General features: G+C 61.3%; 44 protein-coding genes and 1 other RNA gene. 16 read left to right on the top strand and 29 right to left on the bottom strand.

Going from position 1 to position 43,343, the window contains the following annotated elements:
* Window positions 1-187: 187 nt before the first annotated feature.
* From ssrA to RUW20_RS13300, 4 genes are all read right to left on the bottom strand, one after another.
* Window positions 188-493: a transfer-messenger RNA gene (gene ssrA, locus RUW20_RS13285) on the bottom strand.
* A gap of 186 nt (window positions 494-679) precedes the next feature.
* Entirely contained in the window at window positions 680-1,003 is a 324-nt protein-coding gene (gene fliE, locus RUW20_RS13290; protein ID WP_313952715.1) for a flagellar hook-basal body complex protein FliE, read from the bottom strand.
* 73 nt (window positions 1,004-1,076) lie between these two features.
* On the bottom strand, window positions 1,077-2,450 hold the full coding sequence (locus RUW20_RS13295; protein ID WP_313952716.1) for a sigma-54 dependent transcriptional regulator: 1,374 nt from the start codon (window positions 2,448-2,450) through the stop codon (window positions 1,077-1,079).
* A gap of 15 nt (window positions 2,451-2,465) precedes the next feature.
* Window positions 2,466-3,644 (bottom strand): sensor histidine kinase, encoded by a 1,179-nt coding sequence (locus tag RUW20_RS13300; RefSeq protein ID WP_313952717.1) that lies wholly within the window; start codon window positions 3,642-3,644, stop codon window positions 2,466-2,468.
* 104 nt (window positions 3,645-3,748) lie between these two features.
* Here RUW20_RS13300 and fliF point away from each other — a divergent pair, with 104 nt between their 5' ends.
* From fliF to fliR, 13 genes are all read left to right on the top strand, one after another.
* Window positions 3,749-5,479, top strand: coding sequence for a flagellar basal-body MS-ring/collar protein FliF (gene fliF / locus RUW20_RS13305; protein ID WP_313952718.1), 1,731 nt, complete (start codon window positions 3,749-3,751; stop codon window positions 5,477-5,479).
* Window positions 5,472-6,470: a flagellar motor switch protein FliG gene (gene fliG, locus RUW20_RS13310; protein WP_313952719.1), complete on the top strand. Its 999-nt coding sequence runs from the start codon at window positions 5,472-5,474 to the stop codon at window positions 6,468-6,470. The genes fliF and fliG overlap by 8 nt, the downstream gene beginning before the upstream one ends.
* A gap of 13 nt (window positions 6,471-6,483) precedes the next feature.
* The gene (locus tag RUW20_RS13315) at window positions 6,484-7,206 is read left to right on the top strand and encodes a flagellar assembly protein FliH (RefSeq protein WP_313952720.1); all 723 of its coding nucleotides are present in this window, start codon (window positions 6,484-6,486) and stop codon (window positions 7,204-7,206) included.
* Entirely contained in the window at window positions 7,203-8,621 is a 1,419-nt protein-coding gene (fliI, locus tag RUW20_RS13320) for a flagellar protein export ATPase FliI (RefSeq protein WP_313952721.1), read from the top strand. Before RUW20_RS13315 ends, fliI begins: the two co-directional genes overlap by 4 nt.
* Window positions 8,622-8,663: 42 nt before the next feature.
* Window positions 8,664-9,131 (top strand): flagellar export protein FliJ, encoded by a 468-nt coding sequence (gene fliJ, locus RUW20_RS13325; RefSeq protein ID WP_313952722.1) that lies wholly within the window; start codon window positions 8,664-8,666, stop codon window positions 9,129-9,131.
* 201 nt (window positions 9,132-9,332) lie between these two features.
* Window positions 9,333-10,205, top strand: a complete 873-nt coding sequence (locus RUW20_RS13330) for a flagellar hook-length control protein FliK (RefSeq protein WP_313952723.1) — start codon at window positions 9,333-9,335, stop codon at window positions 10,203-10,205.
* A 93-nt stretch (window positions 10,206-10,298) separates the two neighbouring features.
* Window positions 10,299-10,847, top strand: coding sequence for a flagellar basal body-associated FliL family protein (locus RUW20_RS13335; protein WP_313952724.1), 549 nt, complete (start codon window positions 10,299-10,301; stop codon window positions 10,845-10,847).
* A gap of 6 nt (window positions 10,848-10,853) precedes the next feature.
* On the top strand, window positions 10,854-11,858 hold the full coding sequence (gene fliM, locus RUW20_RS13340; RefSeq protein ID WP_313952725.1) for a flagellar motor switch protein FliM: 1,005 nt from the start codon (window positions 10,854-10,856) through the stop codon (window positions 11,856-11,858).
* Complete coding sequence (gene fliN / locus RUW20_RS13345) at window positions 11,851-12,291, top strand: flagellar motor switch protein FliN (RefSeq protein ID WP_313952726.1); 441 nt, start codon at window positions 11,851-11,853, stop codon at window positions 12,289-12,291. Before fliM ends, fliN begins: the two co-directional genes overlap by 8 nt.
* A gap of 236 nt (window positions 12,292-12,527) precedes the next feature.
* A complete protein-coding gene (fliO, locus tag RUW20_RS13350) occupies window positions 12,528-12,851 on the top strand; it encodes a flagellar biosynthetic protein FliO (protein ID WP_313952727.1) in 324 nt (107 codons plus the stop codon).
* The gene (fliP, locus tag RUW20_RS13355; RefSeq protein WP_313952728.1) at window positions 12,838-13,590 is read left to right on the top strand and encodes a flagellar type III secretion system pore protein FliP; all 753 of its coding nucleotides are present in this window, start codon (window positions 12,838-12,840) and stop codon (window positions 13,588-13,590) included. The genes fliO and fliP overlap by 14 nt, the downstream gene beginning before the upstream one ends.
* Window positions 13,587-13,856: a flagellar biosynthesis protein FliQ gene (gene fliQ, locus RUW20_RS13360; RefSeq protein ID WP_313952729.1), complete on the top strand. Its 270-nt coding sequence runs from the start codon at window positions 13,587-13,589 to the stop codon at window positions 13,854-13,856. Before fliP ends, fliQ begins: the two co-directional genes overlap by 4 nt.
* A gap of 7 nt (window positions 13,857-13,863) precedes the next feature.
* A complete protein-coding gene (gene fliR, locus RUW20_RS13365; RefSeq protein WP_313952730.1) occupies window positions 13,864-14,649 on the top strand; it encodes a flagellar biosynthetic protein FliR in 786 nt (261 codons plus the stop codon).
* Here the strand turns inward: fliR and RUW20_RS13370 are convergent.
* The 12 genes from RUW20_RS13370 to flgB all read right to left on the bottom strand — a co-directional run bounded on the left by RUW20_RS13370 (window position 14,646) and on the right by flgB (window position 25,887).
* Complete coding sequence (locus tag RUW20_RS13370) at window positions 14,646-15,155, bottom strand: hypothetical protein (protein ID WP_313952731.1); 510 nt, start codon at window positions 15,153-15,155, stop codon at window positions 14,646-14,648. The two genes, fliR and RUW20_RS13370, sit on opposite strands and share 4 nt — an antisense overlap.
* Window positions 15,156-15,194: 39 nt before the next feature.
* Entirely contained in the window at window positions 15,195-16,508 is a 1,314-nt protein-coding gene (gene flgL / locus RUW20_RS13375) for a flagellar hook-associated protein FlgL (protein ID WP_313952732.1), read from the bottom strand.
* Window positions 16,509-16,518: 10 nt separating this feature from the next.
* A complete protein-coding gene (gene flgK / locus RUW20_RS13380) occupies window positions 16,519-18,582 on the bottom strand; it encodes a flagellar hook-associated protein FlgK (protein ID WP_313952733.1) in 2,064 nt (687 codons plus the stop codon).
* 86 nt (window positions 18,583-18,668) lie between these two features.
* Window positions 18,669-19,634 carry a flagellar assembly peptidoglycan hydrolase FlgJ gene (gene flgJ / locus RUW20_RS13385; protein ID WP_313952734.1) on the bottom strand — a complete coding sequence of 322 codons (966 nt, stop codon included), beginning with the start codon at window positions 19,632-19,634 and terminating at the stop codon, window positions 18,669-18,671.
* Window positions 19,635-19,672: 38 nt separating this feature from the next.
* Window positions 19,673-20,797: a flagellar basal body P-ring protein FlgI gene (locus tag RUW20_RS13390; RefSeq protein WP_313952735.1), complete on the bottom strand. Its 1,125-nt coding sequence runs from the start codon at window positions 20,795-20,797 to the stop codon at window positions 19,673-19,675.
* A 24-nt stretch (window positions 20,798-20,821) separates the two neighbouring features.
* The gene (locus tag RUW20_RS13395) at window positions 20,822-21,517 is read right to left on the bottom strand and encodes a flagellar basal body L-ring protein FlgH (protein WP_313952736.1); all 696 of its coding nucleotides are present in this window, start codon (window positions 21,515-21,517) and stop codon (window positions 20,822-20,824) included.
* Between the two features lie 11 nt (window positions 21,518-21,528).
* On the bottom strand, window positions 21,529-22,311 hold the full coding sequence (flgG, locus tag RUW20_RS13400; protein ID WP_313952737.1) for a flagellar basal-body rod protein FlgG: 783 nt from the start codon (window positions 22,309-22,311) through the stop codon (window positions 21,529-21,531).
* A 15-nt stretch (window positions 22,312-22,326) separates the two neighbouring features.
* Window positions 22,327-23,076, bottom strand: a complete 750-nt coding sequence (locus tag RUW20_RS13405) for a flagellar basal body rod protein FlgF (protein WP_313952738.1) — start codon at window positions 23,074-23,076, stop codon at window positions 22,327-22,329.
* A 34-nt stretch (window positions 23,077-23,110) separates the two neighbouring features.
* Window positions 23,111-24,349, bottom strand: a complete 1,239-nt coding sequence (flgE, locus tag RUW20_RS13410; protein WP_313952739.1) for a flagellar hook protein FlgE — start codon at window positions 24,347-24,349, stop codon at window positions 23,111-23,113.
* A 16-nt stretch (window positions 24,350-24,365) separates the two neighbouring features.
* Window positions 24,366-25,049 carry a flagellar hook assembly protein FlgD gene (locus tag RUW20_RS13415; protein ID WP_313952740.1) on the bottom strand — a complete coding sequence of 228 codons (684 nt, stop codon included), beginning with the start codon at window positions 25,047-25,049 and terminating at the stop codon, window positions 24,366-24,368.
* A gap of 25 nt (window positions 25,050-25,074) precedes the next feature.
* Window positions 25,075-25,479: a flagellar basal body rod protein FlgC gene (flgC, locus tag RUW20_RS13420; protein ID WP_313952741.1), complete on the bottom strand. Its 405-nt coding sequence runs from the start codon at window positions 25,477-25,479 to the stop codon at window positions 25,075-25,077.
* 3 nt (window positions 25,480-25,482) lie between these two features.
* Complete coding sequence (flgB, locus tag RUW20_RS13425; RefSeq protein ID WP_313952742.1) at window positions 25,483-25,887, bottom strand: flagellar basal body rod protein FlgB; 405 nt, start codon at window positions 25,885-25,887, stop codon at window positions 25,483-25,485.
* A gap of 212 nt (window positions 25,888-26,099) precedes the next feature.
* Here flgB and flgA point away from each other — a divergent pair, with 212 nt between their 5' ends.
* The 3 genes from flgA to RUW20_RS13440 all read left to right on the top strand — a co-directional run bounded on the left by flgA (window position 26,100) and on the right by RUW20_RS13440 (window position 27,681).
* Entirely contained in the window at window positions 26,100-26,804 is a 705-nt protein-coding gene (gene flgA / locus RUW20_RS13430; protein WP_313952743.1) for a flagellar basal body P-ring formation chaperone FlgA, read from the top strand.
* Between the two features lie 92 nt (window positions 26,805-26,896).
* Window positions 26,897-27,184 carry a flagellar biosynthesis anti-sigma factor FlgM gene (gene flgM / locus RUW20_RS13435; RefSeq protein ID WP_313952744.1) on the top strand — a complete coding sequence of 96 codons (288 nt, stop codon included), beginning with the start codon at window positions 26,897-26,899 and terminating at the stop codon, window positions 27,182-27,184.
* A gap of 38 nt (window positions 27,185-27,222) precedes the next feature.
* On the top strand, window positions 27,223-27,681 hold the full coding sequence (locus RUW20_RS13440) for a flagella synthesis protein FlgN (RefSeq protein ID WP_409559366.1): 459 nt from the start codon (window positions 27,223-27,225) through the stop codon (window positions 27,679-27,681).
* Between the two features lie 12 nt (window positions 27,682-27,693).
* Here RUW20_RS13440 and motD read toward each other — a convergent pair whose 3' ends face one another.
* The 13 genes from motD to RUW20_RS13505 all read right to left on the bottom strand — a co-directional run bounded on the left by motD (window position 27,694) and on the right by RUW20_RS13505 (window position 42,642).
* Complete coding sequence (gene motD, locus RUW20_RS13445) at window positions 27,694-28,524, bottom strand: flagellar motor protein MotD (RefSeq protein ID WP_313952746.1); 831 nt, start codon at window positions 28,522-28,524, stop codon at window positions 27,694-27,696.
* Window positions 28,525-28,527: 3 nt separating this feature from the next.
* On the bottom strand, window positions 28,528-29,268 hold the full coding sequence (locus tag RUW20_RS13450) for a flagellar motor protein (RefSeq protein ID WP_313952747.1): 741 nt from the start codon (window positions 29,266-29,268) through the stop codon (window positions 28,528-28,530).
* A complete protein-coding gene (locus tag RUW20_RS13455; RefSeq protein ID WP_313952748.1) occupies window positions 29,261-30,007 on the bottom strand; it encodes an RNA polymerase sigma factor FliA in 747 nt (248 codons plus the stop codon). The genes RUW20_RS13450 and RUW20_RS13455 overlap by 8 nt, the downstream gene beginning before the upstream one ends.
* 17 nt (window positions 30,008-30,024) lie before the next feature.
* Window positions 30,025-30,909, bottom strand: coding sequence for an AAA family ATPase (locus RUW20_RS13460; protein ID WP_313952749.1), 885 nt, complete (start codon window positions 30,907-30,909; stop codon window positions 30,025-30,027).
* A complete protein-coding gene (gene flhF, locus RUW20_RS13465) occupies window positions 30,902-32,260 on the bottom strand; it encodes a flagellar biosynthesis protein FlhF (protein ID WP_313952750.1) in 1,359 nt (452 codons plus the stop codon). The genes RUW20_RS13460 and flhF overlap by 8 nt, the downstream gene beginning before the upstream one ends.
* On the bottom strand, window positions 32,257-34,344 hold the full coding sequence (flhA, locus tag RUW20_RS13470; protein ID WP_313952751.1) for a flagellar biosynthesis protein FlhA: 2,088 nt from the start codon (window positions 34,342-34,344) through the stop codon (window positions 32,257-32,259). The genes flhF and flhA overlap by 4 nt, the downstream gene beginning before the upstream one ends.
* Entirely contained in the window at window positions 34,337-35,476 is a 1,140-nt protein-coding gene (gene flhB, locus RUW20_RS13475) for a flagellar biosynthesis protein FlhB (RefSeq protein ID WP_313952752.1), read from the bottom strand. Before flhB ends, flhA begins: the two co-directional genes overlap by 8 nt.
* Before the next feature lie 181 nt (window positions 35,477-35,657).
* The gene (locus RUW20_RS13480; protein ID WP_313952753.1) at window positions 35,658-37,607 is read right to left on the bottom strand and encodes a chemotaxis protein CheA; all 1,950 of its coding nucleotides are present in this window, start codon (window positions 37,605-37,607) and stop codon (window positions 35,658-35,660) included.
* Window positions 37,608-37,617: 10 nt separating this feature from the next.
* Window positions 37,618-38,487, bottom strand: coding sequence for a protein phosphatase CheZ (gene cheZ, locus RUW20_RS13485; RefSeq protein ID WP_313952754.1), 870 nt, complete (start codon window positions 38,485-38,487; stop codon window positions 37,618-37,620).
* Window position 38,488: 1 nt separating this feature from the next.
* A complete protein-coding gene (cheY, locus tag RUW20_RS13490) occupies window positions 38,489-38,878 on the bottom strand; it encodes a chemotaxis response regulator CheY (protein ID WP_313952755.1) in 390 nt (129 codons plus the stop codon).
* A 21-nt stretch (window positions 38,879-38,899) separates the two neighbouring features.
* Window positions 38,900-39,838 (bottom strand): chemotaxis protein, encoded by a 939-nt coding sequence (locus tag RUW20_RS13495; protein WP_313952756.1) that lies wholly within the window; start codon window positions 39,836-39,838, stop codon window positions 38,900-38,902.
* Between the two features lie 26 nt (window positions 39,839-39,864).
* A complete protein-coding gene (locus tag RUW20_RS13500; protein ID WP_313952757.1) occupies window positions 39,865-40,833 on the bottom strand; it encodes a chemotaxis protein in 969 nt (322 codons plus the stop codon).
* Between the two features lie 111 nt (window positions 40,834-40,944).
* On the bottom strand, window positions 40,945-42,642 hold the full coding sequence (locus tag RUW20_RS13505; protein ID WP_313952758.1) for a methyl-accepting chemotaxis protein: 1,698 nt from the start codon (window positions 42,640-42,642) through the stop codon (window positions 40,945-40,947).
* Between the last annotated feature and the right edge of the window lie 701 nt (window positions 42,643-43,343).

The following is a 43,343-nucleotide window of genomic DNA, read 5'->3' on the forward strand; positions in this document are numbered from 1 at the left end:
GCCTGCTTCAACCGGTTTAACGGGTGTGGTAAACCGGCCAGCCGCTGACCGCTGATTTAGCTGCCAAGCTGCGACGACGGGTTCGCGCGTCTGGTCTCGACGACGCCTTCGCAGCCTTGGCCGGCGTGGACGCGCTTGCGGCCCGCTCGATTTCATCATTGACGGGAGTCGGGACAACGGGACCACGTGACGACGGGGGCCGAAGCCCCCGCCGATAGCCATTCTGTTTATCGGACGGCTACGTCCTCAGCAGGCCTTAAGCGGCCATTGCGAAACGCTCATCATTGGCGTTTGTGGTTTTGCGCGGATTACGTCCGTCGCCTCTCGGGTCGCCTGCTCGCCATCTGTCACCCTGTCGAAACCGGTGCACCCCCTCAGTGGTGGAGGTGGCGGGAATCGAACCCGCGTCCAGAACGCTTCCGGTTTGCCGGAATTACGACCATAAACAACATTATCGGCGCTTGGGCCGCAGAACTCAAGGCCCGGAGAAATAACCTGCCTGGCAATTGCCCATCTGGCAACGACGCCGAAGCCTTCGTGTTTCGGGCAGGCACCCCGAAATCGTGAGCATGAAACTGAGCGCTGCCTTCCTCAGGCACTTCTTCCAGTGGCTGACACGCTTACCGCCGATCGCCGCCTGGAACGCTTCGGGCACGTGCCATCAAATCAGCTCAGCGAACTAGACCTGCATGTTCATGACATCCTGGTAGGCGGAGACGAGCTTGTTGCGTACCTGGATCATTTCCTGAAACGAGAGGTTGGCCGTCTGCAGGGCGATCATCACGTCGGCCAGGTTTTCGGTGCTGTTGCCGGCGGCAAAATTTGCCGCCATGCCTTCTGCCTGTTGCTGGGTCTGACTGACCTGAGCGATCGAGTTCTGCAACACCTGCGCGAAGTCTGCTGCCCCTGCAGGCGGGCTCTGCGCCTCGGTTGCACGACCGCCCGCGGCGGCCGACGTCGCTCGCAAGGTGCTCAACACCTGTTCAATTCCCTTACTGTCCATTGGCTCCTCCAAACATCTTCCGCTTTAGCAATGCAAAAAACGCGCCAGCTCGCCCCTGGCCAAGACAAGAAGATCAGCCTTTCAAAAAACCTTCCAAGCGATACTGTCGCAACTTGTGACGCAAGGTTCTTTCGGACATTCCGAGGCGTTGGCCAGCCAGCGTCCGGGACCCCCCCGCAGACGCCAATGTTTCCAGTATATGCTCGCGCTCCACCTCCCGCATCTTGTCAACTTTCCGCGACGCTGGCGGTGGCGCCGCCGCGCTGGTCTCCGGCAAAGGGATTTCTGGCCGCGGCCCTGCCGCCGGATAGACAGGACCCGTCGCCGCCAGATGCAAGGCCTCCGCTTCGACGACATCGCCAGACGCCAGAATGACGGCGCGCTGCATCACGTTTTCCATTTCACGAACATTGCCAGGCCAGCCATGCTGGCGCAACACAGCCTCCGCCGCGGCAGACAGGCGCAAGCCTGGTCGACCGGCTCGACCGCCGTGCTCGGCCAGAAAATGGCGCGCCAAAGGCGCGATATCCTCACCTCGCTGCCGTAGCGCCGGGATCAGCAGGGGAAAAACGTTCAGCCGATAGAACAGATCCTCACGAAAGAGGCCCTTGGTCACGGCGTCGGCCATGTCCCGATTGGACGTGGCGATGATACGGATGTCGAGTAGCACCGGCTTCTTGCCACCCACCCTTTCCACCTCACGCTCCTGCAGCACGCGCAGCAGCTTGGCCTGCAGGCCAAGCGGTAGTTCGGTGATTTCGTCGAGCAGCAGGGTACCGTTCTGCGCCTGCTCGAACTTGCCGGCCTGGGCTTGATGGGCGCCACTGAAAGCGCCCTTCTCGTGACCGAAAAGGGTGGCCTCAAGCAGGTTGTCCGGAATGGCCGCACAGTTGATGGCGACGAACGGCCCCTTGCGCCGTGTCGAATACTGGTGGATGAAACGGGCCACCACTTCCTTGCCAACGCCGCTCTCTCCGGTCAGCAGGACGGTACTGTCACTCTGCGCGACTCGCCTGGCAAGCGCAAAAAGGTTGATGCTCACCGGATCGATGGCGACGATCCGATCGTCGTCTTGCGTCTCTGGCAAACGATAGCGCTTGACGTGATCAAGCAGCGCTTTCGGCTCGAACGGCTTGAGCAGGAAGTCGCAAGCGCCTGCACGCATGGCTTCCACGGCGCGGTCGACATCCGCGAACGCAGTCATCAGAACCACCGGCAGGTGCGGAAAGCGGTGGCGAATCTCCTTCAGCAGGGTGATGCCGTCGATCGGCAGCATGCGCACATCGCTGACCACCAGGGAAACGGCGCGTTTGGCGAGAATCTCCAGCGCCTCCTCACCGCCCGCGGCGGAGACGACCACCTGCCCTGCCAGTTCGAGAGTATCGCAAACCGCTTCACGCAGAGCTGCGTCGTCTTCGACAATCAATATCGGCAATCCCGATGCCATCCGATCCACGCTTCCTCAGCAGTGCTGTCCTGCTGCCGGCCGACCAGGCAACATGATCACGAACTCCGAACCTTCTCCCGGGTGCGAAACGACATTCACGGTCCCGCCGTGCGCGCGCACCACACCCAAGGCGATGGCCAAACCGAGCCCGGTTCCCTGCCCGCGCGTCGTGAAGAACGGTTCGAACACGCGCGCCTGAATCTCGAGGGCGATGCCGGGACCCGTATCGCGCACGGCGATTCTCAGCTGCTCGCCGACCAAGCTGGCCCCCAGCGTCACTTCCCCGCCGGCGCTGCAAGCCTGCAAAGCGTTCTCGAGCAGATTCACCAAGGCACCGACCAGCGCCTTGCGGCTACCGGTCACGGTTGTTTCGCTCGCCTCGCAGACAACCCGGAAGGCGACGTTCTTGTCGACGAACAACGGCTCGACGGTCTGCGCAGCGTCGGCGAGCAGTTGCCTGGCAAGCGTCGTATCCCGGCCAATACTTTCGCCGCGGGCAAAGAGCAGCACTTCCTGGATCAGGCGCTCCAGGCGCTTGAGCTGCGTGGTGGTCTTGCCGGCAAAACGGGCACGCGCCTCATTGGAGATGTCCGCCTGGCCGAGATTGGCGCTGTACAGTAAGGCGGTAGCCAGCGGCGTGCGCAATTGGTGTGCCAGCGAAGCAGCCATCTCGCCCATCGCCACCAGGCGCTGGTTGCGCTCCACTTCGGCCTTGAGGCCGTGCGCGGCTGTGACATCGTGAATCAGCAGAATACGCCCACCCGCCGAATCAAGCGCACTCTCGACAATGGCCAGACGCCGCGAATCGAGCTGCCACTCCGCGGGGGCCTCGGTCGCCACCAGTCTCACCTGTGCCAGTGCCGGCCAGGCTGCGCCGACGACCATCGGACCGAACATTTCGGCCGCCGCCGGATTGGCCTCGCTGACACGGGCAGCGCTGTCGAGCACCACCACGCCGGCCGGCAATGCGTTAAGCAGCAGCGAAAGACGTTCGGAAAGCGCTTCTTTCTCCTCGTATTGCTGACGCAACTCACCATTGGCCACTGCCAGCTCGGCCGTCAAGGATTCAACGCGACCCTGAAGTCCCTGGTACGACTGGGTCAGCGCCAGCGAAACCTGATTGAAGGCGTCGAAAGCCCGCTGCAGTTCCTGCGCCTTGAGTTCATGGCTCGGCATTTGTGCGACTTGGCTCATCCGATGGAAAGTCCTGTGCAGTTAACAGCTACAATAGCAGAGTAATTGTCATCGTTTTTCGCTTTTCGCCTGCATGCTCGCAGGCTCTTCACCTTGTCAGGCGCATGGCGGCAGCCGGAACCAACACCACCGAGACAACAGGCGCGGGCAGGCCGCTGGATCGCGCTCGCGAGGCGCTGGCGCGTCTGAGCGATAAGCAAAAAGTGCTGTTGATGGTGTCCATTGCTGCGATCTTCGCCCTGCTCGTCACCGCCGGCACCTTGCTGAGGCAAGCCGATTTCAGGGTGCTTTTCTCCAACATCAACGAACGCGACGGCGGCGCAATCATCGCCGCGCTGGAACAGATGAACGTTCCCTACCAGTTCAGTGACTCAGGCAGCGCCATCCTGGTTCCCGGCAGCAGGGTCCATGATGTGCGGCTTCGCCTCGCCTCGCAGGGACTCCCGAGAGGCGGCGCGGTCGGCTTCGAGTTGATGGAAAGCCAGAAATTCGGTATCAGCCAGTTTGCCGAGCAAGTCAATTATCAACGCGGCCTCGAGGGCGAGCTTTCGCGAACCATTCAATCGATTGCCGCCGTTCAGTCAGCGCGCGTGCACCTGGCCATCCCCAAGCCGACCGTTTTCCTGCGCGAGGATTTGCGGCCTTCGGCGTCGGTTCTGCTCAATCTCTACCCGGGACGCTCGCTAGATGCCGCCCAGATCGCCGGCATCCAGAATCTGATCGCCGCCAGTGTGCCGCAGTTGGCGGCGACCAGCGTCACCCTGCTCGACCAGAGCGGCGCATTGCTCTCCCAGATGAAGGGCAAACTCCTTGGCGCAGGCCTTGATCCCACACAGGTCCAGTACATCCAGGAAGTCGAGGCCAGCATTATCAGGCGGGTTGAAGACATCCTGGCGCCGATCGTCGGCCGCGACAATGCTCGCGTCCAGATCGCCGCCGACATCGACTTTTCGCAGAGCGAACACACCGCCGAAACCCATCGCCCCAACACCACGCCGCCGGACATCAGCATCCGCAGCCAGCAGACCAGCGAAACGGCGAGTACCAACCCGAGCGCGCAGGGCGTTCCCGGCGCACTCAGCAATCAGCCGCCGCTGCCAGCGACTGCTCCCCTGACCCGGCCCCCGGTCGCCGGCGCCGGACCCGCCGCCCCGCCAGCGCAACCGCTGCCGGGACAGATCAATGCGGCTGGCGTGCAGGCATCGATCAGCAGCGTCGGCCAGCCACTCAGCACCAGCAAGAATGCGACGATCAACTACGAAGTCGACAAGACCATCCGCCATGTCAAGGAGGCCGTCGGAACGATCAAACGCTTGTCCGGGGCCGTGGTGGTCAATCAGCGCGAAGTCATCGGCAAGGACGGCAAACCAGCCAAGCGGCCGCTGCCAGATGCAGAACTGAAACAGATCGGCGATCTCGTCAAGGAAGCCATGGGCTTCAACAAGGAGCGTGGCGATACCGTTTCGGTCGCCAACGCGCCCTTCACCGCCAGCGAAAAAGAAGATCAGCTACCGCTCTGGCGGGATCCCGACATGCTCTCACTGGTCAAGGACTTGATCAAGTATGGCGCCATCGCCGCCATCGTTGCCTATCTGCTGTTCGGGGTCGTGCGGCCGCTACTGAAGACGGTGCTTCAGCCAATAGCCGGGGCCAAGGGAGGCGTTGGCGGCACGATCGATCTCCTTGCCGGGGAAGAAGGCGAAGAAGAGCAACGCGTGCCAACGGGCAACAAAATATTGCTGGAGAAAAGGCTCGCCGAGGCCCGCGAGTTAGCCCAGAAAGATCCGCAAATCGTCGCCAACATCATCAAGGACTGGACCGGCGCCAATGGCTGATGACGACGGCGTCGAGAAGAGCGCCATTCTCTTGATCAGCCTCGGCGAAGACTACGCCGCCGAGGTGCTCAAGCATCTGGGCCCGAAGGAGGTACAGAAACTGGGCCGTGCCATGGCCACGCTGCAATCGGTGCCGCGCACACGCGTCGAGGAGGTGCTCTCGGAGTTCCAGCAGACCGCCGAAGAATCCGCCGCGGTGCACACCGATACCGACGCCTATGTTCGCGCGGTACTGACCAAGGCCTTGGGCGACGACAAGGCGGCCAATCTGATCTCGCGGATTCTGCAGCCGGGTGACACCAATGGCATTGAAGGGCTGCGGTGGATGGATGCGCCGACGGTCGCGGAATTGATCAAGAACGAGCACCCGCAGATCATCGCCACGATTCTCGTCCACCTCGCCCACGACCACACCAGCGACATCCTCAACCAGTTCACCGAGCGCCTGCGCAACGACGTGATCTTGCGTATTGCGACACTCGAAGGCATTCAGCCAGAAGCCTTGCGCGAGTTGAACGATGTCATGCTGCGCCTGCTCTCCGGTTCCGCCAACGTCAAGCGCTCAGCTTTGGGTGGTGTACGGACGGTGGCCGAAATCCTCAACTTCATGGGCTCCACCAACGAAACCTCGGTGGTTGACTCGATCCGCGAATACGACCCCGACCTGGCGCAGAAGATCCTCGACGAAATGTTCGTCTTCGAAAACCTTCTCGACCTCGATGACCGGGCGATCCAGCTGCTGCTTCGAGAAATTCAGTCAGAGTCGCTGATTCTGGCCATGAAGGGAGCTACTGAAGTGCTGCGCGAGAAGATCTTCAAGAACATGTCCCAGCGGGCCTCGGAAATGCTGCGAGAAGATCTCGATTCGCGTGGTCCGGTGCGGCTCTCGGAAGTCGAGGCCGAGCAGAAGGAAATCCTCAAGATCGTCCGCCGTCTGGCCGACGAGGGTCAGGTCGTCATTGGCGGTGCAGGTGGCGAGGACATGGTCTGAGCGAGCAACGATCATGAGCAGCTGGATCCCCAAGGAGAAGCTGACGGCCTATCAGCGCTGGGAAGTCGCAGCTTTTGATGAAGAGCAAGGGAACGCCGCCTCGCCGCCTCCTGCCGCCCCGCCGGCCGAGGAAGCAGCGGTCGAAATTTCGGGCCCACCGGACAACCCGCCGCAGGACCCCCCAGTGGTGCTGCCAACGGCTGAAGCCATCGAGCGCATGCATCGCGAAGCGCATGAGGAGGGTTACGCGGTAGGCTACCAGGAGGGCATCGCGGCAGCGCAGGCGGCAGCGGCCGGGATCGCTACGCTGATGGATAGCCTGCAGCAGGCGCTGGCCACTATCGACCAGGGCGTCGCCGATCAGTTGTTGGCGCTGGCGATCGAAGTCGCCAATCAGGTGTTGCGGCAGAGCCTGCGGGTGCAACCGGAACTGCTGCTGCCGATCGTCAGGGAAGCCGTGGCCACCCTTCATCCGCATCACGGACAGCCGCTGCTGTTCGTCCACCCGGAAGACGCCACCCTGGTACGCAGCCATCTGGGCGAGGCGCTCTCGCACAACAACTGGCGAATCGTCGAAGATAGCGCGCTGACGATCGGCGGATGTCGGGTCGAGCTGGGTGCCAGCGAAGTTGACGCCACGCTGGAAACACGTTGGCGTCGAGTCATCGAAGGCATCGGTGCCAGCCCGGACTGGCTGACCACCGCGGACGCGGAGACGAAGGCCAGCCGACGATGAGTGACGTCACCGATAACCAACACCTGACTGACTGGCGCAGCTTCCTCGAAAGCTGCGGTCAGGCGGCCAGCCAGGTCAGCTCCTTACTACCGAGCGGACACCTGACACGCATCAATGGCCTTGTCATGGAGGCTGCCGGGCTAAGGCTACCCTTGGGCAGCTCTTGCCGAATCATGCCGGTTGGCGGCTCGGCGATCGAAGCAGAAGTCGTCGGTTTCAACGGCGAGCGGCTGTTCCTGATGCCATCAGAGGATGTTTACGGTCTGCCGCCCGGCGCCCGGGTCGTCGCCCTCGAAACGCCCAATGGGCCACCGCGAATCGGTCGGCCGCCGCCCGCGCGCCGGCGCTCGATCGACCGCGCAAAGCTTGTGCCGGTGGGCGAGGCGCTCCTTGGCCGCATTCTGGATGGAGCAGGCCGCCCGCTCGACAAGCTTGGCCCGCTGGATGCGCGCTCGCTTCGCCCGCTGCAGAGCAGACCGGTCAACCCGATGTCCCGAGCAAGCATTGACCAGCCCCTCGATGTCGGCGTGCGCGCCATCAATGCCCTACTGTGTGTCGGCCGCGGACAACGGATGGGGCTTTTCGCCGGATCGGGCGTCGGCAAGAGCGTGCTGCTCGGCATGATGGCCCGTCATACCGAGGCCGACGTCATTGTCGTCGGCCTGATTGGCGAGCGCGGACGCGAAGTCAAGGAGTTCATCGAACAGATTCTTGGGGAGGAAGGGCTGCGCCGGTCGGTGGTGGTCGCCGCACCGGCCGACGTCAGCCCGTTGATGCGTCTGCAGGGGGCAGCCTACGCGACGTGCATCGCCGAGTATTTTCGGGATCGGGGCCGGCATGTGCTGCTGATCATGGACTCGCTTACCCGCTACGCCATGGCGCAACGCGAAATCGCTCTGGCCATCGGCGAGCCACCGGTCACCCGTGGCTACCCGCCATCGGTTTTCGCACGCCTGCCCCAACTGGTCGAGCGCGCCGGCAACGGGCCCGATGGCGGTGGTTCGATCACCGGCTTCTACACGGTGCTCGCGGAAGGTGACGACCAGCAGGATCCGATTGCTGACTCCGCACGAGCGATTCTTGACGGCCACATCGTGCTCTCGCGGACGCTCGCCGACGCTGGCCACTATCCGGCAATCGATATCGAACAGTCGATCTCCCGCGCCATGGTCAACCTGGTCAGCCCCGGGCACCTTGAGCAGATTCGGCGGTTCAAGAACCTTTTTTCGCGCTACCAGCGCTCGCGCGACCTGATCAGCGTCGGAGCCTACGCTGCGGGGTCCGATCCGCAACTCGACCAAGCCATCGCCATCTATCCGAAATTCGAAGTATTGTTGCAGCAAGGCTTGGCTCAACGAGCAGATTTCGACAGTAGCCTTGCTCAACTGGACGCCCTGTTTGCTCCCGGCGTCTGACCCACGCGTGCCCCCTGTCCTCACCGCGGTTGATGCCGTGAATTGATCAGTCCATCCCCCACCGTGCCCAGACCCTTCTCCCTGCAAACCGTACTCGACCTGATGCACAATCGTACCGACAAGGCCACCCAACACCTTGCCCGCCTGATTGCGACGGAACGCGACGCGAAGACAAAGCTCGGCATGCTGCAGCAGTATCGTGACGAGTACGCTGAACGCTTTCGGCAAGCGGCAAAGAATGGCCTGGCGCAACCCGAATGGCGCAACTATCAGGAATTCCTGAACCGTCTCGACGAGGCAATTGAACAGCAGCTTCAGGCCGTCATCGTGCAGGAGACTCACACCGCCGCCGGGCAGGCCAATTGGCAGCAACAGCGCACCAAGCTGCAGGCTTTCGATGCGCTTTTCGAACGGCATCGCGCCAGTGAAGCACGGCTTGCCCTTCGCCAGGAGCAAAAAGCACAGGACGAATACGCCGCTCGCCGGAAGGACGACGAGCAAGAATACTGACGCATGGTTGGGCACACTAATTGCTTATACAGCGGTAGTACTTGCTGAAAGGAATCAGCCGTGACCATTACCATCGCTGCAACGTTAGTCAAGCCGCCAGTTCTGGAAGCACCCGCAGGGCGCGCCGCTGGCATATCGTCGGCGGACGACCCGAGCACAGGCCTCGATTTTGCGAGCGTGTTACTCGGATTGCCTGACAAAATGGCACCTGCAGACGACAAGAAGGCTCCCGTCGAGGTCAGCCCTCCCCTCGCCGACCCTCAGTTCCTGGCAGTCCTTGACCTGAATCCGCCCGCTCAGGCACGCATGGCGCACGAGCGACTGGTCGACCCGACTGACCTGCCCTCAGTCAGCACCCTCTCTCCCGGCCGACCCGATACGCTGGAGCAGCAACTGTGGAACCAGGATACGGGCGCGCGCGGATCGTCTGCCCTGCCGGCCATGAGCGCCGACGGCAACGGCAATGCGGCAAAATTTGCCGCTGCCGCCCCCGTCGCGGCAGACGTTTTGACGCGCGCGGAACCGATAACAGCCGAAACACCGCTATCAGCAGCAAGCAACCTGGCAACTCTTGCCCCTGGACCCCACACGCCAGCGACTGGCGCTTTCGCCCAGAGCGCTCAAGAGATGCCGCTGGGCATTCAAACACCTCTCCGCGATGCGTCCTGGGCGGGAGAACTCGGCCAGAAGCTGTTGTGGTTCGTCGGCAACGACAAACAACTTGCGCAGTTGACGCTCAATCCGCCACAACTGGGGTCGATCGAGGTCACCCTCCAGATCGACAAGGACAGCGCCAAAGCACACTTCGTCTCGGCGAACGCGGATGTTCGTGCGGCGATCGAAACGGCACTGCCGCGACTACGCGAGATGTTCGCCGGTACGGGGATCATGCTGGCACAGGTCAGCGTCGGCAGCGAATCCTTCCAGCAACCGTCGGGCGGTGAGCAAGGACCGTCACGCCAACACCGCCCGACGGCCGATGGGGCTATACTTGGGATTGATGCCTCAGGCGGCCCTACGGGGCAGGTGATCGCCACGCACCGGGGTAATGCACTGATCGACATTTTTGCCTAGCACGCGACAAGGCGCTGCCTCACCCGGGCAAAGCACGCTCACAGCAAATCTGAAGACCATGGCTCACGACGAAACCAGGGAGAAAAGCGCTGAATGGCCAAGGATGAAAAACCGGCAGCTGCAGACGCGGTAGCCGTACCAGCCAAGAAGAGCAAGAAACTGCTGATCATCATCATCACCGTGCTGGTGCTGGTGCTCGGACTCGTTGGCGCAGGAGCCTTCTTCCTGTTGAAAACGGCTCCCCAATACGACGAGGGCAGCGACGGCGCCGTTGAAAGTGCCAAGCCGGCCAAAAAAAGGGCGGAACGCGATGGCCCCCCCATCTACGTCACCCTTGATGCATTTACTGTCAATCTCATCCCGGAAAATGGCGACCAGTTTCTCCAGCTGATTCTCTCGGCGGAAGTCAACGACCAGGCGACTGGCGAGCACATCAAGGCGTACATGCCCAAGCTGCGCAACGATCTCACGTTGCTTCTGTCAAGCAAGAAAGCGTCGGAGTTGATCAACACGGAGGGCAAGGAGCGCCTCGCCCTGGAGATCAAGAAGCAAATGAACACCGTTCTCGAGCCAGCGAGCAAGGAAAAGACGCATGGCGCGCCGATCAGGGAAGTCCTGTTTACTTCGTTCATCATTCAGTAAGGCAAGATGAGCGCCGATTTCCTCTCGCAGGATGAAGTCGACGCCCTGCTCAAGGGCGTTAGCGGGGAGTCCGAGGAAGCGGAAGCACCCGAGGACCTCACCGGTAGCGTTCGCCCGTACAACATCGGAACACAAGAGCGGATCGTGCGCGGGCGGATGCCGACGCTCGAACTGGTCAATGAACGCTTTGCCCGCTACCTACGCATTGGCCTGTTCAACTACATGCATCGCAGCACGGAGATCTCGGTCGGCTCGATACGGGTACAGAAATACAGCGAGTTCACGCGTAACCTGGTGGTACCGACCAACCTGAATCTGGTCACCGCGAAATCACTGCGCGGCACAGCCTTGTTCGTCTTCGACCCGAGTCTGGTCTTTTTGGTGGTCGACAACATGTTTGGCGGCGATGGTCGCTTTCACACGCGCGTCGAAGGCCGCGATTTCACCGCGACGGAACAAAGGATCATCCAGGGGCTGCTGACTGTCGTGTTCACTGAATACTCGCGGGCATGGAAACCGGTGTACGACCTGACGTTTGACTACGTCCGCTCGGAAATGAACTCGCAGTTCGCAAACATCGCAACGCCTTCCGAGATTGTCATCTCGACGACGTTCTCGCTTGAATTCGGGGGCTCGAGCGCCGACATGCACATCTGCTTCCCGTACTCGATGCTCGAACCCATTCGCGACCTGCTCTACAGCGCCTTGCAGAGTGACCAACTGTCTACCGACCGACGCTGGATCATCATGTTGCGCAGGCAACTGAAGAACGCCGAAGTCGAAATTACCGCCCAACTTGCGACAAGGAGTATCAGCCTTCGCCAGGTTCTGACGATGAAAGTCGGCGACGTCATTCCTCTGGATATCCCCGACAAGATCGTGGCGTCGGTAGATGATGTGCCGGTGATGGAATGCCGTTACGGACAGCAGGATGGGCAATACGCTCTCAAGATCGACCGCTTCATGGTCGCCGAGAGTGAGGACGTCCCTGTCGGAGAAATCAATGGATAAAGACGAAAGCAGCGAGCACCAGGATCCAGCCGCTGACGACGGCAGCGCCGACGACGACTGGGCGGCAGCGATGGCCGAACAGGCGACGGCCGAAGCCGGGGCCGCCGCCAATGCGCAGCCCGCCAGTATCTTCCCGAGTTTCGATGGACCCGGCAACAAGGCTTCACTGATGAACGAGCTCGACATGATTCTGGACATTCCGGTCCAGATCGCCGTCGAACTCGGCCGCACCAAGATCACCATCAAGAATCTCCTGCAGCTTGCGCACGGTTCGGTCGTCGAACTCGATGCGCTGGCCGGAGAACCGATGAGCGTCTTCGTCAACGGCACCCTGATCGCACAGGGCGAAGTGGTGGTCGTCAATGACAAGTTCGGGATTCGCCTGACCGATATCGTTACCCCCTCCGAACGGGCTCGCAAGATCGGACATTGAGCCTCCGTGCAGTCCCTTGCATGAGGATCCGATCAATCGCGACGTTTGACCTTCTACTCGCTTGCTTTAAGATAGCGGCCAGCACCCAGCGCCGGCCGACCCACTTGCTTCGACACCTCAAATCCCGCAGTTGCCACCGGACACAAAACGCGTGTCGGCTGGCGTTCGCGCTGTTCTCGAGCAGCGCCTTGGCGCAACCGGCTGCGGCAACGGAACCACCGGGTGTTTCGGCAGCCATGATGCTGCAAACGGCTTTCGGCCTGGCCCTGGTCATCGGCATCCTGTTTCTGGCCGCCTACTTGCTGCGCAGGCTCAACGGTGGTCGCGGCTTCGGCAGCAACGGACCCCTGCGAGTCGTCGGCGGCCTGATGATCGGCACCAGGGAACGCATCGTTCTCGTCGAAATTGAGGATACCTGGATCGTGGTCGGCGTTGTGCCAGGGCAGATCCGGACCCTGCACACGCTACCGAAGGGCGAATTGCAAGCGCCTGGCGAGCGCGAGAAGCCTTTCTCGCAGTGGCTGAAACAGATCGCCGAGCGGAAAAATGAAGGCCGCTAAGCTCGCCAGCGGCCTCGTTCTGCTTGGCTTGCTCGCACCACTTGCGGCCTGGGCCCAGGCGGGGGGCCTGCCGGCGCTGACCAGCACTCCCGGCACTGGCGGCAGCCAGACCTACACGCTGTCGATCCAGACCCTGCTCACGCTGACGGCACTGACCTTCATTCCGGCAGCGCTGCTGATGATGACCAGTTTCACGCGCATCATCATCGTTCTCTCGCTGCTACGACACGCGCTGGGTACGCAAACCTCACCGCCGAACCAGGTGCTGCTTGGCCTCTCGCTCTTCCTGACCTTCTTCATCATGTCCCCGGTGCTGGATACGATCTATACCGACGCCTATCTGCCCTTGTCCGAAAACAAGATCACCTACCTGCAGGCGATCGACCGAGGTGCTGTGCCCTTGCGCAAGTTCATGCTCAAGCAGACCCGTGAGTCCGACATTGCGCTCTTTGCCCGGATGACCAACGCGCCCAGATTCCAGTCCGTCGAGGATATCCCGATGCGCTTGCTGATCCCGGCTTTCGTGACCAGCGAGTTGAAGACTGCGTTCCAGATCGGCTTCATCATCTTCATCCCCTTCCTGATCGTCGACATGGTCGTGGCCAGCGTACTGATGTCGATGGGCATGATGATGATGTCACCGGTGATGATTGCCCTGCCGTTCAAGCTGATGCTATTCGTTCTGGTCGATGGTTGGCATCTGATCCTCGGCTCGCTGGTCACGAGTTTTGGCTCATGACGCCCGAACTGGTAATGGATATCGGGCGTCAGGCGGTCGAGATGACCCTGATGCTCTCGGCGCCCCTGCTGCTGGCGGCACTGCTGATCGGCCTGGTGGTCAGCATCTTTCAGGCAGCCACCCAGATCAACGAGCAGACCCTCTCGTTCATCCCCAAGCTGGTGGGCGTGTTCCTGATCCTGCTTCTGGCCGGTCCCTGGATGCTGCAGATCATGGTCGACTACGTGCGGCGGCTGTTCGAAAGCATCCCGCTGCTGGTCGGCTGAAAGACCGATGATCAGCCTGACAGCGACAGAGATCAATGCCTGGGTAGTGGCCTTCTTCTTTCCGCTGACGCGCGTCCTCGCCGTACTGGTCAGCGCCCCGCCGTTCAGCAATCCAGCCCTGCCGAGGCGCGTCCGGCTGATAATCGGCCTGGCCATCACCTTCGCCATTTCCCCCGTCCTGCCGCCGATGCCCGCGGTCGACCCCGCCTCGGCAACGGGCCTGCTGATCCTTGCGCAACAACTGCTCATCGGTTTCGCCATGGGTTTCGCCGTACGCCTCGTTTTTGGTGCAGTTGACCTGGCGGGGAGCATGATTGGGCTGCAGATGGGCCTCGGCTTCGCCACCTCGTTCGACCCGCAGAGTGCCGGTCAGACGGTGGTGATCTCGGAATTCATGGGGCTTCTGGCGCTGCTGGTGTTCATGGCCATCAACGGCCATCTGATGGTGATCGCCACCCTGACGCACAGCTTCGCCGCCATTCCTGTCGGCACACCGCACCTGGGAGCCAGCACCTGGTGGAAGCTGGCGGGCTCCGGCGCGATCATCTTTTCCTCGGGACTACTGCTCGCGCTGCCGATCCTGGTCGCGCTGTTGATCACCAACATGGCCCTGGCCATACTGAGCCGCGCCGCGCCGCAGCTCAATCTGATCGTAATCGGCTTTCCACTGACCATCACCCTCGGCTTTGCCGCACTAATGGTGGGTCTGCCATATCTCGGCGTCCCCCTGCAGCAGTTGTTCGAGTACGCACTGCAGTCGATGCTGGGAAATTTCGCCGCCGCCGGGGTCTAGCGCCTACCACCGCCCGGATCGGCGTGGACCAGCTGAATGACACCTTCCGCGTAGCGATGCGTAAAAGGCGTGCTCGATTCGATTCCCTCCGAATAGTCGAGAATCCGGTAGGCAGAGAAACCCCGCGCGCGCTGCAACTGCTGCGCTCGCCGCCTGAGGATCAAACCTGACTCGCCATCGCCGCCGGTGCGAAAGCTCTTGGCACGCATCGACAGCAGATAGGTGTCGCGGTCAACGATCCTTTCCTCGATGCTCCAATTGGGCGCCAGCGGATCGTAGACCACATAGGCGACTATCGCCACTGCAGCGGCCATCCCAAGATTGGCTGCGCCCGTGTATTCAGAGACGGCATAGCCCACCGCCCCGGCCAGAGCAACCGCTTTGGCCGGCTCCAGGCTGACCGTGGGATTCGGCGCCTGGGTAAAGGAGCGCTCGGGCGGGTCAATGACTGGCCGCGGCGCGCTGACGCTGTCGACAGTCCCGCAACCGGTCAACAGCATGGCCAAAGACAAACCTGCAACGACGCACAGCGGCATTCTCATCGATCAGAGGAGGCTGAAAAGACTCAGACCCGTCGCCGTGACGAAAGACTTCTGCGCAGCTTCCAGGCCTACCTGCACTCTGGTGAAGTCCGTGATCGCCTGTGCATAATCGAGATCCTGAAGGTCCGACAAGGTCTTCTGGTACTGCAGATCAAGAGCGACAGCATTGCTGGTCAGGCTGTCGAGCGACTGCAATTTCCCGCCGACGGTTGTTTGTACGCGGCTGATGTTGGCCAGCACCTGATCGAGATTGCTCAGGTGCCCGGCCAGCTTCCCTGAATAGTCTGTCGCTGCCGCGCCGGCACCCAATGGCGAACGCAGCAGATTGATCAGCTCGTCCATGGTTTGAAAGGCGCTCTTGTTGACACTGGGCTTGATCGTGAAGGTGTCACCAGCAACTGGCGCACCGTTGATCACCACTTGTACCCCGAAGTCAGTCACCGGCACCGTCGTGCTCAGCGGAATGGCCTGCCCGGCGATATAGGGCAACACCGCGCTGACTGGCGTTGGTGGCCAGGCTGCAGCGGGCGGGGGCGGCGTCGAAACATCGAACAACTGGTAGCTGCTGACGCCTCCGGGCGACGAGAACTCGATCTGCAGCCCGACGTTGCTCGCCCCCTGCCAGGGAAAGCCATTGACAGCACTGTGCCATTTCTGCTGATCCAGGACCGAACCTGCGTCAATCGCCCCCTGTCCCTGATTTTGGCCCACGCCACTGCCACCAGCGGCGGTCACGAAGGTGCCGTTACCCTCACGGATATTCATGAACAAATCGCTGCCGGCAACGTTGGTCGCCATCTGCTGAGACGAAGTCACCTGCAGCAAACGCTCGCCGTCGTCACCGAAATACGATACCGCCGAGCTTGCCGCGTTACGTGCGAACGGCGCCGTCGCGCCCTGGTAGCCGGAAAAAAGATAGTCACCTTCCGCGTTCCGGCTATTGGCCAAGGCCAGCATGTCTTCAAGGCGCACGTCGAGTTCGGCGGCGATCGCCTCGCGATCGCTGTTACTGAGTACCGTATTGCCCGCCTGGATAACCCGGGTACGAACACTCTGCAGCAGATCGGTGAGAGAGCTCAGCTGACTGTCGACGAGAGCCAGCCGGTCACCTGCATTGCCCTGATTCCGCGCGAATTGGGCCGTGACTTCCTTGGCCTGGGTCACATCCAGAGCACGGGCAGAAGCTATCGGATCGTCTGCCGGGGTCATCATCCGGCGCCCACTGGACAGCTGACTCTGCAACTTGACCAGCTGGCTCTGGTTGCGCCCCATGCCGAGCAAAGCCGAGTCGTATATCTGATTGGTACTGATCCTCATGTGACTCTCCTTAAGCGCCCAACGCCAGAATCGTCTCGAACAGACTGGCGCCAATCTGCAGGGATTTGGCCGACGCTTGATAGGCCTGTTGATAACGGATAAGGTTGGCCGCTTCCTCGTCGAGATTGACTGCGGAAAGCGAGTCACGGCTGGCTGTAGCCTGCTGCAGGAGGGTCCGTTGCGCGTCACCGGTAACCTGTATCTCGCGTGTCTTGCTGCCGGTTTCGCTAACCAGCTGCGCGTACGCTTGCTGGTACGACGACGCCGCCCCGGACATGGTGCCCTGCGTCTGAAGCTTCGCCAGGGCGAGCGCGTTTCGCCCGTCGGCGGTTGCCCCGGCATTGGGCGAAATCAAGAACGTATCGCCGTTGTTGGGCAAGCCGGTTATCGTAAAATTGAAGCCGGAGGGAGGCGTGCTGCCAACCGAGCCCACCGTGATGCTCGCTCCACTCGTGAAGGCTACAACATCGGTGGACGCAGCGATGATCGACACAACGCCGTCGACGGATACTTGTGACGGCACCGGAAAATTGCGCAGCCCACCGCCGACGCCGGCAACGTAGTCCATGGTAATCGGCAGGGTAGAGACCGCTGCATAGCCCGGTCCAACATTCCCGGCCGAAATCGCAGCAGCACCAGTATTGGCCGTCCCTACCGAGGTGCGAACCGGTCCGGCGGCCGTAATCAGACGCGGATCCGCGGCAACCGCAGGATTCACCGATATATTACGAGCCACCGCACGGGTTGGCTCGATGAGATAACTCGCACCAGCCACCAGGGGCAGCGAGGAAGCCGCCAGCGTGAATCCCTGCGGGTCGCTCGCTAGCAGGACGTTCACCGCATCAATGCCTTGACCTGCCCCGAGACCCGCCCCAAACCACGCCTTGTTGTCCGAAAGGCGAGTCAGCGTGACGCCGGTGGCATCGGCGCTGAGCCGGTAGTCGCTACTGGTCAGGTCGGTGTAGTAGTTGCCATTGAACGGTGGCGGATCGACGAAAGCAGCGGTGACAGTCGGACTGCCGCTCGGGTTCCTGGTATTGGCAATCACTGCCGGGGACGAAATGGAAAACAGCGCCGGCGCGAAACTCGTCGGTGACGAAGAGAGCAGCGATTGGCCAAGAAGATCCTGACCGAGTGCGCTCTGCGCATTGAAGGTCAGCGCCAGCGATGCCGCATTGCGACCCAACTCATTGCTCGCGCGATCCAGCGATTCGCTGCGAAACTGCAGCAAACCACCAAGACTGCCGCCACCGAGCAGGGATTCGGGTAGTTCGATGACCGACCCGCCGGTGGTCAGGCCAACCACCAGACGGGAGGGATCGGCAGACGACGGGATTGTCGTGAGAGCCATCAACTGCGAGCCGACGACCAGTTGCTGGCCACTGCCGATGGACACATTGTAGCTGCCGTCACTATTGGTTGTCGTTCTTGTCTTGACCAGCTTGTTCAGCTCGGCCACCAACTTGTCACGGGTGTCCATCAGGTCGTTGGCCGGCTGGCTGGTAGCCCCTTGCGCAACGACGATCTGCTCGTTGAGCATGCCAATCTGCGTGGCGTATGAGTTTATCCCGCGCACCGTCGCCGTGACTTCGGCGTTGATGCCTTCGTACATCTGGGCGAGCTGATCGCCCAACACCTGGTAGCGAGCGCCAAGCGCTTGTGCACTGGAGATCATCCCCTGGCGGCTGGACAATTGCGAGGGGTTGGCCGACAGGTCCTGAATGCTGGCGAAGAAATCCTGCAGCGCCGGCGACAGTCCGGCACTCGGATCGGCCAGCAGATCATCGATCTGGCTGATCTGAGCGTAATAGCTGTCCAGCCCGCTCGAACTGCTCTGCGAACGATTGACCTGGTCAGTCAGGAAACCGCTGTAAAGGCGTTCAATCGTCGCCACGTGGGTGCCCTGCCCGAGGTAGCCGGCGCCGCTCACCAGCGCGGAATTGCTTGCCTGGACCGTGCGCTGGCGCGCAAACCCGGTCGTATTGACGTTGGCAATATTGTGCCCAACAGTCTGCAGTCCGAGCTGTGCGGCCTGCAAACCACTGACACCGGTACTGAGGATTCCTGTGCCCATGGCGTGAAGTCTTCCTTGGTCGATAACACCGTAAACGGCAGATTAGCCCATTTCTTTAACTGCAGCGCCGGCAATGGCTGCAACCGCTAAGCGGCCAGTGCCTGGCGCAGCGTGGGTCCAGCGATGATGCGCGAAATCTTGTCGGCGTACATCGGGTCGGTGGCGTAGCCGGCCTGCTGCAGTGAACGCGCGAATTGTGTGCCGTCCTGCTGACCAAGAACCGCGGCAAAACGCGGGTTGCCGCGCAGAGTATTGGCATAGTCGTGAAAGGCCTCGGCATAGGAAGCATAAACGCGGAACTTAGCGCGCTCTTCTTGCGCCACGCCATTGACGAACTCGCTCGTCTGGACCTCCACCGTCGGGCCCGACCAGCTCCGCCCGGCCTTGACGCCAAACAGGTTGAAGCTTGGCGAACCATCGGCTGTCCGGATCTCATGCCTTCCCCAGCCACTCTCGAGCGCCGACTGGGCAACCAGAAAGCGAGGAGGTATGCCGGTGGTGGCGGCTGCCTCTAGCGCATGCGGCCAGACACGATCGACAAAATCGCGCGGACCGTCCGGACCGTCTGCCGCACTGGTCACGCCAGGCGTTAGCCCTGGCCCGGCTTTAGCGGATGCCGGCACAGCGCTCGTGGGTTGAGCGCCACCACCGTAGAGCTGCGCAGCCGCCGTCACCGCATACTGCGAGCGCAGCGACTCCTGCAAGGCACCGAGTGCCGAGCTGCCTCCGCCGGGGCTGCCAGCACTGGTCTTGCTGCCCAACTGCTGCTCGATCAGTCCGGCCAGCCCCATGGGCATTTGCGAAGCAAGCTGTAGCGCCATTTGCTGATCGCCAATGGCTGTAAAGAAGCGGCTCTGTTCACTGTCCAGCAGGCCACCCGTACCGCTGGCATCGCGCATGCTTTTCAGCATCAGGTGCAGCAGCATGCCCTCGAACTCTTGCGCGGCCTGTTTCAGTCCGCCTTGCGGGTCCTGACTGAGCCGGGTGCGCAAATCGGCTGCCGCTGCCGGGTCGAGAACCAGGCGATTGGTCGCAAGATCGACGGATTTCATGAGCGGATTATCCTCGTCGGGGCATCGTAGGCGGCGGGTCAGATGATCTCAAGGTCCGCGCGCAGCGCGCCCGCGGCCTTCATCGACTGCAGAATGGACAGCAGATCCTGTGGGCCGGCGCCGAGCGCGTTGATCGCCTTGACCACTTCAGAGAGGCTGACTCCCGCTTTCAACTGGATCAGAGAACCGCCACCCTGTTTGATCTCGATCTCGCTCTGGCTGGTGGTGACCGTCTGGCCGGCGGCCAGTGCATTGGGCTGACTGACGCTCTGCTCGGTATTGATCACCACCGAAAGGCTGCCATGGGCCACCGCACACGATTCAATGGTGACCATCTGGTTCATGACCACCGAACCGGTGCGCGGGTTGATGATCACCTTGGCCGCCGATTTGGCCGGGCGGACTTCGAGACTCCCCAGCCGTCCCAGGAAGGCCACGCGACTATTGGCATCCTCGGGTGCGATAACCTGAATCCGCCGTCCGTCGAGAGCCTGTGCGGTACCCGGACCAATCTCGCGGTTGATTACCTCGACCACTCGCTGCGTGGTGCCGAAGTCGGTGCTGGCCATCTCGTAATGGATGAACGGACCCTGGCCAAGCGCCGTCGGCACCTCGCGCTCGACCGTGGCCCCCCCCGCGATACGACCGGCAAGAAGATGATTGACCGCCACTTTGCTGCCACCGGCGGCCGCTCCGGCACCACCCACCAGCAGATTGCCCTGTGCTTGCCCGTAGATCTGGCCGTCGGCACCTTTCAGCGGCGTCATCACCAGCGTGCCACCGCGCAGACTCTTGGCGTTGCCCATCGACGACACGGTGACGTCAATCTGCTGCCCGATTCCGGCAAACGCAGGCAGATTGGCGGTCACCATCACGGCGGCGACGTTCTTCAGCTGCAGGGATTGGGTCGTCGCCAGGGTGGTCCCGAGCTGCGCCAGCATGTTGATGATTCCCTGGGTGGTAAAAGGCGTCTGCGTCGTCTGATCCCCGGTACCGTCAAGGCCGACGACGATCCCGTACCCCACCAGTTGGTTGTTGCGGACTCCCTGCACCGACGCCAGGTCCTTGATCCGGTCGGCAAAAGCCGATGTGCTGGCCAGCGCCAGCGCAAGACCGGCAAGAATTGCCGTGCGGCGCAGAGTGTTGCCGGTTTGACTGTTCATTATCCAGGCCATTCTCGGTTTTCCTCAGAATGGCAGGAATGTAAGAAAGAATCGTGCCAGCCAACCCATGACCTGCGCTTCGCTGATCGTACCGCTCTCCTTGTACTCAATACGCGCATCGGCGATCTGTGACGAAGGAATGGTATTGGCCGCGTTGACGAAGTACGGATTGACGATACCGGAAAGGCGGATGTATTCCTGGCCGTGGCCAATGGCCACCTGCTTCTCTCCTGAGACGAGCAGGTTGCCGTTTGGCAAGACCTCGATGACGGTGACCGTAATGGTGCCGGTGAAGACGTTGTTGGCGGCTGCGTCGCCTTTGCCCGCAGCGACATTGCTGCTGTTGGCGCTCATTTCCGCGGGCCGGAACCAGTTTGCCGGCGAACCGACGAACGGCCCGGCAGAGGCGCTGATGCTTCCTGTTTTGCTGACGTTGGTATTCGACTTGGTCGACGCTGATGTATTCTCGGTAATCGTCACCGTGATCGTGTCGCCGACATAACGAGCACGCCGGTCTTCAAACAGCGTTCGCGATGACCCAGCCTGATAGATACTGCCAGTGGCCGCGAGATTGGCAGCCAGCGCGTCGCTTCGCTGCTGGGGACGCGCCGTCATCGGCTGATGAATATTGGTTGGCGGAACGGTGGTACACGCAGCCATCAAGAGCACTGCTGGAAGGATCAGCAGGGTGTTTCTGACGCGCAGCAGGCGATTACTCATGATCGACCCCCTCACAACTGGGTCAGGCGAGCCAGCATCTGGTCCGAGGTGGATATCACCTTGGAGTTGAGTTCGTAGGCGCGCTGGGTCTGGATCATATTCACCAGTTCCTGAGCAACGTTGACGTTTGACGCCTCGACATAATTCTGTACCACTAGGCCGGAACCGTTCGTTCCCGGCGTGTTGGGGGTGGGCGTCCCGCTCGACGCGGTCTCCAGGTATAGGTTGTCGCCAACCGCCAGCAGGCCGCCATTGTTGATAAAGGTCGCCACCTGTATGGTGCCGATCTGCACCGCTGCCACGGTGCCCGGCTGGGTGATACTGACCACGCCGTCGGTCCCGATGGTCACGCTCAGGGCGTTCTCGGGAATCGTGATCGCCGGCTGCAACGGGTAGCCGCTGGTAGTGACCATCTGGCCCTGGTTGTCCTTCTGGAACGATCCATCGCGGGTGTAAGCAGAGGTGCCGTCGGGCAGCAAGACCTGGAAAAAACCAGCGCCATCGATCGCCATATCGAGGCTGTTGCCGGTCTGTTGCAGGGAGCCCTGAGTGAATATCCGGCCCGTCGAAACCGGCGTCACCCCGAGGCCGATCTGGAGACCATCGGGAATCTGCGTGCTCTGCGACGACTGGGCGCCGGGCTGACGCAGGGTCTGGTAAAGCAGATCGGCGAAAATGCCGCGTGCCTGCTTGAAGCCGTTGGTGCTGACGTTGGCCAGGTTGTTGGCAATGATGTCTATCTGCACCTGTTGGGCGTTGAGGCCGGTGCTGGCAGTCCACAGTGAGCGCATCATCTTGAGTTGGTCCTATCAGGCGTTCATCGAGAGAATCTGGCTGGCCGCGCGCGCATTGTCATCGGCCGTCTGCAACATCTTGATCTGCATCTCGAACTGGCGAGAAAGGCTGATCATCCTGACCATCGCCTCCGCGGTGTTGACGTTGCTCCCCTCCAGCGCCTCGGGTAGCAGGTTCACCTTCTCGTCGACCAGGGCGGGAATGCCGTTGGCGGTCCGGAAGAGGCCATCGTCGCCACGCACCAAGGTGTTTTCCGGCGGATTGACCAGCTTGATCCGCCCCACCGCGTTGGCGCTGTTGATCGCCCCTGCGCCGAAACGCGGGATGCTCGAAACCGTCCCGTCCGGGGCAATCGCGATGTTGTTGTCCGGTGGCAGCGCGATCGGCCCGCCTTCGCCAAGCACATTGAAACCTGTACTGGTCTGCAGCACACCGTTGGCGTCCGTCTTCAGATTACCGGCGCGGGTGTAGGCCTCGCGGCCGTCGCCGCCCTGCACGGCAATCCAGCCGGCACCCTCGACCGCCACGTCAAGCGGCCGCCCGGTGACCGTCACCGGCCCCGCTTCGAAAACGTCGGCGACCGAGGCATCGGCAGCGAAAACGCGTGTCGGCTCCCCCTCGCCCAACACCGGCACCGCGCGGAATCGGTGCTCCATGGCGCGGTAGCCGATAGTCGTGGCATTCGCCAGATTCTGAGCCACGCCGGCCTGCTGCAGGAAGACCTGCTTGGCGCCACTCATCGCGGTGTAGATCAGACGATCCATGGTGCCGCTGCTCTCATCTTGCTCAAGTCAGTCACTAGCGCAGGTTCAGCAGGCTCTGGAGGATCTGATCCTGAGTCTTGATGGTTTCCGCGTTGGCCTGGTAGTTACGCTGTGCCGTGATCATGTCCACCAGCTCCTTGGTCAGGTCGACGTTTGATTCCTCCAGCGCGGCAGACTGGATGACCCCACGGCTGCCGGATCCCGGTGCGCCGATCAGCTCCGGTCCTGATGCTGTGGTCAGAGTCCACTGGTTGTTGCCGATATTCAACAGGCCGCGCGGGTTGGCGAAGTTAGCCACTACCACCTGCCCCATGTTCAGTGTCTGGCCGTTGCTGTACCGCCCGTTGATGATGCCGTCGCTGCCGACGCCAACACCCACCAGGCTACCTGCGGTGTAGCCGCCCTGGCTCAAGCGGTTAACGCTTGCTTGACTGCCGAACTGGGTGGTGCCGGTGAAATCCATGATTCCGGGCGCCAATGTGCCAGCACCGTTGGTCAAGGTCCATGAAGGAAGTGTCTGCATGCTTCCCGCAGTCAGGATACCGGAGGAATCGAAGGTCAACTGACCGGGGGTGGTTGGCAGCGGATTTGCGCCATCCAGGGTCGCGTGCACATCCCACGAACCACTTGTCGCAGGCGCTTTGGTAACGAAATACGTACTCAAGGTGTGCGCCACCCCGAGCGTGTCGAAAACGCTCAAGGCCGTGGCGAAAGTGTAGGTGGCTGGGTCAAGGGGATCGAAGGTTGCCGCTGGGGCGGCATCTCGTGCGTCGAGGTTGAGAACTGCGGTGAGGTTCCCAGCCAATGGGTCGCTGGTAGCACGGGGCTGGATCGCCGTGACAGACAGTTGTAGTTCGACCGGATTGGAAGGCGAAATCAGACCATTTGCAGTAACCGGATAGCCGGTCAGACGGGCGTTCTGGTCGTTGATCACGTAACCGTTCTCGTCAGCGTGAAACTGGCCACTACGGGTATAGCTTACGGCGCCTCCCTGGCTGACACGAAAGAAACCGTCGCCATTCAGTGCCAGATCGAGGGGATTGTTGGTCACCGTCACATTACCCTGCGTAAAGTTCTGCTGGATCGCCGAAACACCGACGCCAATGCCGGTCTGTGAAGTACCGGCGAGCCCCTGCGATGCCGCATAGACGGAGGAGAAGTTCGTACTGGCGCCCTTGAACCCTACCGTACCGGAGTTGGAAATATTGTTACCGATCACATCCAGCGCCGTGGCCGCCGCAGCCAGACCACTCAATCCCTGTTGAAAACTCATCTTTTGCCCCCTGCTTCTAGAGAATTTGCTGGACTTGGTGGATACCCACCCGCCCCAGCCCACCGAGGTCGAGCTGGAAAGCGCCCTTGTCTTTAACTAAAGCATTAACCGTGCCAATTTGCAGCGCTTCGGCTGACACCGGTTCGTTACCACGGACGGCACTGACCGCAAAACTGTAGCTCCCCGGTGGGGCGACCACCCCGCCGTCGGTCATGCCATCCCAGGTAAAGGCGAAGCTGCCAGCGTCGCGCGCACCGAGGCTCTGGCTCTGCAGCACGTTGCCGTTTGCGCCGAGAATCGACAGGGTCACGTTATCCGCAGGTGCCGATAAATTGACACCACCATTGGCCACGCCGTTGGCCAGGGAGAGGCCTGAACCGGCGACCAGAACGCTCTTGCCGATCAAGGCTGCGGCCTGCACCGCCTGGCCGTCGTTGTAGGTCCCGAGCAAGGTCTCGAGCGTCGTATTGAGCTTTTCGATGCCGGTGACGGTACTGATCTGTGATATCTGCGAGGTCACCGCAGCGTTGTCGAGCGGGTTCAGCGGATCCTGGTTCTTCAACTGCGTCACCAGCAGCTTGAGAAAGCGGTTCTGCACTTCCTCGCTGGTCGAAACCAGCTGGTTGGTGCCCGCTTTGGCCTGCGTGTTGAGCGAAGCCAGGTAGTCGTTGCCTGAAGTGCTGGGTTGTACGGCGGCCATCAGTTTCTCCTCGTGAATTGGACTCTTACTGGCCAAGCGTCAGCGTCTTGAGCAGCAGTTGCTTGGCGGTGTTCATGACCTCGGCGTTGGTCTGGTATGCACGCGACGCCGATATCATGTTGGTCATTTCGTCCACCACGCTGACGTTGGGCATCGTTACGTAGCCCGTTTCGTCGGCGACCGGGTTGCGTGGGTCATAGAGTTTGCGACCGGGACTGCTGTCCTCGACCACCTGTGTGACCCGTACCCCTTGTGCCGCAGCACTGCCCATCGGCGTCGCCGCGAAAACCACCTGTTTGGCGCGATAGGGTTTACCGTCGGAGCCGACCACGCTGTCGGCGTTGGCCAGGTTGCTGGCAACCGCGTTCAGGCGGATTGCCTGGGCGGTCATCGCGCTACCGGCAACATTGAAAGTATTGAGAATGCTCATCTCTTATTGCCCCTGGATCGCAGCCTGCAAGGTTCTGATCCGGCCGGAGAGAAAAGTCACACCGGCCTCGTAGAAGAATGCATTGCCGGCAAACTGAGCCCGCTCGATGTCCATCTCGACGGTGTTGCCGTCGGCGCTTGCTTGCGTCGGCTGGCGATACATCAGCGGCACCGGACCAGCGTCAGCACTCCCTCGGGAATGGCGCGGAGAAGTGGTAGCCAGTTGCAGGCTCCCTTCGCCACGGCCGCTGACGGCATTCTGCAGCGCGGTCGTAAAATCAAAATCACGTGCCTTGTAGTTCGGCGTATCGGCGTTGGCAATATTGCCCGCCAGCACCTGCTGCCGATTGGCGCGCAGACTCAGCGCTTGCTGCTGGAAGGAAAGTGCCTCTTGAATCTTGCTGACCATGATGACCTCGCTTCACACTGTGTTCTTCTAAGGACTGTTCAAGCAATACCCGTGCCACAGCCCATGCATCCTGTCATCAACCGATTCGGGGTCGGATGGTCAGACCGCCAGGGCCGCAATTGCCGGCTCCGCGGCAAATATTGCCGCCAGGGCCGCCAGGCGCCGGCCGCGGGGCTACTTCGCGAGTTCAGCAGAATCAGGCAGAATGGGGCATGTCCATCCTTTACCTTCTCCAGCACCGCGCCGTCTTGCTGAGGCTGTTCCTCGCTCTCCTGGCTATGATCGGCAATGGGGCACACGCCCAGGCTACCCTGTCCGGTGCTGTGGACAGCTATCTGCGTGTCCAGACCCAAGGGCTACCCGGCAAGGTGAGCTACACCGTCGGCCATCTTGACCAGCATGCCCAGGCCGCGCCCTGCAGCACTTTCGAGCCCTTCCTGCCTGCGGGAAGTCGGCTCTGGGGAAGAACGACCGTCGGCGTTCGCTGCCTCGCCCCGACCCCGTGGACAGTCTATGTGCCGGTACAAATCCGTATTTCCGGAAGCTACCTGGTGACCGCCCGGCAGTTGAATCCGGGCCAGATCGTCAGTGCCTCGGACGTGTTCATGCAAAACGGTGATCTCGGGACTCTACCGACCACCATCGTCACCGATCTGGCGCAGGCAGTGGGCAAGACCGTCAGAAACGGCGTCGCAGCCGGCCAGCCACTACGCAGTGACCTGCTGACCGCACCATGGGCTGTTCAGCAGGGACAAAGCGTCAGATTGCTGTCGGCTGGTCGGGGCTTCACGGTCAGCAACGAAGGAAAGGCGCTGAACAACGCCATAGACGGCCAGATTGCCCAGGTTCGGACCGCTTCCGGGCAGGTAGTCAGCGGCGTCGCGCGCGCCGGGGGTATCGTTGAAGTTTCGTATTGACGCCTCTCCGCCCGTATCCGCCAGAAAATGTTAAAGTTCTGCTGTCCTTCGCCGATAGAAGAAGTGAGAGTAATCGTTCAAGGGGCACTACCGTGAAAATCGACAGCACAACAAGCACTGTTGGCAATGTCCATAGCGCGACGCGCACGAGCAGCAGCAGCGTCACCAGACCGGCAGCAGATACCACTACCGACGTTCATCTCAGCGAATTGGCTGCGCAACTGCAGTATTCGGGAGAAGCGCCGGCGTTCGATGCGACCCGCGTTGCCGATATCAAGCAGGCAATCGCCGAAGGTCGGTTCACCATCAATACCGAGGCCATTGCCGACCGACTGATTGCCTCGGCCAGTGAACTCGTCAGCTCGCAACGGCAAAGCTGATTCCCGCAAAAATGACGGCGTCAGATGCAGCCGCATTGGTGAGAACCGTCGACGCCGAAGCCGCCACGGTAGAAGACTTTGTCGCCCTGCTCGAACGTGAGCAGGAAATGCTGGTGAAGGGTCAAGTCGATGATCTGATCGAACTGGTTCGCCAGAAAGACGCCGTCGCTGCGAAACTGGCGACCCTGGCGGCGCAACGCAGCATGTTGCTACGGGCGAGCGGTCTGACTACGGATACGGATGGCACTGGAATGGCCAGCTGGTTCGCGGCGAATCCCGCTGAAGTTCGCGCGCGATCCGCCTGGTCTTCGTTGCTCTCCCTGGCTGGCCAGGCGCGGGAGCTGAATCGGGTGAATGGCGAACTGATTCAGGTGCGCATGCAACACAACGCGCTAGCGCTCGAAACTCTCATGGGCAGCAACGCATCTGCCAATCTGTACGGCCCGGACGGGCAAAAGACCCCGCCCAGCGGTCGCCGCATCAGCGATAGTGCCTAGACGCTAGACGCGTCAGCGCGCTGCTGCCGGCGGCGCGGCGCGTCCCGGCGAGGCCCGATCGGGCTCCACCGTCTGTTGCTCCTGCAGCTGGACCTCGGTTCCCGTTTCCGGAATCTGCGAGTCGATGAGAATCGACACCCGCCGGTTGCGCGCCCGTCCATCGGCCAGAACATTGGGCTCCACCGGACGCGTGTCAGCGTAACCGATTGCCGTCAGGCGCGTGGCGGCTACGCCAGCATCGGCAAACAGGCGCAATACCGTCGTTGCCCGTACTGCCGAAAGCTCCCAGTTCGAAGGGAATTGCGCGTTCTTGATCGGAACGTCGTCGGTGTGGCCCTCGATGGTGATCGGGAAATCGGTGGCAACCAGCACCGCGGCCACCGATTGCATGGCTTTCGCCAAGGGTGGTTGAATCAACGCCTGCCCTGGCGAAAAGAGAATGCTGTCGTTGATTTCTATGGTCACGCCGCGACTGGTTTCAAGAATGCGAACTTTCCCCTGCTCGACCAGCGGCGCCATCACTTCGAGAATCTCTTTGGCCACATTGCGCATCTCCTGACGCTGCTTCTGTCGGACCTTTTCCTGTGTCTTGCTTGCCAGACTCGGCTTCTGCACTGGCGCCGGCGTTGGTATCACCAGCGACAGTTGGCCAACGCTGTTGACCGGAACATTGCGGAAAGCGCTGACCATGGAATCGCTGAGAACGCGATACTTGCCCTCATTCACCGAGGAAAGCGCATACATCACCACGAAGAAGGCAAACAGCAGGGTAATGAAATCTGCGTACGACACCAGCCAGCGCTCGTGATTGTCATGCTCTTCGATGGGCTTTCGACGTGCCATCGACTAGAAGATATAACCCTGGAGGCGGCTTTCGATGATGCGTGGATTATCACCATTGGCGATCCCCACCAGCCCGTCCACGATCATTTCGCGCTGTACGATGAGGCGGTTGATGTGCGCCTTCAACTTGTTGGCGATCGGCAGGTAAACCAGATTGGCCAGGCCAACACCGTAGATCGTTGCCACGAACGCCACCGCGATGCCCGCGCCAAGTTTGGACGGATCGGAAAGATTCTCCATCACCTGAATCAATCCCATCACCGCACCGAGGATGCCGATCGTCGGCGAGTAGCCGCCGGCCGCCTCCCATATTCTGGCGGAGAGCTTCATTTCGTGATCAAAAGTGTTGATCTCGACGTCGAGAACCTCTCGCAGTCTCTCGGGTTCGGCGCCGTCGACCAGCAGCTGAAGCCCCTTGCGCGTGAACTCGTCTTTCAGCTCGTTGACCACTGCGTCCAGCGCCAGCAGGCCTTCCCGCCGTGACACCTGACTCCAGCCGGTAATCTGCTGAATCACCTGCCGCGGATTGACCACCGGGGGCCGCAAGATCCATTTCGCCATCCGGATACCGCGGAGAAACGTGGCATAGGGGCTCTGCAACATGACCGCGCCCAGCGTGCCGCCGACGACGATCAGCAGGGCCGTCGGCTGCGACAGCGATGCCAGGTGCCCCCCTTCGAGAATCTGGCCACCGACAATTGCCAGAAAGCCGAACAGCAAGCCGAGCACGCTGATCCTATCCATCGCGTTGCGCCTTTTTCTGCGGCTTTCCCGCGCCACCGGCCAGGCGGGCACGCAGTCTCATCACCGCCTGGCTGTGCAACTGGCACACCCGTGATTCAGTGATAGCCATGACCTCGCCAATCTCCCTGAGATTGAGATCCTGCTCGTAGTAAAGCGCCATCACCAGTTTTTCGCGCTCCGGGAGAACCGCGATCGCCTCGACCATCGCCTGGCGGAGATTGGCCTCATCGAAGAGCTTCGCCGGATCGGCGCCACCCTCCACCAGATGACGCTCGAGAAAATCCTCGCCGCCCTCGGCCACCAGATCTTCGAGATAAACGAGCTGGTGCCCGCGAGCGTCCTGCAGCATCTGCTGATAATCAGCAAGTGCCATGCCCAGAGAGTCGGCAAGCTCGCTTTCGGTGGGTGCACGGCCGTTTTCCTGTTCCAGTTGAGCAATAGCCACTTCTATGCGCCGACAGCCGCGTCGCAAGCTGCGCGGCAACCAATCGTTCTCACGCAGGCCATCGAGCATTGAGCCGCGCACACGTTGCGCCGCATAAGCTTCAAACTGGGCGCCCATGCCAGTCTCGAAACGGCCAATGGCATCAAGCAGGCCGAGCATGCCGTTCTGCACCAGATCGTCAAGTTGGACGCTGGCAGGCAGGCGCACCATCAGATGGCAAGCGATGCGCTTCACCATCGGGGCGAAGCGCTGGACCAGCTGCTCCTTGTTGATCTGACCAGCAGCGTTATACATGCGTCATTGTAGAGCGATCAGGCGTAGATAGCTGTCGGGTCGATACGTTGGCTCAAGTGTAGCAGTTGTTGCACGAAATGTTCGAGCCCGCCGACGTCAGTCTCGGCTGCTGGCCAGTTGAGCAGACTGCTGGCCAAACCTTGGTACGCCTCGGCCGACGGCGAATCCGGAAACAGCCCGGCAACCGGCTGACAAAGTCGGGAAGCCTGTCGCAGGCGCTCGTCGATCGGCACGTAGCCGGCATAGTCGAGGCAAGCGAGCCGGCGACTGTGCGCCACCTCGGCGAGGTTGTCGTAAACCGCCCGCGCCTCGCCGGCGGCCCGCGCCTTGTTCACCAGGATCCGGAAGTGCTTACGTGAATAGGCCAGGCTGACTTTCTTGATCAGCGCATAGGCCTCGGTAATCGAAGCACCGTTCGGCGAGACGACGATGACCGCCTCGTGCGCGGCAAGACCGAGCGGCGAAAAACCGAGCGGGTGATCAAGTGAACTATCAACCAGCACGACGTCCGCCGGCCGGCCGATCTGCCCAAGGCTCTCGAGCAGGATTCGCTGCTCGGCGGCGCTCAAGCGGGCAAGCTGCTTGATCACTCTGGCCGCCGGCAGGACGCGGACGCCGGGTGCCACCGGCAGGATCACTTCCGACAGCGACTTCTCCCGATCGATCACCTGCTGCAGATCATACCGGGCAAGGGCGCCGAAATAGGCTGCGATGTTGTCGTCAGTATTCTCGTCCACCACCAGCACGTCCTTGCCTTGACGGGCCAGAGAAGCCGCCAGATTGGCCACCAGCACGCTCTTGCCAACGCCAATGCTGCCGGCAGCAAAAGTGACCACTCGCAGTGACGGACGACTAAACAGGCGCCGCAAACCAGCCGCCTGATCTCCCCGAAGCTCAGCCACGATGAGCTCCTCCCGCAGACGCAACGCTCGAAGCGGCGCTGGCCATCATCAAGCCGGGCTCGACACCGGCCAGGCGATGCGGCGAACTCTCGGGCAGGTCCTTGAATGCCCGATGCAGCAGATAGGGGCGATTGGGCAGGTGCAGGTCTTCCGGCACCCGCTGCCCGTTCGAGACGTAGTACAGGCGCAAGCGATGACGGATGATCACATCGACCGAGGCGGCCAGACTGGCGGCTTCGTCCACCTTGGTCAGGATACAACCGGCAAGGCTTTGCAGCCCGCTGTAAGCCTTGACCACATCGTCCAGGGTGTCGCCGCGGCTGGTCGCCGAAAGGACCAGCAGGGACTTGACGTCGTTGTCACCGAACATCGCCACCTGCTCTCGCACCAGGCGGTCGCGCTGGCTCATGCCCATGGTGTCGATCAGGACCATGTGGGTGTGCTGCAGATCCTGCAACGTAGCCCGCAGATCTTCGGCATCCTTGGCCAGATGAACCGAAACGCCAAGGATGCGGCCATAGATTCGCAGCTGTTCGTGGGCACCGATCCGGTAGCCATCCGTCGTCACCAGAGCAAGCTTTCTGGCACCGTGACGCAGCACGCAGCGTGCGGCAAGCTTGGCCGTAGTGGTGGTCTTGCCGACCCCGGTTGGTCCGACCAGCGCATAAATACCGCCACGGTCGACAATGTCGGTCTCGCTGTTGGTGGTCAACATGGCACGGTCTGCGCCGCCTCTCACCCAGGCCAGTGCCTGTCCGACGCCCAGATCACGCGGCAACTCGGCGAGCAACTCGCGCGCAAACTGTGGCGAGAAGCCGGCATCAAGCAGTTGGCGAAGAATCTCGGTCTTGACCGGCTCAACGCGGGCAGACTCTCCCCATGCAAAGCCGGCCAGGTGTTGCTCGACGATCCTTCGCAGACTGCGGATCTCATCCATCACAGCCGCAGGAACCACTTCTGCCTCCGGCTGCGGAGCGCTCCTGGGCTGCGGCGGCGGCAGGTTGACCTGCGACAGGGGTCGCGCCGCGAGCGGCGGCGCTGGACGGGTCGGCGGCACGCCCTGGGCCGACTGTGCTGGCGCCGCCACCTGCGCCCGCGGCTGGCCGCCCGCTACAGCTGCCCGCCCCTTACTCGTCTCGAACAAGTGGCCTGCGGAGTCCTTACCACGTGGCAACGCATCGCGCTCGCCGGTGGGAATGATCATCTCCATGTCCTGAGCGGCAACCGCCATGATTTCGACGCCTCCCGGAATACCGCGATTGGACAGGATGATCGCGTCCGGTCCGAGCGTCTCCTTGACCTTGCGCAATGCGTCCCGCGCCGTCGCGGCAATGAATTTCCTGACGTTCATACCCTGCCCCCGATGATAGAGGTAACTTTGATGATTCTGTTTTCCGGCACTTCACCATGCGCAAGCACCTTCAGCTGCGAGATGCTGCGGCGCAAAAAACGCGACAACAAGGTGCGCAGATTTCCCGGCACCAAGAGGACGGTCGGCAAGCCGATCTCTTCCTGACGCTGGGCTGCGGCAACCGCCTCCCGGACCAGGGTATCGGCCAGACCCGGCTCAATGCTGGTGCCATCGCCGCCGCCGGCGACGGCCTGGAGAAGAATGCGTTCCAGTTGCGGATCAAGTGACATCACCTGCATTTCGGCTACTCCCGGGAAAAGCTCCTGGACGATCGAACGACCCAGCGCAATCCGCACCTGTGCAGTCAGCACCTCGGGATCCTGCGAGTTGGGCGCAACGTCGGCCAGTGTTTCGATGATCGTTCGCATATCGCGAAGGTGAACGCCTTCTTCCAGCAGGTTGCGCAAAACCTTCTGGAAAACGCCGAGCGCCAGCAGCTTGGGCACCACATCCTCGACCAGCTTGGGCATATCCTTGGCCAAATGATCAAGCAGCGCTTGCGTTTCCTGTCGTCCCAGCAGCTCCGCAGCGTGCGAGAGGATCAGCTGATTGAGATGAGTGGCAGTCACCGTACTGGCATCGACGACGGTGTACCCGTAGGCTTGTGCCTGCTCCCGCAGTGCTGTGTCAATCCACACCGCCGGTAGACCGTAGGCGGGATCCTTGGTAACCGTGCCCGCAACCTGCCCGGCCACCCGCCCGGGATTGATTGCCAGCAGGTTCCCCGGAAAGGCTTCTCCCGCGCCTATCTCGACGCCTTTGAGCAGAATCTTGTAGGCATTGGGTTTCAGTTCGAGATTGTCGCGAATGTGAATCGGCGCGACCAGGAACCCCACTTCCTGGGCAAATTTCTTGCGTATGCCCCGGATACGGCGAAGCAGTTCTCCGTCCTGCGCCTTGTCGACCAGAGGAATCAAGCGGTAGCCAACCTCCAGGCCGAGGACGTCGAGGGCCGTGACGTCGGCCCAACTGGCCTCCTGCGCTTCCCGTGCCGCGACCGGGGCCGCGGCCACCGGCAGCGGCGAGGCGACGCGATCCCGTTTCTCCATCCGCCAGGCGATGGTGGCCAGAAGGCTCGCCAGCAGCAGGAAGACAAAATTGGGCATACCGGGAATCAAACCCAGCAAGCCGATGATCGCGGCGGTCAGAAACACCAGCCTCGGATTGTTGAACAACTGCGCGACAAACTGCTGCGAAACATCCTGATCGTCACCGACGCGCGTCACCACCATGCCCGCGGCAATGGAGATGATCAGCGCCGGGATCTGTGCCACCAGGCCATCGCCAATCGTCAACAGGGTGTAGGTCTTGGCCGCCGTGCCGATGTCCAGGCCGTGCTGGAGCACGCCGACGAACAGGCCACCAACAACGTTGATCAACATGATCAGGATGCCGGCGACCGCGTCGCCGCGAACAAACTTCGACGCACCGTCCATCGACCCGAAGAAATCCGCCTCCTGGGCTATCGTCGTACGGCGCTGACGTGCGTCATCCTCACCGATCAGGCCAGCGTTGAGGTCCGCATCGATCGCCATCTGCTTGCCTGGCATGGCGTCAAGGGTGAACCGTGCCGCCACTTCGGCGACCCGTCCGGCACCCTTGGTGATGACGACGAAATTGATAATCACCAGAATGGTGAACACGACGAGGCCTACCGCATAATTACCGCCGACCAGAAAGTGCCCGAACGCCTCGATGACCTGTCCTGCCGCCCCGGGACCGGTATGTCCGTCGAGCAGAACAACCCGCGTCGATGCCACATTGAGGGACAGCCGCAGAAGCGTCGTGACCAGCAGCACCGTCGGAAAAACGGAGAAATCCAGCGGCTTCATCACGCTCATCGCGACCAGCATGACGATCACCGAAATGGCAATGTTGAAGGTGAAGAAGAGATCCAGTGCAAAAGGCGGCAATGGCAACACCATCATCGCCAGGATCGCCAGAATCAACACCGGGCCGGCCAGTTGCCGGTGGCCAAAACGAACGAAGAGGCCCTGCAGCGCCAGCACGCCGGCGTTAGCCATGCACCTCCTCCGTGATCAATTCGACCGGAACGGCAATCTCCCTCGGCGGTTGCGGATACCGGCCGCCCGCCTCGCGCCAGCTGTTCAACTGATAGACATAGGCCAGCACCTCGGCAACCGCTGCGTAGAGCGCCGCGGGGATTTCCTGGTCGAGTTCCGCATGGCGATAGAGCGCTCGCGCCAGAGGAGCGGCTTCGACCGTTGGCACACCGTTCTGCGCGCCGACTTCACGTATCTTGAGGGCAATCTCACCGGCCCCCTTGGCCAACAGCTTCGGCGCCCCCATGCCACTCTTGTAGGCCAGCGCCACGGCGTAATGGGTCGGATTGGTGACAATCACGTCGGCTGCCGGCACCGCGGCCATCATCCGTTTGCGAGCCGCCTCGCGCTGCAACTGGCGGATGCGGCCCTTGATCTCGGGGTTCCCCTCAAGCTCCTTGCCTTCCTGCTTGACTTCCTGGCGACTCATCTTGAGCTTGTCGTGGTACTGCCAGATTTGGAACGGCACGTCCACGACAACGATCAGCAGCATCGCCGAAACGATCACCAGAAAGCTGAAGCTGAGCAAATGAGCAGCGCTCGACAAACCGACCTCGATCGATTGCGCGAACATGTCCAGCAGACCACCGCTCTCATTCCAAAGAACCCAGACCGCGACGCCACCGATCAAGGACGATTTGACCACCGCCTTGATCAGCTCCACCAGCCCGCTCCAGGAAACGATGCGGGACAGGCCCTTGAGCGGATTCAGACGACTGACGTCCGGTTGCAGGGCCTTTGGCGAAAAATTCCAGCTGCCGACAAAAAACGGCGACAGCAGCGCGGCGGCGATCAGCGCGCCAAACAGCGGTGCGAACGAGAGCATGGCATCGACCGAGATATCGGCCAGCCGAACCAGCATCAGTGCCGGCTCGCGTGCCAGAGCCTGGTCGACCACCAGACCACGGCGAAAGATCCCTGACACCCGCTCGACGATCCATGGACCGACCAACCAGAATGCTGCCGCGCCAACGAGCAGAATCAGGAACGTGCCGACCTCCCGCGAGCGCGGGACCTGCCCCTCCTCGCGTGCCTGCTCAAGACGCCTTGCTGACGCCGTTTCGGTTTTTTCGAGGTCGCTTTCCTCAGCCATTTCGAGCTTCCAGTGTACTCGTGGCTATTATAGGAAAAAACTTTAATAAATAGGGCAGTATGAGATGTTATTTAGGCCAATTCTCGGATAGTGGCACAAGAGCAACAGTTCTCCCGGCAACGAAAAAACGAACAGGGGGCCGTAGCCCCCTGCAAAAAACTGCCTGGCTGACGCCAGTCTTCTACGCGGAGAATGCCAGCGCCCTCGGCGGAGCACTGCGTGCTTCACTCTCACTAGGGGCGGCCAGATCGGTAAGCAGTTCCTTCAGATCCAGGATCAGGACGATCTGACCGTTCGAGAGGGTCGTCACGCCAGCCACGCCACGCGGGCGGAAATCAACAAGCGCCTTGATCACCGCATCATCGCGGCCGGCAAAGTCGTCGACCGCGAGAATGAAACTGCGCTCCGCGGTCTGCATCAACACCCCGTACTCGGCCGGCTGCAGCTGCGGCCAGCCAAGCAAACGCGAGAGCGCAATCACCGGCAGGATCTCGCCACGGACAACCATCGTCTCCCGACCACCCACTTCCTGCATTCGTTCGTGGTCGATTGGCAGGATTTCCCTGACCATCGAGAGGGGCAGCGCGAAGGGCTGATCACCCAGCAGAACGAGCAGGACCGGCAGAATCGCCAGCGTCAGCGGTAGATGAATGACGAATATGGAACCCTTGCCGAGTTCGGAACGGATCTCGATGGAACCGTTCAGTTTCTGGATATTGGTCTTCACCACGTCCATGCCAACGCCACGGCCTGATACCGCCGACGCCTGCGCCATGGTCGAAAAACCGGGCAGAAAGACCAGATTGAGGCTCTGCCGCTCATCCAGCGCATTAGCCTCCTCTTCGCTGATGATGTTCTTCTCGATCGCTTTCGCCCGGATGCGCTCAGGACTCATCCCACGGCCGTCGTCGGCAATCGTCAGCACGATGTGATCGCCCTCCTGGCGCGCTTCCAGGCGGACAACGCTCTTCACCGGCTTGCCGGCTGCTTCCCGCTCCTCAGGCGACTCCACACCATGATCGACAGCGTTGCGAATCAGGTGAACCAGCGGATCGGCGAGATCCTCGATCATCGTTTTGTCGACTTCGGTCTCTTCGCCGACCAGCACCAACTCGACGTCCTTGCCCAACTGCCGCGCCAGATCACGCGCAATACGCGGGTATTTCTGGAACAAGCGGCCAATCGGCTGCATCCGCGTCTTCATCACCGAGTTCTGCAGATCGGAAACCAGCAGGTCGAGCTGGCTGACCGCCTGGTCGAGCGCCTGCAAGGTCTCGGTGTCGTTTCTGCCGGCGAGGATGTCAGCGCGCAGGCTGGTCAGCCGGTTCTTCGTCAAGCCGATCTCACCGGACAGGTTGAGCACCTGATCCAGGCGCGCAGTATCCACCCTGATCGTCGTCTCGCGCGGGGCAGCTTTCTCTTCCGCACGCCGACCGGCGCTGACACCGCCCGCCACGGCCCCTGGCTTGTCCGTAGCGCGGCGTCCTTCGGGCGGGAAATGCGGCTGCAGTGCGGCCAGATCAACCCCGGCGGCAGGCGCAGCAACGGTGCCAGGGGCCGTCACAGGTACGGAAGCCGCCGTCTGGCCAAGCAACGCCTGATGCAACAGGTGCCAATCGGGATCGGTAGCCGGCGCCGCAGCAGCCGGTGCGGCGCCGGCTACGCGAGCCTGAGGCAGCGCCTCCTTGATCGCCTTGTCCGTCGGCTGCCCGGCCGCCGGCGTGCCGAGACGCTCTTCGACGCCCTCCAGCGCAGCTCGCAAGCTGGCCGTGACCTGATGCTCAGCCGGGGCGGGCTGTCTGCCCTGGGCGATCTCGCCAAACATGTTACGAACGCCCTGGGTAGCGGCCATGATGGTATCCATCAAAGCTGGCGTAAGCGTCCTCTCGGCGTTTCTGAGCTTGTCGAACAGGTTCTCGGTCAGGTGACAGAGGGTTACCAGTTCGCTGGCATTGAGAAATCCGGCGCCGCCCTTGATCGTGTGAAAGCCCCGGAAAATATCGTTGAGCAAACGACCGTCATCCGGATATTTTTCGAGATCAACGAGCTTGTTGTCGACATCCGACAGCAGGTCACCGGCTTCCTGCAGGAAATCCTGCAGGAGGTCTTCCATCCCGGCAAAATCACTCATCTTGCACCCCCTAGAATCCGAGGCTGCCGAGCAGGTCATCGACCTGCTGCTGCGTAGCCACGACATCACTGCGACCCTCGGCGTTGATTACCGGCCCGTTGAGCAAACTCATCACCGATTCGGTGCGCCGCTCGCCGGGCATGGTCTCGATCAGCACCCCCATCAGTTGCGCCTCCAGTTCCTGCGCCACGGCAATCGTCTTCTTGATCACCTGCCCGGTAAGATCCTGAAAATCCTGCGCCATCATGATCTCGAGCAGCTGTGCTTTGGTTGCCCCGGTCTTCTGCGGCAAGCCTTCTTTCAGGAAAGTGCGTGTCTCTTCAGCCAGACGCTTGAACTCATCAACACTCATCTGATTGGCATACAACGCATCCCACCGCCCCGCCAGGGCCGCCGAACTTACCTCCAACTCGTCTTGCAGCGGATTGGCAAGGTCGGTTGCATTCAATACCTTGCACGCCGCCTGCTCGGTGAGCGTGGCGACGTAATTGAGGCGGTCCGCGGCATCCGGCAAGGCAGCAACGGCACTGTCGAGGAGTTGGTGATAGCCGAGCTCGCCGAGCGTGTCATGCAGCTGTCTGGCCATCTGGCCGACGCGCTGAAACACCTTGTCGTTGACGTTCGCTTCTTGCCCGGCGGGGGACGACTCCTGGTCTGCTGGCGCAGAGTCAGTGCGCTGAGCCGAGACTACCGCCTCGAACAAGGCCTGCAATTCGTCGCTATCGTCCACTTCCCCCTGGACCTCGCGCAACTGCTGCATCAGCGACGGCTTGGCCGCTGCGGTCGGCGCCGGCGGTAGGGTCGAGGCAACTTCCAAGCTGATGCTATCGAACAGTGCCTCGAGTTCGCTCGAGTCCCCGGACGTATTCGAATCGCTCATCTCAGCCACCCATCTTGTCAAAAATCTTTTGCAGCTTCTCGGCGAGTGTTGCTGCAGTGAAAGGCTTGACGATGTAGCCGCTTGCCCCGGCTTGTGCTGCGGCAATGATGTTTTCCTTTTTGGCCTCAGCGGTAATCATCATCACTGGCAGGTGCTTGAGCGCCGGGGTGCTACGAATCGCCTGCAGCAGTTGCAGTCCATCCATGTTCGGCATGTTCCAGTCGGTCACTACGAACTCGAACCCCCCAGCAGTCAGCTTCTGGAGCGCGATCGCCCCATCTTCCGCCTCATCGACATTGGAGAAACCCAGTTCCTTGAGGAGATTCCGGACAATGCGCCGCATCGTCGAAAAATCGTCCACCACCAGAATTCTCAGCTTCGGATCAGCCATTCTTTACTCCTATTCTTTCTTTCAGTGCTCGAGCAGGGGGCGCAGGGTGTCGGCGAGGACTTCCGCGTCGAATTTTCCGACGTAGGCGTCAACACCAACCGCCTTACCCATGGCATGGTTGGCCTCCGACGATAACGATGAATGCATCACCACCGGAATACCCTCAAAACGCCTATCGCTCTTGATGTTCTTGGTCAGGACGTAACCGTCCATCTCCGGCATTTCTGCGTCGACCAGAATCAGGCGGACCTCCTCGCGCACCCCTTTCCCGGTCTGGCTGGCGTGCGCAGCGATTCCCTGCAAGCGACTCCACGCTTCGGCACCGTTGGTCGCATACTTGTGCTTGACACCCAGTTTATCGAGCACCTCGGCGATCTTCCGCCGGGCGACAATCGAGTCATCCGCGAAGAATATGCTGACATCCTCGCCAACCTTGGCTGGCTGAATATCGACGATGATCGCCTCGCCAAAGGCGTTGGCCAGAATCTGCTCGACATCGAGAATCGATACCAGCTTGCCGTCGTCGAGTTCGGTAATCGCGGTGATCAGACCCTGGTTGGCGGACAGGACGCTTTCGGGAGCCTTTACTCGCTCCCAGTCGACACGGATGATCCGATCCACCTCGTGCACCAGAAAGCCGAGGGTTCGCTTGGAGTACTCGGCCACCATCATCGTCTTGCCGTACTCACGGGGTTGGTCCTTGTGCTCCAGGAAGGAGAGCAAGGACAACACCGGGATGACGTTGCCGCGCAGGGAAATCAGGCCTTCGACCCCGCGTGGCATATTCGGTGTCTTGGTAATGTGCGGCGTGAGTCCAACCTCGCGCACCTTGAAGACGTTGATCCCGAAGGTCTCACGCGTTCCGAGGGAGAACAGCAGAATCTCCATCTTGTTGGAACCCGCCAGGCGGGTCCTCGCGTCGATTCCCTCAAGCAGGTCTTTCCTTTCAGCCACATCCATCGTATCGCTCCAGATAAATCGCGAGATCAGCTCAACTGCAGCGCGGGGACAGCACCGATCAGTCTTCGCGCCAGCGTTTCCGACAAGCGTTGCGGCTCGAACTTGGGCACATACTCATCAACGCCAACGGACTTGCCAAGTTGCTGGTTCGACATCCCCGACAAAGACGAATGCATGATCACCGGTACACCAGCAAAGCGAGCGTCGGATTTGATCTTCTTGGTCAGAATGTAACCATCCATCTCGGGCATTTCGATGTCCGTCAGTACCAGACTGACCAGATCGCTCACGTCCTGCCCGGCGGCTTGCGCGCACGCCGCCACCTTCTCGAGCTCGTCCCAGGCGTCGCGACCATTGATCGCCGCCACGTATTTTACGTCCATCGCCTCCAGCGTCCGCTGGATCTGCTTGCGCGCGACCGCCGAGTCGTCGGCAAAATACACCGTCAGTTGGGGATTGCCGATCGGTTTGATGTTGCGGTAGACGGTCTCGTCGTCGTACTTGGTGGTCTCCGACAAGATCTTCTCGACATCCATCAACATCACCAGCCGGCCATCCGGCAACTCGGTGACCGCGGTAACCAGGCCACCCATCTCGGCCATCAGCATCGCTGGCGGCACCCGCATCTGACTCCAGTCGAGGCGCAGAATGGTGTCCACCCCCTCGACCAGAAAACCCTGCGTGTGGCCGGCGTACTCGGTGACGATCATGATCGAGCGCGGCGCCTCGGTGTCCACCCGCGCATAACGCGTCAGATCGACCACCGGTACCAGAATGCCGCGCAGACTGACCATCCCTTCCACTGACGCCGGCATGTCGGGGGCCGCCGTAATCAGCGGCGTCCGCATCACCTCGCGGACCTTGAAGACATTGATACCGAAAGTCTCTTGTCGCCCGGTACGCGCATCCATGCCGAGAGAGAACAACAGGATCTCCAGCTTGTTGGTCCCCGCCAGTTTGGTACGGGCATCGATGTTCTTCAGTAACTCTGACATTGCTCTTTTCCCTCGCGCAAGAACCAGCACACGCTTTACCCCGGAAATCCCGATCAAACAGGCATCACCGCGGCGTGATCGACCAGCGGGCAGCCAAACCCAGATACCGGCTCAGACTTCGGTCTTGTAGCCAATGCGGAAACCACCCCAGTGTCGGCCCTTGACATGAATCGGTGCCGAGATGTCATGCACCACCTCGCCGGTATCACGCCGGTAAGTCTGCAGCAGAAAGGGCTGCTGGTGACTGCCGGTGCGCTTGCCGACCGGATCATCGAAGACACGCTTGGTACGGTTATTCACGAAATCGACTTTCTCGTTGCCTGTCAACGGCTGCGAAAACTTGCGGTTGTGGGTCGGAACATAGGCGTTGCGATCGATCGCAATTGCGTAGATGGCCCATTTGTACTGCTCCAACACCGCTTCCTGCAGTGGCGCCACGCTCTGATCAGTGAAATCGTCGAAGCGGCTCTTGAACTTCTGCGGCCGGGTGTTTGAGATCGGCTGGTAGCGGTCATCGAACAGGTCGTCGATCTTGATCTTGCCCGTATCGACGGCTTTGTCGAAAATCTGGCCAATCCCTGCCGCCGCCTGCTTGACGATTTCCGGCATTCTGGCATGGGTGGCCAAGGCCTGCTCACCCAGCGCGCCGAGCTTGAACACGTTACTGATTTCCCGGAGATTCTCGGCCAGGCATTCAACGTGATCGACAGCTGCCAGGGTCTCGGTTGCCACGGCGTTGTTGGCGTCGGCCATGTCCTTGATCCCGCGAACATGGTCGGCAATCCTCTGCCCGGTTCGACTCTGCTGCGCGACGGCGGCCGTGATCGCATCGACTTTCTCCATCGTTGCCCGCGCGCCGCTATTGATGCGCTCGAGCGACTCAGCCGCCTGCTGTGCAAGCTCCGCGCCGTTGCGCGCCTGCCCGCTACCGGCCTCGATACTGGTAATCGCACTCTGCGTCTCGCCCTGAATCGCCGAAATCATCTGACTGATTTCGCCAGTCGCCTGCGATGTCCGTTCGGCCAGCTTGCGCACCTCGTCGGCGACGACGGCAAAACCGCGCCCCTGGTCACCGGCGCGCGCGGCCTCGATCGCCGCATTGAGCGCCAGCAAGTTGGTCTGGTCAGCAATTTCGCGAATCGTCTGGACGATGCCACTGATAGCCTTCGACCGCTCACCGAGCGCGCAAACAACCTTCGCTGACTGGGTCACCGAGGCGGCGATCAGCTCCATTTCTGCCGACGCACTGTGCACGATCTTCATGCCATCGGTCGACAAGCTGTTCGAGGTCTCCGCAATGTCCGCCGTTTCACCGGCACTCTGGCTCACCTGATCCATGTTGTCGGTCAACTCGCCCATCGCGCTGGCGGTAGCCACAGCGGCGTCACGCTGCTTGTTCGACCCCGAAGCGACACGGTTGGCATCGCCCATCAGCTGTTTGGAAGCGTTGGCGACCTCGACCGCGTTGAACAGGACCTTGCCGACGATGGTCGAAAAACTCCCGATCAAGCGATTGAAATCGGTCGTCAGGGCCGCGATTTCATCGCTTCCCTGCTCCGGCGCACGCTTGGTCAGGTCGCCGTCCGCATACATGCCGGCGATCACCTCCCGCAGGGAATTCAAACGACCGACGAGGCTCTTTTCGAGCAGCAGACCGAGTACGAGAGAGATCACCACCAGGACACCGAGGGCAAGAAGCCAGCCATTTACGCCACCACCGAATACGCCATTACCCAACCAGCCGGCCAACGCCGCCGCCATGACCTGAAGCAGCATTGCTGCACGAATCTTCCACGCGACTCCGCCCATCTTCGCTCCTCCTCATTATTATTGGCCACCTCACCACTACGATGGTCTACGACATAAGTTACCTGTTCTTTAGCGTTTGCGGTGAACTAGTTCCCTGCCGCACAGTGCGCGCCAACTTGATGCCCGATAAGTAGTGGCGCCATCCCCCGGGGCGACAACATGCACCGCATCGGGCCTATGGCCGATCAGTTCGGTTGGCGTATCTTGTCGTCGACGATCTCCTCAAGACGATCTGCGTTGGCGGCAATGCCAAACGGCGCGAAGGCAAGCATCCGCATCATCGACAGCAAAATGAACGCCAAGCTGATCGAACCGTGTGATCATGTTTCTTGCCAGAGGCATCGAACAAGCCCACCAATACAAGCCAGACAGCAGCCTTCCTTATCTAATTTAACCGGCAAACCGCTGAGACATGCCGCGTATCCCCGGACCAACTGGCGGACTGCAGCGACGACCTCGTTGCATAGCTCATCAGCCCCCAACAACAATTATCGGCACGAAAAAGAAGAACTTTAGGCCGGCCGCCGACATTTGTTATCGGCCGCCCCGGCCGGGCGGGCCGGCCCGCCCGGCAACGGCCCTAACGGTCATGAACTGTCGGGACACCCCCGATAATGAAAGTCATGCCCGTTTCCCTCATCCCCGGCCCTTGGCAACCAGAAAACGCTTGACGTCAAACACGGTTGCTTCTCCCGCGCGGG

The sequence above is a fragment of the Accumulibacter sp. genome, assembly GCF_032229525.1.
Lineage (GTDB): Bacteria > Pseudomonadota > Gammaproteobacteria > Burkholderiales > Rhodocyclaceae > Accumulibacter.

Bases quoted from the DNA above. Each gene is read 5' to 3' on its own strand.
- RUW20_RS13415 (WP_313952740.1), bottom strand. From the start codon at position 25,049: ATGGCCGCCGTACAACCCAGCACTTCAGGCAACGACTACCTGGCTTCG.
- flgA (WP_313952743.1), top strand. From the start codon at position 26,100: ATGTCCATCCTTTACCTTCTCCAGCACCGCGCCGTCTTGCTGAGGCTG.
- RUW20_RS13295 (WP_313952716.1), bottom strand. From the start codon at position 2,450: ATGGCATCGGGATTGCCGATATTGATTGTCGAAGACGACGCAGCTCTG.
- flhB (WP_313952752.1), bottom strand. From the start codon at position 35,476: ATGGCTGAGGAAAGCGACCTCGAAAAAACCGAAACGGCGTCAGCAAGG.
- flgG (WP_313952737.1), bottom strand. From the start codon at position 22,311: ATGATGCGCTCACTGTGGACTGCCAGCACCGGCCTCAACGCCCAACAG.
- fliI (WP_313952721.1), top strand. From the start codon at position 7,203: ATGAGTGACGTCACCGATAACCAACACCTGACTGACTGGCGCAGCTTC.
- cheZ (WP_313952754.1), bottom strand. From the start codon at position 38,487: ATGAGCGATTCGAATACGTCCGGGGACTCGAGCGAACTCGAGGCACTG.
- RUW20_RS13450 (WP_313952747.1), bottom strand. From the start codon at position 29,268: ATGGATAGGATCAGCGTGCTCGGCTTGCTGTTCGGCTTTCTGGCAATT.
- flgK (WP_313952733.1), bottom strand. From the start codon at position 18,582: ATGGGCACAGGAATCCTCAGTACCGGTGTCAGTGGTTTGCAGGCCGCA.
- flgB (WP_313952742.1), bottom strand. From the start codon at position 25,887: ATGGTCAGCAAGATTCAAGAGGCACTTTCCTTCCAGCAGCAAGCGCTG.
- RUW20_RS13330 (WP_313952723.1), top strand. From the start codon at position 9,333: ATGGCACCTGCAGACGACAAGAAGGCTCCCGTCGAGGTCAGCCCTCCC.
- fliE (WP_313952715.1), bottom strand. From the start codon at position 1,003: ATGGACAGTAAGGGAATTGAACAGGTGTTGAGCACCTTGCGAGCGACG.
- fliN (WP_313952726.1), top strand. From the start codon at position 11,851: ATGGATAAAGACGAAAGCAGCGAGCACCAGGATCCAGCCGCTGACGAC.
- fliP (WP_313952728.1), top strand. From the start codon at position 12,838: ATGAAGGCCGCTAAGCTCGCCAGCGGCCTCGTTCTGCTTGGCTTGCTC.
- RUW20_RS13405 (WP_313952738.1), bottom strand. From the start codon at position 23,076: ATGGATCGTCTGATCTACACCGCGATGAGTGGCGCCAAGCAGGTCTTC.
- fliF (WP_313952718.1), top strand. From the start codon at position 3,749: ATGGCGGCAGCCGGAACCAACACCACCGAGACAACAGGCGCGGGCAGG.
- flgJ (WP_313952734.1), bottom strand. From the start codon at position 19,634: ATGAAATCCGTCGATCTTGCGACCAATCGCCTGGTTCTCGACCCGGCA.
- flhF (WP_313952750.1), bottom strand. From the start codon at position 32,260: ATGAACGTCAGGAAATTCATTGCCGCGACGGCGCGGGACGCATTGCGC.
- RUW20_RS13390 (WP_313952735.1), bottom strand. From the start codon at position 20,797: ATGAACAGTCAAACCGGCAACACTCTGCGCCGCACGGCAATTCTTGCC.
- RUW20_RS13315 (WP_313952720.1), top strand. From the start codon at position 6,484: ATGAGCAGCTGGATCCCCAAGGAGAAGCTGACGGCCTATCAGCGCTGG.
- flgE (WP_313952739.1), bottom strand. From the start codon at position 24,349: ATGAGTTTTCAACAGGGATTGAGTGGTCTGGCTGCGGCGGCCACGGCG.
- flgL (WP_313952732.1), bottom strand. From the start codon at position 16,508: ATGAGGATCAGTACCAATCAGATATACGACTCGGCTTTGCTCGGCATG.
- cheY (WP_313952755.1), bottom strand. From the start codon at position 38,878: ATGGCTGATCCGAAGCTGAGAATTCTGGTGGTGGACGATTTTTCGACG.
- fliG (WP_313952719.1), top strand. From the start codon at position 5,472: ATGGCTGATGACGACGGCGTCGAGAAGAGCGCCATTCTCTTGATCAGC.
- motD (WP_313952746.1), bottom strand. From the start codon at position 28,524: ATGGCACGTCGAAAGCCCATCGAAGAGCATGACAATCACGAGCGCTGG.
- RUW20_RS13395 (WP_313952736.1), bottom strand. From the start codon at position 21,517: ATGAGTAATCGCCTGCTGCGCGTCAGAAACACCCTGCTGATCCTTCCA.
- RUW20_RS13335 (WP_313952724.1), top strand. From the start codon at position 10,299: ATGGCCAAGGATGAAAAACCGGCAGCTGCAGACGCGGTAGCCGTACCA.
- fliM (WP_313952725.1), top strand. From the start codon at position 10,854: ATGAGCGCCGATTTCCTCTCGCAGGATGAAGTCGACGCCCTGCTCAAG.
- fliO (WP_313952727.1), top strand. From the start codon at position 12,528: ATGATGCTGCAAACGGCTTTCGGCCTGGCCCTGGTCATCGGCATCCTG.
- fliQ (WP_313952729.1), top strand. From the start codon at position 13,587: ATGACGCCCGAACTGGTAATGGATATCGGGCGTCAGGCGGTCGAGATG.
- RUW20_RS13300 (WP_313952717.1), bottom strand. From the start codon at position 3,644: ATGAGCCAAGTCGCACAAATGCCGAGCCATGAACTCAAGGCGCAGGAA.
- RUW20_RS13495 (WP_313952756.1), bottom strand. From the start codon at position 39,838: ATGGATGTGGCTGAAAGGAAAGACCTGCTTGAGGGAATCGACGCGAGG.
- flgC (WP_313952741.1), bottom strand. From the start codon at position 25,479: ATGAGCATTCTCAATACTTTCAATGTTGCCGGTAGCGCGATGACCGCC.
- RUW20_RS13480 (WP_313952753.1), bottom strand. From the start codon at position 37,607: ATGAGTGATTTTGCCGGGATGGAAGACCTCCTGCAGGATTTCCTGCAG.
- flhA (WP_313952751.1), bottom strand. From the start codon at position 34,344: ATGGCTAACGCCGGCGTGCTGGCGCTGCAGGGCCTCTTCGTTCGTTTT.
- RUW20_RS13500 (WP_313952757.1), bottom strand. From the start codon at position 40,833: ATGTCAGAGTTACTGAAGAACATCGATGCCCGTACCAAACTGGCGGGG.
- RUW20_RS13455 (WP_313952748.1), bottom strand. From the start codon at position 30,007: ATGTATAACGCTGCTGGTCAGATCAACAAGGAGCAGCTGGTCCAGCGC.
- RUW20_RS13505 (WP_313952758.1), bottom strand. From the start codon at position 42,642: ATGGGCGGAGTCGCGTGGAAGATTCGTGCAGCAATGCTGCTTCAGGTC.
- fliR (WP_313952730.1), top strand. From the start codon at position 13,864: ATGATCAGCCTGACAGCGACAGAGATCAATGCCTGGGTAGTGGCCTTC.